This is a genomic window from Methylobacterium sp. E-016, assembly GCF_022829745.1.
Lineage (GTDB): Bacteria > Pseudomonadota > Alphaproteobacteria > Rhizobiales > Beijerinckiaceae > Methylobacterium.
Genome location: NZ_JAKSYF010000130.1, coordinates 1 through 55725 on the forward strand (window position 1 = coordinate 1; position 55725 = coordinate 55725).

At 72.8% G+C, this 55725-nt stretch carries 52 protein-coding genes (1 of these 52 only partly in view); 29 read left to right on the top strand and 23 right to left on the bottom strand.

Annotation, left to right across the window (positions count from 1 at the left end):
• Together MKK68_RS17905 and MKK68_RS17910 are read right to left on the bottom strand one after the other, a co-directional pair.
• A partial coding sequence (locus MKK68_RS17905; protein WP_244032040.1) for an ABC transporter ATP-binding protein occupies positions 1-1043 on the bottom strand: 1043 nt, incomplete at its 3' end.
• 4 nt (positions 1044-1047) lie between these two features.
• The gene (locus MKK68_RS17910; RefSeq protein ID WP_147727456.1) at positions 1048-1734 is read right to left on the bottom strand and encodes a Crp/Fnr family transcriptional regulator; all 687 of its coding nucleotides are present in this window, start codon (positions 1732-1734) and stop codon (positions 1048-1050) included.
• Between the two features lie 263 nt (positions 1735-1997).
• Between MKK68_RS17910 and MKK68_RS17915 the strand changes: the two genes are divergently transcribed.
• The 3 genes from MKK68_RS17915 (at position 1998) to MKK68_RS17925 (ending at position 6210) form a co-directional block, all read left to right on the top strand.
• Entirely contained in the window at positions 1998-2981 is a 984-nt protein-coding gene (locus tag MKK68_RS17915; protein WP_244032042.1) for a UDP-3-O-acyl-N-acetylglucosamine deacetylase, read from the top strand.
• Between the two features lie 69 nt (positions 2982-3050).
• Positions 3051-4919, top strand: a complete 1869-nt coding sequence (locus MKK68_RS17920) for an ABC-F family ATP-binding cassette domain-containing protein (RefSeq protein ID WP_243937540.1) — start codon at positions 3051-3053, stop codon at positions 4917-4919.
• A 130-nt stretch (positions 4920-5049) separates the two neighbouring features.
• Positions 5050-6210, top strand: a complete 1161-nt coding sequence (locus MKK68_RS17925; protein ID WP_409567266.1) for a glycosyltransferase — start codon at positions 5050-5052, stop codon at positions 6208-6210.
• A 35-nt stretch (positions 6211-6245) separates the two neighbouring features.
• Here the strand turns inward: MKK68_RS17925 and MKK68_RS17930 are convergent, their stop codons facing one another.
• Positions 6246-7565, bottom strand: a complete 1320-nt coding sequence (locus MKK68_RS17930) for an MFS transporter (RefSeq protein ID WP_244032050.1) — start codon at positions 7563-7565, stop codon at positions 6246-6248.
• Between the two features lie 222 nt (positions 7566-7787).
• On the opposite strand from MKK68_RS17930, the gene MKK68_RS17935 reads away from it, so the two are divergent.
• Positions 7788-8690 carry an alpha/beta fold hydrolase gene (locus MKK68_RS17935; RefSeq protein WP_244032052.1) on the top strand — a complete coding sequence of 301 codons (903 nt, stop codon included), beginning with the start codon at positions 7788-7790 and terminating at the stop codon, positions 8688-8690.
• 4 nt (positions 8691-8694) lie between these two features.
• Here the strand turns inward: MKK68_RS17935 and MKK68_RS17940 are convergent, their stop codons facing one another.
• Entirely contained in the window at positions 8695-9405 is a 711-nt protein-coding gene (locus MKK68_RS17940; protein WP_147727452.1) for a dihydrofolate reductase family protein, read from the bottom strand.
• 67 nt (positions 9406-9472) lie between these two features.
• Positions 9473-10597: a hypothetical protein gene (locus MKK68_RS17945; RefSeq protein WP_244032059.1), complete on the bottom strand. Its 1125-nt coding sequence runs from the start codon at positions 10595-10597 to the stop codon at positions 9473-9475.
• A gap of 85 nt (positions 10598-10682) precedes the next feature.
• Here MKK68_RS17945 and MKK68_RS17950 point away from each other — a divergent pair, with 85 nt between their 5' ends.
• The 5 genes from MKK68_RS17950 to MKK68_RS17970 all read left to right on the top strand — a co-directional run bounded on the left by MKK68_RS17950 (position 10683) and on the right by MKK68_RS17970 (position 15060).
• A complete protein-coding gene (locus tag MKK68_RS17950) occupies positions 10683-11120 on the top strand; it encodes a GlcG/HbpS family heme-binding protein (protein ID WP_147729912.1) in 438 nt (145 codons plus the stop codon).
• A 4-nt stretch (positions 11121-11124) separates the two neighbouring features.
• Positions 11125-12723, top strand: a complete 1599-nt coding sequence (locus MKK68_RS17955) for a peptide ABC transporter substrate-binding protein (protein WP_147842659.1) — start codon at positions 11125-11127, stop codon at positions 12721-12723.
• A gap of 75 nt (positions 12724-12798) precedes the next feature.
• Complete coding sequence (locus tag MKK68_RS17960) at positions 12799-12993, top strand: hypothetical protein (protein ID WP_147729510.1); 195 nt, start codon at positions 12799-12801, stop codon at positions 12991-12993.
• A gap of 43 nt (positions 12994-13036) precedes the next feature.
• Positions 13037-13960 carry an ABC transporter permease gene (locus MKK68_RS17965; RefSeq protein WP_244032067.1) on the top strand — a complete coding sequence of 308 codons (924 nt, stop codon included), beginning with the start codon at positions 13037-13039 and terminating at the stop codon, positions 13958-13960.
• Complete coding sequence (locus MKK68_RS17970; RefSeq protein ID WP_244032069.1) at positions 13957-15060, top strand: ABC transporter permease; 1104 nt, start codon at positions 13957-13959, stop codon at positions 15058-15060. The genes MKK68_RS17965 and MKK68_RS17970 overlap by 4 nt, the downstream gene beginning before the upstream one ends.
• An 18-nt stretch (positions 15061-15078) precedes the next feature.
• Here MKK68_RS17970 and MKK68_RS17975 read toward each other — a convergent pair whose 3' ends face one another.
• On the bottom strand, positions 15079-15426 hold the full coding sequence (locus MKK68_RS17975) for a hypothetical protein (RefSeq protein WP_243937528.1): 348 nt from the start codon (positions 15424-15426) through the stop codon (positions 15079-15081).
• A gap of 115 nt (positions 15427-15541) precedes the next feature.
• On the opposite strand from MKK68_RS17975, the gene MKK68_RS17980 reads away from it, so the two are divergent.
• On the top strand, positions 15542-17020 hold the full coding sequence (locus tag MKK68_RS17980) for an MFS transporter (RefSeq protein ID WP_147843944.1): 1479 nt from the start codon (positions 15542-15544) through the stop codon (positions 17018-17020).
• A gap of 43 nt (positions 17021-17063) precedes the next feature.
• On the opposite strand, the gene MKK68_RS17985 is transcribed toward MKK68_RS17980, so the two are convergent.
• Together MKK68_RS17985 and otsB are read right to left on the bottom strand one after the other, a co-directional pair.
• A complete protein-coding gene (locus tag MKK68_RS17985) occupies positions 17064-18017 on the bottom strand; it encodes a glucokinase (protein WP_409567264.1) in 954 nt (317 codons plus the stop codon).
• 134 nt (positions 18018-18151) lie between these two features.
• Positions 18152-18901, bottom strand: coding sequence for a trehalose-phosphatase (gene otsB / locus MKK68_RS17990; protein ID WP_243937524.1), 750 nt, complete (start codon positions 18899-18901; stop codon positions 18152-18154).
• Positions 18902-19008: 107 nt separating this feature from the next.
• Between otsB and MKK68_RS17995 the strand changes: the two genes are divergently transcribed.
• Positions 19009-19518, top strand: coding sequence for a DUF427 domain-containing protein (locus MKK68_RS17995; RefSeq protein ID WP_147728397.1), 510 nt, complete (start codon positions 19009-19011; stop codon positions 19516-19518).
• A gap of 64 nt (positions 19519-19582) precedes the next feature.
• Positions 19583-20806 (top strand): serine hydrolase domain-containing protein, encoded by a 1224-nt coding sequence (locus tag MKK68_RS18000; RefSeq protein ID WP_244032076.1) that lies wholly within the window; start codon positions 19583-19585, stop codon positions 20804-20806.
• A 153-nt stretch (positions 20807-20959) separates the two neighbouring features.
• Here MKK68_RS18000 and MKK68_RS18005 read toward each other — a convergent pair whose 3' ends face one another.
• Entirely contained in the window at positions 20960-21613 is a 654-nt protein-coding gene (locus MKK68_RS18005) for a DUF2147 domain-containing protein (protein ID WP_244032082.1), read from the bottom strand.
• A gap of 169 nt (positions 21614-21782) precedes the next feature.
• On the opposite strand from MKK68_RS18005, the gene MKK68_RS18010 reads away from it, so the two are divergent.
• A complete protein-coding gene (locus MKK68_RS18010) occupies positions 21783-22703 on the top strand; it encodes a bestrophin family protein (RefSeq protein ID WP_244032084.1) in 921 nt (306 codons plus the stop codon).
• Between the two features lie 25 nt (positions 22704-22728).
• Here MKK68_RS18010 and MKK68_RS18015 read toward each other — a convergent pair whose 3' ends face one another.
• Positions 22729-23259 (bottom strand): GNAT family N-acetyltransferase, encoded by a 531-nt coding sequence (locus MKK68_RS18015; RefSeq protein ID WP_244032086.1) that lies wholly within the window; start codon positions 23257-23259, stop codon positions 22729-22731.
• Between the two features lie 88 nt (positions 23260-23347).
• Positions 23348-23554, bottom strand: coding sequence for a hypothetical protein (locus MKK68_RS18020; protein WP_147729034.1), 207 nt, complete (start codon positions 23552-23554; stop codon positions 23348-23350).
• 335 nt (positions 23555-23889) lie between these two features.
• Between MKK68_RS18020 and MKK68_RS18025 the strand changes: the two genes are divergently transcribed.
• Positions 23890-28740 (top strand): NAD-glutamate dehydrogenase, encoded by a 4851-nt coding sequence (locus MKK68_RS18025; RefSeq protein WP_244032089.1) that lies wholly within the window; start codon positions 23890-23892, stop codon positions 28738-28740.
• Positions 28741-29128: 388 nt separating this feature from the next.
• Here the strand turns inward: MKK68_RS18025 and MKK68_RS18030 are convergent, their stop codons facing one another.
• On the bottom strand, positions 29129-30304 hold the full coding sequence (locus tag MKK68_RS18030) for an MFS transporter (protein ID WP_147842309.1): 1176 nt from the start codon (positions 30302-30304) through the stop codon (positions 29129-29131).
• Positions 30305-30597: 293 nt separating this feature from the next.
• On the opposite strand from MKK68_RS18030, the gene MKK68_RS18035 reads away from it, so the two are divergent.
• Entirely contained in the window at positions 30598-31062 is a 465-nt protein-coding gene (locus MKK68_RS18035) for a hypothetical protein (protein WP_244032097.1), read from the top strand.
• A 76-nt stretch (positions 31063-31138) separates the two neighbouring features.
• Here the strand turns inward: MKK68_RS18035 and MKK68_RS18040 are convergent, their stop codons facing one another.
• Positions 31139-32386 carry a deoxyguanosinetriphosphate triphosphohydrolase gene (locus tag MKK68_RS18040; RefSeq protein ID WP_244032099.1) on the bottom strand — a complete coding sequence of 416 codons (1248 nt, stop codon included), beginning with the start codon at positions 32384-32386 and terminating at the stop codon, positions 31139-31141.
• 163 nt (positions 32387-32549) lie between these two features.
• On the opposite strand from MKK68_RS18040, the gene MKK68_RS18045 reads away from it, so the two are divergent.
• Positions 32550-32876 (top strand): HesB/IscA family protein, encoded by a 327-nt coding sequence (locus MKK68_RS18045; RefSeq protein ID WP_147728759.1) that lies wholly within the window; start codon positions 32550-32552, stop codon positions 32874-32876.
• Positions 32877-33077: 201 nt separating this feature from the next.
• Complete coding sequence (locus tag MKK68_RS18050; RefSeq protein WP_243937515.1) at positions 33078-34967, top strand: hypothetical protein; 1890 nt, start codon at positions 33078-33080, stop codon at positions 34965-34967.
• Between the two features lie 26 nt (positions 34968-34993).
• On the opposite strand, the gene MKK68_RS18055 is transcribed toward MKK68_RS18050, so the two are convergent.
• Genes MKK68_RS18055 through MKK68_RS18065 form a run of 3 tightly spaced genes read right to left on the bottom strand, consistent with a single transcriptional unit; the run spans position 34994 to position 37501 of the window.
• Entirely contained in the window at positions 34994-35758 is a 765-nt protein-coding gene (locus tag MKK68_RS18055; protein ID WP_244032101.1) for an ABC transporter ATP-binding protein, read from the bottom strand.
• A gap of 1 nt (position 35759) precedes the next feature.
• Complete coding sequence (locus MKK68_RS18060; protein ID WP_147727945.1) at positions 35760-36470, bottom strand: ABC transporter permease; 711 nt, start codon at positions 36468-36470, stop codon at positions 35760-35762.
• A gap of 50 nt (positions 36471-36520) precedes the next feature.
• A complete protein-coding gene (locus tag MKK68_RS18065; RefSeq protein ID WP_244032110.1) occupies positions 36521-37501 on the bottom strand; it encodes an ABC transporter substrate-binding protein in 981 nt (326 codons plus the stop codon).
• Between the two features lie 196 nt (positions 37502-37697).
• Here MKK68_RS18065 and MKK68_RS18070 point away from each other — a divergent pair, with 196 nt between their 5' ends.
• Positions 37698-38075, top strand: coding sequence for a 4a-hydroxytetrahydrobiopterin dehydratase (locus MKK68_RS18070; protein ID WP_147842313.1), 378 nt, complete (start codon positions 37698-37700; stop codon positions 38073-38075).
• A 119-nt stretch (positions 38076-38194) separates the two neighbouring features.
• A complete protein-coding gene (locus MKK68_RS18075; RefSeq protein WP_147727940.1) occupies positions 38195-38446 on the top strand; it encodes an RAG2 PHD domain containing protein in 252 nt (83 codons plus the stop codon).
• 12 nt (positions 38447-38458) lie between these two features.
• Here the strand turns inward: MKK68_RS18075 and MKK68_RS18080 are convergent, their stop codons facing one another.
• The 3 genes from MKK68_RS18080 to MKK68_RS18090 all read right to left on the bottom strand — a co-directional run bounded on the left by MKK68_RS18080 (position 38459) and on the right by MKK68_RS18090 (position 40240).
• Positions 38459-38680, bottom strand: a complete 222-nt coding sequence (locus MKK68_RS18080; protein WP_243932129.1) for a hypothetical protein — start codon at positions 38678-38680, stop codon at positions 38459-38461.
• Between the two features lie 109 nt (positions 38681-38789).
• The gene (locus tag MKK68_RS18085) at positions 38790-39635 is read right to left on the bottom strand and encodes a metallophosphoesterase (protein WP_147842315.1); all 846 of its coding nucleotides are present in this window, start codon (positions 39633-39635) and stop codon (positions 38790-38792) included.
• Positions 39632-40240, bottom strand: coding sequence for a cation transporter (locus tag MKK68_RS18090; protein WP_243937514.1), 609 nt, complete (start codon positions 40238-40240; stop codon positions 39632-39634). The genes MKK68_RS18085 and MKK68_RS18090 overlap by 4 nt, the downstream gene beginning before the upstream one ends.
• A 163-nt stretch (positions 40241-40403) precedes the next feature.
• Between MKK68_RS18090 and croR the strand changes: the two genes are divergently transcribed.
• The 9 genes from croR to MKK68_RS18135 all read left to right on the top strand — a co-directional run bounded on the left by croR (position 40404) and on the right by MKK68_RS18135 (position 49758).
• Complete coding sequence (croR, locus tag MKK68_RS18095; protein WP_147727936.1) at positions 40404-40880, top strand: 3-hydroxybutyryl-CoA dehydratase; 477 nt, start codon at positions 40404-40406, stop codon at positions 40878-40880.
• Between the two features lie 30 nt (positions 40881-40910).
• Positions 40911-41768, top strand: a complete 858-nt coding sequence (locus tag MKK68_RS18100; RefSeq protein ID WP_244032112.1) for a TrmH family RNA methyltransferase — start codon at positions 40911-40913, stop codon at positions 41766-41768.
• 85 nt (positions 41769-41853) lie between these two features.
• Positions 41854-43431, top strand: a complete 1578-nt coding sequence (locus tag MKK68_RS18105) for a phytoene desaturase family protein (RefSeq protein WP_244032114.1) — start codon at positions 41854-41856, stop codon at positions 43429-43431.
• Positions 43432-43469: 38 nt separating this feature from the next.
• Positions 43470-43910 (top strand): DUF2141 domain-containing protein, encoded by a 441-nt coding sequence (locus MKK68_RS18110; RefSeq protein WP_409567267.1) that lies wholly within the window; start codon positions 43470-43472, stop codon positions 43908-43910.
• An 8-nt stretch (positions 43911-43918) separates the two neighbouring features.
• Positions 43919-44884, top strand: a complete 966-nt coding sequence (locus MKK68_RS18115) for an ABC transporter ATP-binding protein (protein ID WP_147858438.1) — start codon at positions 43919-43921, stop codon at positions 44882-44884.
• A complete protein-coding gene (locus MKK68_RS18120; RefSeq protein WP_244032116.1) occupies positions 44881-46080 on the top strand; it encodes an ABC transporter permease in 1200 nt (399 codons plus the stop codon). Before MKK68_RS18115 ends, MKK68_RS18120 begins: the two co-directional genes overlap by 4 nt.
• A 109-nt stretch (positions 46081-46189) precedes the next feature.
• Positions 46190-47716, top strand: coding sequence for a phytoene desaturase family protein (locus tag MKK68_RS18125; protein WP_147729536.1), 1527 nt, complete (start codon positions 46190-46192; stop codon positions 47714-47716).
• Positions 47717-47842: 126 nt separating this feature from the next.
• Positions 47843-48613 carry a lysophospholipid acyltransferase family protein gene (locus MKK68_RS18130; RefSeq protein WP_244032138.1) on the top strand — a complete coding sequence of 257 codons (771 nt, stop codon included), beginning with the start codon at positions 47843-47845 and terminating at the stop codon, positions 48611-48613.
• Complete coding sequence (locus MKK68_RS18135; RefSeq protein ID WP_244032118.1) at positions 48613-49758, top strand: glycosyltransferase; 1146 nt, start codon at positions 48613-48615, stop codon at positions 49756-49758. The genes MKK68_RS18130 and MKK68_RS18135 overlap by 1 nt, the downstream gene beginning before the upstream one ends.
• Here MKK68_RS18135 and cutA read toward each other — a convergent pair.
• Complete coding sequence (cutA, locus tag MKK68_RS18140; protein ID WP_244032120.1) at positions 49737-50069, bottom strand: divalent-cation tolerance protein CutA; 333 nt, start codon at positions 50067-50069, stop codon at positions 49737-49739. The two genes, MKK68_RS18135 and cutA, sit on opposite strands and share 22 nt — an antisense overlap.
• 104 nt (positions 50070-50173) lie before the next feature.
• Between cutA and MKK68_RS18145 the strand changes: the two genes are divergently transcribed.
• Positions 50174-50941 (top strand): NAD kinase, encoded by a 768-nt coding sequence (locus tag MKK68_RS18145; protein WP_147726303.1) that lies wholly within the window; start codon positions 50174-50176, stop codon positions 50939-50941.
• A gap of 10 nt (positions 50942-50951) precedes the next feature.
• Here MKK68_RS18145 and MKK68_RS18150 read toward each other — a convergent pair whose 3' ends face one another.
• The 3 genes in view from MKK68_RS18150 to MKK68_RS18160 are tightly spaced (at most 44 nt apart) and all read right to left on the bottom strand, a layout consistent with a single transcriptional unit that may run on beyond the window.
• The gene (locus tag MKK68_RS18150; protein WP_244032128.1) at positions 50952-53663 is read right to left on the bottom strand and encodes a hybrid sensor histidine kinase/response regulator; all 2712 of its coding nucleotides are present in this window, start codon (positions 53661-53663) and stop codon (positions 50952-50954) included.
• A 44-nt stretch (positions 53664-53707) separates the two neighbouring features.
• Positions 53708-54745 carry an HD-GYP domain-containing protein gene (locus tag MKK68_RS18155; RefSeq protein WP_147726301.1) on the bottom strand — a complete coding sequence of 346 codons (1038 nt, stop codon included), beginning with the start codon at positions 54743-54745 and terminating at the stop codon, positions 53708-53710.
• A gap of 37 nt (positions 54746-54782) precedes the next feature.
• A protein-coding gene (locus MKK68_RS18160; protein WP_147842777.1) for a TadE/TadG family type IV pilus assembly protein crosses the window boundary here: on the bottom strand, positions 54783-55725 show its 3' portion. Its footprint extends 470 nt past the window's final position; only the last 943 of its 1413 coding nucleotides appear in the window; its start codon lies beyond the right edge, outside the window — the gene reads right to left on this strand; the stop codon is at positions 54783-54785.

Sequence of the window (55725 nt, forward strand, 5' to 3'; positions counted from 1 at the left end):
GTCGCGGCATCGGGGGCGAAGCGGACCGCGACCGCTTCGCCCACGGCCGGCGCGCCCTCGCCCGGCGCGGTTGTCGCGCGCAGGCAGGTGCCGTCGGCGAGGCGGACGACGCGGCGGGTGCGGTCGCCGAGGAAGGTCTCCTCGATCAGCGTCCCGGGCACGCCCTCCCCGCTCAGGCTCAGGTCTTCGGGACGCACGGCGAGGACGATGTCGGCGCCGGCGGAAAGCGGCGCGTCCGGCGCGCGCGCAAGCAGCGGTCCCACCACGCTCTCGACGCCGCGATGCGGGCCGGGCTCCTCCGCCCCGAGGCGGCCGGGGATGAGGTTCACGTCGCCGAGCAGGCCCGCGACGAATCGCGTGGCCGGCCGGCGGTAGAGGTCGGCCGGGCGGCCCACCTGCACGAGCCGGCCGCGATCCATCACGCCGATGCGGTCGGCCAGGGTCATCGCCTCCGCGGGATCGTGGGTGACGACGACGAAGGTGGTGGCGAGGCGGCGCTGCAGCGCGCGCAGCTCCGCCTGCGTCTCCTCGCGCAGCGTGCGGTCGAGGGCCGCCATCGGCTCGTCGAGGAGCAGCACCCGCGGCTCGCGGGCGAGCGCCCGGGCCAACGCCACGCGCTGGCGCTGGCCGCCCGAGAGCGTCGCCGGCGCGCGGTCCGCGAAGCCCTCGAGGCGCACGAGGCGCAGCAGCGCGGCGACCCGCTCGGCCGTCGCCGCGCGGCCGGCGACGAGGCCATCGAGCCCGTAGGCGACGTTCCGGCCGACGCTCATGTGCGGGAACAGCGCGTAGGACTGGAACATCATGTTCACCGGCCGGCGATGGGCCGGCAGCGCGGCGAGGTCCTGGTCGCCGAGGCGGATCGCGCCCGAGCTCGGCGCCTCGAACCCGGCGATCAGGCGCAGCAGCGTGCTCTTCCCGCACCCCGAAGGCCCGAGCAGGCAGAAGAACTCGGACGCCGCCAGGTCGAGGGAGACGGCGTCGACGGCCGTTCCGGCCCCGAACCGCTTGGTCAGGTTCTCGAGTCGCAGCAGCGGCGCGGACAAGGGCTCAGCCGTCCTCGCGCAGGGCCTCGGCGACCCGGGCCTCCAGCAGGTCCGGCCGGCGGATCACCAGGGCGCCGCGGGTGCGGTCGACGAGGCCCTCGGCCGCCATCACCGTGAACTCGCGGGTCACCTGCTCGCGGCGGCAGCCGATGCGGGCGGCGAGCACGTGGTGGTAGGGCGGCGGCGTCACCACCCGCTCGTCGCCCCCGCCCGCCCGCGGCACCGAGAGCCGCAGCAGCTCGGCATAGAGGCGGTGGCGCAGGTCGAGCAGCGCATGCTCCATCAGGCGGGTGTTGAGCTCGCGCACGCGCTTGGTCAGCAGGCGGAACAGCCGGTCGGCGATGGCTTCCGAGGCGAACACCATCTGCCGGAACACCGAGGCCGGGACGACGCAGAGCTCGCCGCGGGTCAGCGCCGTGACGTTGGCCGAGCGGCCGACGCCGTCCAGCGCCGACAGCTCCCCGAAGAACGCGCCGCCGCGCATCTCGCCCAGGATCACCTCCTTGCCGGACTGCGTGCGGTTGAGGATGCGCACCTCGCCGGTGGCGAGGAAGTAGACGTCGGTGGAGACGTCGTCGAAGTCGACCAGCACCTCGTTCTCGTCGAAGCGGCGCCAGTGGCAGCGCGTCTCGAAGGGGCCGAGCTCGATGCCCGGCTCCTTGAAGAACGGAATGGTGGAGAGCCGTGCCATCGAAAACCGGTCCCTTCGCGATGCGCCGGGACCGCCGCGCCGCGGACCGTCTGAAAGTCCGCGCGACCGGCCCGACCCGGAGCATCGCGTCGTCGAGCTTGTTGCGGGATCGTGACGACCGGGTCGTCACCGGTCAAGCCGACCGTTGGCGATGGAGGTGGATGGGGCCGCGCCGGACTACGCGAGACTGTGATTTCCCGTTCGCGCCGACGTCGCTTAGGTGAAGGACCGCATTCGGCCTGCGAGGGCGCCCGGGATCCGGAATGCCGCGCCTGTTGCCCCCCGATCGAAGGCCTCCGGCCTCACCGCCCGACCTTTTCGCGCCGGGACGCGCGGCGATTTCGATCCCCCTCGACGCGCGCCACGCCCCGGCCGGTCCCGGTTTCGGCGGTCGTCGGGCGACCCTCGGGGCCGCGTTCACGCTGGCGGGACGCGGGCTTCACACCGGGCGCCGCGCGACCGTGCGCGTCGGCCCGGCCCCGCCCGGGCACGGCATCGTCTTCCGCCGGCGGCTTCACGGCGGGCGAACGGTCGACGTCCCGGCGGTGTGGACCCTGCGCGAGCGCCAGCCTTTGTGCACGGCGTTGCGCTCGCCGGACGGGCCGCTGGTCCGCACCGTCGAGCACCTGCTCGCCGCGCTCTCGGCCGAGCGCATCGACGAGGCGCTCGTCGAGATCGATGCCGAGGAGCTTCCGATCTTCGACGGCAGCGCGGTGCCCTGGTGCCGCGCGATCCGCGCGGCGGGCCGGATCGAGAGTGGCGAGCCGCGCCGCATGATCCGGGTGCTGCGAACCGTCGAGGTGGTGGACGGCCGGCGCACGCTGCGCATCGCGCCGCATGACGGGCTCCACGTCTCCGCCCACCTCGCGCTGGCGCATTTCGGCCCGCTCGACTGGTCCGGCCCGGTCACGCCGGACGTGTTCCTCGCGGAGATCGCGCCGGCGCGCAGCTTCGGGCGCTACTGGCGCGCGATGCTCGGGCGCGCCTACGGCTTCGCGACGCGCAAGCCATTCCTGCAGGGCTGCGGCGTGCGCTCGGCGGCGATGATCGTGCGCGGGGGCATCGTCGGCGGGATGCGGGTGCCCGACGAGCCGGTGCGCCACCGCGTCCTCGACCTCGTCGGCGACCTCGCGCTCGCCGGCCATCCGATCCTCGGGCGGCTGACGGCGGCCCATACCGGGCACGAGCTCAACCACGCGCTGGTCGCCAAGCTCATGTCCGACCCGACGGCTTGGGACCTGGTCTGAGGCATCCCACGGCTCAAGCGCATGGCACCGCACGCTTGCCACCGGGCGCCGGTCTCGCCAGAACGCCCCATGCTCCGCGTCAACGACCTCACCCTCCGCATCGGCGAGCGCCTGATCCTCGACGGCGCGAGCTTCTCGATCCCCGACCGCGCCCGCGTCGGCCTCGTCGGCCGCAACGGCGCCGGCAAGACCACCTTGTTCAAGGCGATCCTCGGCGAGTGGCCGGTGGATGCGAGCGCGGTCTCGATGCCCAAGGGCATGCGCATCGGCGCGGTGGCGCAGGAAGCGCCGGCCGGGCCCGAAACGCTCCATGCGGTCGTGCTCGCCGCCGACACCGAGCGCGCGAAGCTCATGGCCGAGGCGGAGGGCGCCGACGGGCTGCGCCGTGCCGAGATCGAGACGCGGCTCGTCGACATCGGCGCGCATTCGGCGCCGGCCCGCGCGGCGGCGATCCTGCACGGCCTCGGCTTCGACGCGGCGGCGCAGAACCGGCCGTGCTCGGACTTTTCGGGCGGCTGGCGGATGCGCGTGGCGCTCGCCGCGGTGCTGTTCTCCGAGCCCGACCTGCTGCTGCTGGACGAGCCGACCAACTACCTCGACATCGAGGGCACGATCTGGCTCTACGACTACCTCGAGCGCTATCCCCGCACCGCGATCATCATCTCCCACGACCGCGACCTGCTCGACGAGTCGGTCGACCACATCCTGCACCTCGACCGCGGCAAGCTGACGATCTACCGCGGCGGCTACACCTCCTTCGCCAAGCAGCTCTCCGAGAAGCGGATGCTGCAGGCCAAGGCCAAGGTGAAGCAGGATGCCGAGCGGGCGCATCTCCAGAGCTTCATCGACCGGTTCAAGGCCAAGGCGACGAAGGCGCGCCAAGCGCAGTCGCGCGTCAAGAAGCTCGCTAAGATGGTGCCGATCGCCGGGCTGATCGAGGACGACGTGCCGGTGATCCACCTGCCGAGCCCGGAGAAGCCGCTCTCGCCGCCGATCGTGGCGATGGAGCGGGTGGCGGCCGGCTACCCCGACCGCATCGTGCTCTCGGGCCTCAACCTCAGCCTCGCCCCCGACGACCGCGTCGCGTTGCTCGGCGCCAACGGCAACGGCAAATCGACCTTCTGCAAGCTCATCGGCGGCCGGCTCGACGCGCTGTCCGGCGAGCTGCGCCGCTCCTCGAAGATGAAGGTCGCCTACTTCGCCCAGCATCAGCTCGACGAGCTGCGCCCGGCCGAGAACGCGGTGGCGCACCTGCGCACGCTGATGCCGGACGCCCCCGAGGCGCGGGTGCGCGCCGCCACCGCCCGGCTCGGGTTTCCCGCCAACAAGGCGGACACGCCGGTCTCGCAGCTCTCGGGCGGCGAGAAGGCCCGCCTGCTGATGGGGCTCGCCGCCTTCGAGGGGCCGCACCTGCTGATCCTCGACGAGCCGACCAACCACCTCGACATCGAGAGCCGGCAGGCGCTGGTCGAGGCGATCAACGACTACGAGGGCGCGGTCATCCTGGTCAGCCACGACCGCTTCCTGGTCGAGGCCTGCGCCGACCGGCTCTGGCTGGTCGCCGACGGCTCCGTGAAAACCTTCGACGGCGACATGGACGATTACCGGCGCCTCGTGCTGGCCGGTCCCGAGCGCGACGCCGCCCGCGACGAGGACGCCTCGGGCGGCAAGCAGGCCGAGGCGCGGCGCTCGGCGGTGGAGCGCCGCGCCGCGCTTGCCCCCTTGCGCAAGCGGCTCGAAGGCTTGGAGGCGCGCATGGACAAGCTCACCGCCGCCATCGCCAAGATCGACGCGGCGCTCGGCGACGGCACCGCCTTCCTCCAGAACGCGGCCAAGGCCGGCGAGATTGCGAAGATGCGCGCCGACGCGGTCGCGGCGCTCGGGGCCGCCGAGGAGGAATGGCTCTCGGTGAGCGGGGAGATCGAGGCGGCGGCCTGATCGGCCTTCAGCCCCTGTACAGGCGCGGCCCGCGACAGGATGTCGACGTTCCACGATACGAACCGTCGCCGTGCGGGAGAGCGTCGGCGATCGAGGATGGATGATGCCTGATACGGTCGTGCTCGATGCCATCGCGCCGACGACGCCGGCGGCCGGTGGGCCGGACACGGTCGTCGCCATCCCCGTGCGCAACGAGGCCGAGCGCATCGGCTTCTGCCTCGACGCCCTCGATGCGCAGCAGGGCTTGGCCCCGGGCCGCCTCGGCATCGTGCTCTTCCTCAACAACTGCACGGACGACACCGCCCGCATCGTCGCCGAGCTGGTGTCGCGGCTTTCCGTGCCGGTGCGGGTGATCGAAATGGAATATGCCAGCGCCCATGCCGGCTGGGCCCGGCGCAAGGCGATGGACGCGGCCGCCGGCTGGCTCGGCGGCGCCGGCACCATCCTGTCCACCGACGCCGACAGCCGCGTGCCGCCGGACTGGGTCTTCGCCAACCTGCGCGCGCTCGCGGCCGGCGCCGACGCGGTCGCGGGCCGGGTCGAGCTGATCCCCGAGGAGGCGGCCCTGCTGCCGCCCTCGCTCCCGGCCCGCGGACGCCTGGAAGACGCCTACAGCGCGCTCCTGACCGAGGCGGAGGCGCGGATCGACCCCGATCCGAACGACCCGTGGCCGTGCCACCGCACCACCATCGGCGCGACGCTCGCCGTCAGCCGCGACGCCTACGCCCGGGTCGGCGGCATGCCGGAGATCGCCCTCGGCGAGGACGGCGCCTTCGTCGCCCGCCTCCTCGCGCACGGGTTCCGGGTCCGCCACGACCCGGCGGTGATGGTGTTCATCTCCGCCCGCCTCACCGGCCGGGCGCCGGGCGGGGTTGCCGACACCATCCGCTCCCGCTGCGAGGATCCCGGCGCGCTCTGCGACGCGCGACTCGAACCGGTGCCGCGCGCGCTCCATCGCTACCTCTGGCGCCGCCGCCTGCGCCGGCTCCATGCCTCCGGCCGGCTCGGGGCGAGCACGGCCTGGGCGCGCCGCCTCGGCATCCCGGCGGACGAGGCGGCGCGGATCGCCGCCCTCCCCCTTGTCGGCCAGGTCGTCGCGGAGGCCGAGCGCGCCAGCCCGAAGCTGAAGCACGCGCCGCTGAGCGTCCCGCGACTGCCCGGCCAGATCCGGCTCGCGAAGGCGGTGCTGCCGGTCGTGCGGGCGTTCGCATCGGTTCGGGACCGATGGGAGGGGCCAGTGGCTGTCGCGGCGTCGACATCGGCAGGGGCGGTCACGCGGGCCATGCCCTGAACTAGGTAAGGCGCCGGTCCCCTCTCCCGGTGGCCTCAGGCCCGCGCCGGCGCGGGCGCCGGCGACTTCGCCTTTCCGAGCCCCAGCACCAGGGCGCAGCCGATGGCGGAGAGGATCACCAGCGGCATCAGCCCCAGCGGGTAGCTTCCCGTCGCGTCCTTGATGACGCCGAGGAGGTAGGTGCCGAGGAACCCGCCGATGTTGCCGATGGCGTTGATCTGGGCGATGCCGGCCGCGGCCGCGCCCGCCGAGAGCCATTCGGTCGAGAGCGCCCAGAACGGGCCCTTCACGGTGTAGGTCGCGGTGATGGCGAGGCACAGGATCAGGATCGTCGGCCAGAGCTGGCTCGTCAGCACGGACGCGGCGAGGCTGGCGGCCAGCAGCCCGAGCGGCAGCGCGGTGTGCCAGACGCGCTCGCGCCGCCTGTCCGAGGACCGCCCCCAGACGATCATCAGCACCGAGGCGATGCCGAAGGGGATCGCGTTCAGCAGCCCGGTCTCGAGGTTGGTCAGGCCGAAGGACTTGATGATCTGCGGTTGCCACAGCGACAGGCACTGGCTCGCCCCGGAGGCGCCGGCGTAGATCAGCGAGGCGGCGAGCACGTAGCGGTTGGTCATCACCTGCCGCAGCGAGAGGTGGCCGGCGGGCCTCCCCGCGCCCTCCACCACCGAGGCCCGGTCGTCCGCCAGGCGCTCGGTGAGCCAGGCGCGCTGCTGCGGCGTCAGCCAGCTCGCGCGGGCGGGGCCGTCCGGCAGCAGGACGAAGGCGAGGATGCCGAGCAGCACCGCCGGCACCGCCTCGATCAGGAACAGCCACTGCCAGCCGCGGAAGCCGAGCATCCCGTCGGTGCCGAGCAGCCAGGCTGAGAGCGGCGACCCGAGGAAGCTCGAGATCGGGATCGCGACCATGAAGATCGCCACGATCCGCCCGCGATAGGCGCGCGGGTACCAGTAGGTCAGGTAGAGGATCACGCCGGGGAAGAACCCGGCCTCGGCCGCCCCGAGCAGCAGGCGCACCGCGTAGAACGAGACCGGGCCCACGACGAAGGCCATCCCGGCCGAGACGAGCCCCCAGGTGATCATGATCCGCGCGAGCCAGATGCGGGCGCCGAAGCGCTCCATCGCGACGTTGCTCGGCACCTCGCACAGCACGTAGGACACGTAGAACAGGCCGCCGCCGAGGCCGAACTGCGCCGGCGACAGGCCGATGTCCTGGTTCATCTGCAGGGCGGCGAAGCCCGCGTTCACCCGGTCGACGAAGGCGACGAAGTAGGCCAGCATCAGGAACGGCAGGATGCGCCACGTCACCGTGCGCAGGGTGGCGCGCTCGATCGCGCCGATCTCCGCCTGAGCCATGGTCCGTCACTCCCTCGCGTCGCCGGCGCATCCGGCGTTCCACGAACCCGGCACCCCTCGGCCGGGGACGATCGCGACACCGCCGCCCCCCTGTCAACGGCTGCCGGGTGCGGCGCCGAGGGCGCGATGCGACGGCGAGGCACCAGGCGGCGCCAGGCAACGTTCCGCCCGCTCATCCCGTTGTCGCGACGACCGATCCGTCCCGAGACGAGGCGCAAGGCGATGGCGACGAGCTCCGACGGCTTACCCCCTGCCCTTCCCGGGCGGCGGGAGGTGATCGACACGGCGGCCGGCCGGGTGAGCGTCTACGGCTCGGCCGAGGCCGAAGGGATGCCGCTGCTGCTGATCCACTCGATCAACGCCGCCGCCAACGCCTACGAGGTCCGCCCGCTCTACCTGCATGCGCAGGGGCGGCGCCCGGTCTACGCCCTCGATCTGCCGGGCTTCGGCTTCTCCGAACGTTCGCGCCGGCTCTACAACCCGCGGGTGATGGCGGACGCGATCCACGCCGTCGCCGACGCGATCGCGCGCCGGCACGGCGGCGTCCGCATCGACGCGATCGCGCTCTCGCTCTCGGCCTCCTACCTCGCCCGCGCCGTGGTCGAGCGGCCGGAGGCCTATCGTGCGATCGGCCTGATCAGCCCGACCGGGTTCGACCGGCGCCTCTCCGGGCGCGGGCCGGCGGGCGGCGACCGCGGCAGCCCGCGCGTCCGTGCGATCGTCGATTCGCGCCTCCTCGGGCCGGCGCTGTTCGCCCTCCTCGTCAGCCGCCCGAGCATGCGCTTCTTCCTGCAGAAGACCTTCGGCTCGAAGCGGATCGACGAGGGGCTGTTCGCCTACGACTACCGCTCGGCCCACCAGCCCGGGGCGCGGCACGCGCCCTACTGCTTCGTGGCCGGCCACCTGTTCCCGACCGACGCCACCACGCTCTACGAGGCGCTGACGCTCCCGGTGCTGATGCTCCACGGCAGCCGCGGCGACTTCGTCGACTTCCGCGACGCGCCGCGCTTCGCCGCCCGGCCGAACTGGACGATCCGGGCCCTGCCGACCGGGGCCTTCCCGCATTTCGAGGACCCGGCGACGGTGACGGGGCTCTTCGACGGGTTCTTCGCCGGCCTCGCCTGACCGCTCAGGCCGCGGCGACGCGATAGCGGAGCCAGACCACCCCGCCGGACAGGGTCTCGCAGGATCTCAGCTCGAGCCGGCGCTTGGCCCCGAGCGAGTCGGCCTCGGTGCCGTCGACGTCGAACACCGCGGGCGTGCCGCGAAGGCCGTCGACGGCCGGGGCGAGCAGCAGGCTGAGCTCGTCGATCACGCCGGCCCGCAGCATCGAGCCGTTGAGGCCGCCGCCGCCCTCGACCAGGAGGCGGGCGATGCCGAACAGGCGGCCGAGCTTCTCCACCGCCAGCGCGAAGTCGATCGTCTCGGTGCCGGCGAACAGGTAGGATTGCCCGCCCGCCCGCAGGCGTCTCAGATGCGCGTCGGGGACGGCCTCGGTCAGGACCACCACCACGTGATCGCCGGTGATCTCGTTCCGCGCGCCCCAGTCGAGGCGACCCTTCGCGTCGAGGGCCACCGCGTAGCCGGACGCGTCGCGCCGGGCGACGTGGTCCTCGCGCGGCACCGGGCCGTCATCGGCGGGCGGGGCGGCGAGCGGCGTGGCGCTGTCGGCGTAGCCCTGCATGGTGACGCGGCCGCACATCCAGGCATCGCCGTCGAGGCGCGCGTGCACCGTCTCGTAATGGCCGTCGGCGTCGATCCCCCAGCGGCGGGTCTTGATCCGCCCGTCGACGGAGCTGGTCATGTGGCAGATCACGTGCGGTCTGGCGGTCTCGGCCATCGTCGGGTCTCCTGCGGACGGGTCGCCGCCGGAACTAGCCCGCGACGGCCCTTCGCACAGGGGCCGCTCAGCTGACGCGCCAGCGTGATTCGAAGCCGATCAGGCGCGCCGCGCCCAACGCGGCGCTCTCGGCGCACTCGGCCGGGATCCGGCGCCACGCCGGAGGCCTGCGGAAATCGAAGCGGCGCATCGTCTCGCGCATCAGGAGCGCGATCTGCGCCTCGGTCTCCGGCGGGATCGGCCGCCCGGCCCACTCGTTCGGCGCCCGTGCCGGCGCCGCGGCGACGACGCGATCCCACGGCAGGCCCCAGGCGAGGTCGGCGAAGCGCGCGCAGGTGGCGGCGAAGCGGTCGGCGATCTCCTCGGCGAGGTCCGGAGCGTCGCCGCGGAACGGCTCCGGATCGAGACCGCGCGACCACGCCGCCTGGTCGAGGACGTGGCCGATCCGGCGCGGGTGGCCCTCCACCTGGCGGTGGACCCGGAGGTGCCGCAGGCGGCGCGAGGCCTCGACGGCGAGCGGCCCGGAACTGCGGTTGATCACGGTCCGCAGGGCGTCGGCGTCCATCATCGGCGCGAGCCGCGCGGTCAGCCCGAGCGCGGCGACGAACCGCTCGACCAGCGTCGCGTCGGAGCGCGCGTCGCGCAGCGGCACGGCGGTGACGGCGCCGTCCGTCGCCCGCGCCCAGGGCGCGATCAGCGCGCGATAGTCGAGCCGCCCGGAGCGGCGGTTCGCACGGGCGTATTCGCGGAAGCTGCGCGGCTCCTTCACCAGTTGCGCGCGGTGGGCGTAGGCGGAGTTCAGGAACTCGAACGGCGGCTTGACCGCCATCACGACCTCCATCGCGAAGCCCCGGCGGGCGAACGCCTCGGACAGCGTCCGGGGCACGCCGAAGCTCGGCCGCTGCACCGAGAAGTCCTCGTAGGACAGGATCACCGTGTCGGCGTCCGTCGCGGACAGGACGCGATCGAGGCGCGCAAGCATCGCGCGGCGCTCCGCCTTCGGCCGCCGCCCGTCGAGCGCCTCGCCCAATCCCTGGTGATTGACGTCGGACCCGGGCTGGGCGCCTTCGGGTGCGAGGTCCGGGTAGAGCAGGCCGGCTTCCGCCAGCCGCGGCCGCAGGTTGGCCAGCACCTGCTGCAGCGATGTGGACCCCGTCCGGGGCATTCCGATATGGATGATCGCGCGACGCACCGTCGATCGCCTCCCTGTCCTGATCCCTGGCCGTCGCGGACCGTCCGCGCGGCCGTCCGTCCCCCCAAGATCCCCCTCGGTTCCGATGATCGACCTGACGCTCGAGGCCGCCCGCACCATCGTCGCCACCGCCCTGGAGACGGCGCGAACGCGCGGCCTGAAGCCGCTTGCGGTGGTTGTATATGACGATCGCGGTTCTCTAAAATGTGTCCAGGCGGAGGACGGCACCTCGCTCCGCCGCGCCGAGATCGCGATGGGCAAGGCCAACGGCGCGCTCGCGCTCGGCCTCGGCTCGCGGGCGATCCACGCCCGCGCCGAGGCGCAGCCCTACTTCGTCGCCGCGGTGAGCCACGTTGTCGGGCCGGCGGCCCTGGTGCCGGTCCCGGGCGGCGTGCTGGTCCGTGCGGCCGACGGGCGCCTTCTCGGCGCCGTCGGCATCTCCGGCGACACCTCGGACAACGACGAGATCTGCGCGGTCGCCGGCATCGAGGCCGCCGGGCTCGTGCCCGAGACCGGCGCCTGAGCCGATGCGCCTGCCGCGCCGTGGCTGGCTGATCGGCGCCGGCGCCCTGCTGCTCGCGGGCTCGGCCGGCGGGGCCGGAGCGGCGCCGGAGGCCACGTATCGGCGCGGCAACGACGCCGATCCCGAGACCCTCGATCCGCATCGCTCCTCGACGGTGGCCGAGGCGCACATCCTGCGCGACCTCTACGACGGCCTTCTCACCTACGACAATCGCGGCGCCATCGTCCCCGGCGCGGCGGAATCCTGGCGCATCTCGGACGATGCGCTGACCTACACCTTCACCCTGCGCGAAGGCGGGCGCTGGTCGAACGGCGATCCGGTCGAGGCCGAGGCCTTCGTCTATTCCCTGCGCCGCATCCTCGCGCCGGAGACGGCGGCGAAGTACGCCGAGGTGCTGTTTCCGATCCGCAACGCGGCCGCTATCAACCGCGGCACGATGCCGGCGACGGCGCTCGGGGTCGCGGCGCCGGACCCGCGCACGCTGACGATCGCGCTGGAGGCGCCAACCCCCTACCTCCTCGAATTGCTGACGCACCAGACCGCGCTGCCGGTGCACCGCCCCTCGGTCGAGCGCTTCGGCGACGGCTTCACCCGGCCGGGCAACCTGGTCTCGAACGGCCCCTATGCCCTGGCGGATTCGGTGCCGAACGACCGCATCGTGCTCAGGCGCAACCCGCATTTCCACGCGGCGGCCGAGGTCGCGATCGCGCAGGTCGCCTTCGTGCCGACGCCGGACCTCTCGAGCGCGGTGCGCCGCTACGATGCGGGCGAGCTCGATTCGCTGGCCGACCTGCCGGGCGACCAGATGGCGTCGCTCCGCCGCCGCTTCGGCGATCAGGTGGTGCTGGGACCCTCGCTCGGGCTCTACGCCCTGGCGGTGAACACGCGCAAGCCGCCCTTCGACGACGTCCGCGTCCGCCGCGCCCTCTCGCTGGCGCTCGACCGCGAATACCTCGCCGCGGCGTTGTGGGGCGGCACCATGAGCCCGGCCTACTCGCTGTGCCCGCCCGGCCTCGACAACTACCGGACGCCGCCGGAGACCGAGGGGCGCACCCGCCTCCCCATCGACAACGAGGACACGGCGAGGCGCCTGCTCACGGAAGCGGGCTTCGGGCCGGATCGGCCGCTGCGCGTCGAGTACCGCTTCAACACCAGCGACAACAACCGCAACACCGCCGTCGCCGTCGCCGAGATGTGGCGCGGCCTCGGGATCGAGACCCGGTTCGTCTACACCGACGCCAAGACCCACTTCGCCTACCTGCGCGACGGCGGCGACTTCGACGTCGCCCGCATGTCCTGGATCGCCGACTACTCGGACCCGCAGAACTTCCTGTTCCTGCTCACCACCGGCAACGACGGCATGAATCCCGGCCACTGGTCGAACCCCGCGTACGACGCCCTCCTGGCCGAGGCCGCCGCCGAGCGCGACCTCGCCGCCCGCGCCGACCTGCTGTCCCGCGCCGAGAGCCTCGCGATGCGCGACCTGCCCTGGATCCCGGTGATGCACACGCGCTCGAAGGCCCTGATCTCGCCGCGCCTGCACGGCTACGTGCCGAACCTGCGCAACGCCGCGCCGACGCGGTTTCTGCGGCTGGTGGGCTGAGCACGTGTCCCCGGCGCTTGTCTCGCCGGGGCGGGAGACCGATACAGGGCGGGACCATCGGCAGCGGAGCATTCCATGGACGACGTCGCACCGCCGGCGCCCGACCCGGCCCGCTCCAGGCGTCACCCGATCCTGCTCGGGGTCTTCGTGTTCGCGATGCTGTTCTTCGGCGATCTCTACCTCAATCACGGCACGAACCTCGCCGTCACGCTGCCGGCCTCGCTCGGGATCGGGATCTGGGCCGGGTATCGCGAAGCGCGACGGGCGTGAACGCTCCGACGCGGCATCGTCGCCTCCGACGCCCCGATCGCCCATGACCGGCTACGTCCTGCGCCGGCTGCTGCAGGCGGTCCCGACCCTGTTCGTGGTGATCGCGGCGAGCTTCTTCCTGATGCGGCTCGCGCCCGGCGGCCCGTTCGACCTGGAGCGGCCGCTGGCACCGGCGGCCATGGACAACCTGCGGCGGGTCTATGGGCTCGACCAGCCGCTGGCGGTGCAGTTCGGGCGCTACCTCGCCGCCCTGGCGCGGGGCGACCTCGGGCCGTCCTTCTCGTTTCGCGACCTCACCGTCGCGGACCTGTTCGCCCGCGGCCTGCCGGTCTCGATGATCCTGGGCGGCTTGGCGCTCGCCGTCTCGCTGATCCTCGGGGTCGGCCTCGGCACGCTGGCGGCCTACCGCCGCGGCGGATGGCTCGACCGCCTCGTCGGGGCGGGCGCCTCCCTCGGTCTCTCGGTCCCGAGCTTCGTCGTCGCGCCGCTGCTGCAGATCGCCTTCGGCCTGTCGCTGCGCTGGCTGCCGGTGAGCGGCTGGGAGGGCGGCGCGCCGACGCATCTCGTGCTGCCGGTGATCACCCTGGCGCTGCCGCAGGCCGCGGGCATCGCCCGGCTCACCCGCGCGGCGATGGCGGAGGCGCTGCGCGCGCAGCACGTGCGGACGATGCGCAGCCTCGGCCTGCCGCCCTGGCGCGTCGCCCGCCACGCGCTGCGCGGCGCGCTGCTGCCGGTCGTCGCGATCCTCGGGCCGCTCTGGGCCGCCCTGCTCACCGGCTCGGTGGTGGTCGAGACCATCTTCGGCCTGCCCGGGATCGGCCGCTACTTCGTCGAGGGCGCGCTGAACCGCGACTACACGCTGGTGATGGGGACGGTGGTGCTGGTCGCAGTCCTCGTCGTCGCCCTCAACCTCGTCGCCGACCTCGTCTCCGCGTGGCTCGACCCGCGCCTTCGGCTGCACGCGTGAGCCTACCCCCGCGCCTGCCGCCGACGCGCCGCGCGCTGCTGCGGCTCTCGCGCCATCGCGGCGCGACGGCGGCCTTCGCCGTGCTTGTCCTGCTGACGCTCGCCTGCCTCGTCGGCCCTTTCCTCACCGGCCATGCGCCGGAGCGGACCTACCCCGACCTGCGCCAGCTTCCCCCCGGCTTCGCGGCGCAGCCCGACGCGGATCATCTGAGGCCGGCGCTCGATCGCCTCGCCTTCCGCATCCGCGCCGCGGTCGCGCAGGCCGAGACGGCGGACGGCGTGCTCCGCCTCGTGCTGGCCTCGGAGGCGCCCATCGACGCGCGCGGCCTCGTCTACCTGCCGCGCTCCGACCTGTTCGGCGAGCCGCGCATCGTCGCCCGCGACGACGAGGGGCGGCGCCTCACCGTCGCGGTGCCGGTCCGCAGGCTGCACTTCCTCCTCGGCACCGACGTGCACGGGCGCGACCTGCTCAGCCGCAGCCTCGTGGCCGGCCGCGTCTCGCTGCTGATCGGGCTCACCGCGACGCTGGTCGCCCTCGGCGTCGGCATCGTCTACGGCGCCGTGGCGGGCTTCGCCGGCGGGGCCGTCGACGCCGCGATGATGCGCGTCGTCGACATCCTCTATGCCCTGCCGTTCGTGTTCTTCGTGATCGTGCTGGTGGTGTTCTTCCGCGCGAGCCTCGTGCTGATCCTGATCGCGATCGGCGCCGTGGAATGGCTCGACATGGCCCGCATCGTCCGCGCCCAGACGCTGGCGCTGCGCCGCCGCGACTTCGTCCGCGCCGCCGAGGCGCTGGGGCTCTCAGCCGCGACCATCCTGCGCCGGCACATCGTGCCCAACACCCTCGGGCCGGTGACGGTGGCCGCCACGCTGCTGGTGCCGCGGGTGATCCTGCTGGAAAGCTTCCTGTCGTTCCTCGGCCTCGGGGTGCAGGAGCCGGCGACGAGCTGGGGCGTGCTGATCGCGGAGGGCGCGCGCAGCCTCGAATCCGCCCCCCACATGCTCGCCGGGCCGGCGGCGTTCCTGGTCGCGACGCTGGTCGCGCTCAACCGGCTCGGCGACGGGCTGGCCGACGCGCTCGATCCGCGCGCCGACGCCTGACGCCCGCGCCCGGCGATGTCACCGCATCTCGGTGTAGGCCGGGTAGACCTGCCGGACGCGGCGGCGCTCCTCGGGGATCGGCATCGCCGGGCGCACCCGCGCCTGCGCGGCCGCGGGCAGGACGATGTTGGTCTGGGCCGGGCGCAGGCGCCAGCGGTCGGCGCCGGACATCGCGACCGGCTGCCGGTCCCGGGCGAGCGTCGCGTCGGCGCCGTGCGTCGGCACGATGGCGAGGCCGGCGAGCGCGGCCGTGCCCAGGATCGCCACGCGCAGGCAGGGGCCGAGGCGGCGGGCTCCGGAACGGGCGGCCAAGGAATGGCGGGGCGGGAGGCGCCCTGTCTTGCGGACGTCGGGGCGAGGCTTCATGGGGAGCATCCACGGTGATGCCGCCATCAAAGCCCGCAACGATGAAAGCTCGGCCGAACCTTTTGTTGGTCTCCGCCGTTCTGAACAGCAGTCTCGAGTCAAGGTAAACACAGTCATGGCGACCAAAGTCGAGACGGCCTCGGGCGAGAAGACGCCCGAGCGCGCCCCCATGGGCACGGTCGTCGACACCGACATCTCGGCGCGACTGGACCGGCTGCCCTGGGGCCGGTTCCACGTCCTCGTCATCGTGGCGCTCGGCATCACCTGGGTGCTCGACGGGCTCGAGGTGACGCTCGCCGGGGCGCTGGTCGGGGCGCTGCGCAAGGCGCCGATGAGCTTCACCGAGTTTGACGTCGGCCTGGCCGCCTCGTCCTACCTCGTCGGCGCGGTCACGGGGGCGCTCGGCTTCGGCTGGCTCACCGACCGCATCGGCCGCAAGAAGCTGTTCTTCATCACGCTTGCCCTCTACCTCGCGGCGACCGCGGCGACGGGCCTGTCGTGGAACGTCTATTCCTTCTGCATCTTCCGCTTCCTCACCGGCGCCGGCATCGGCGGCGAGTACACCGCGATCAACTCGACGATCCAGGAGCTCGTCCCCGCCCGCGTGCGCGGCTGGACCGATCTCGTCATCAACGGCTCGTTCTGGATCGGCGCGGCGCTCGGCTCCTTCCTGTCGATCGTCCTGCTGAAGCCCGAGGTGATCGACCCGGCCTGGGGCTGGCGCGTCGCGTTCTTCACCGGCGGCGCCATCGGCCTCGTGATCCTGCTGCTGCGCACCTGGATCCCCGAGAGCCCGCGCTGGCTCGCGACGCACGGCTACACGGCGGAAGCCGACCGGGTCGTCACCGGCATCGAGAAGCGCTTCACCGACGAGGGCCACACCCTGCCGCCGGTCGACGCGGGCAAGCGCATGAAGCTGCGCACCCGCAGCCACACGCCGCTCTCGGAAGTGTTCGGGACGATGTTCGGCACCTCGCGCCGGCAGACGTTCGTCGGGCTGTCGCTGATGATCGCGCAGGCGTTCTTCTACAACGCGCTGTTCTTCACCTACGCCCTGGTGCTGGAGCGCTTCTACGGCGTGCCCGGCGGCAGCGTCGGCTGGTACCTGCTGCCGTTCGCGCTCGGCTCCTTCCTCGGGCCGGTGCTGCTGGGGCGCCTGTTCGACACGGTCGGCCGCCGCCCGATGATCGCCTTCACCTACGGCATCTCCGCGCTGCTGCTCGCGGGCGCGGGGTACCTGTTCAAGATCGAGGTGTTCGGCGCCTGGGCACAGACCGGCGTGTGGATGGTGGTGTTCTTCTTCGCCTCCGCCGCCGCGAGCGCCGCCTACCTCACGGTGGCTGAGACCTTCCCGCTGGAGATCCGGGCGCTGGCCATCGCCGGCTTCTACGCGATCGGCACCGGCATCGGCGGCGTGTCTGGGCCGCTGCTGTTCGGCTCGCTCGTCGAGACCGGCTCCCGCGACGCGGTCTTCGGCGGCTACCTCGTCGGCGCCGCGCTGATGGCGGTGGCCTCGATCGTCGGCGGCCTCTTCGGCACGGCGGCCGAGGGGCGGTCCCTGGAGGACGTTTCGAAGCCGCTCGCGGCGGCGTGACGGCTCGTCCCGCGCGCCATGATCTGGCCGGGCGGCGTTGAGGTCACGCCCCCCGGCGCCAAACCTGCCCGTGATAGACGAAGGTCTCGCCCTCGCTCGCCAGGGCCGCGAGCCCGGTGAAGGCGGGGTCGTGGACCGTGATGACGCTGGTCGGGATCGCCCGCATCATCGCGGCGAACGGCGCCTTCCGCTCGAAGGAATCGCGGAAGCCGCCCTGCTGCAGCAGCTTGACGATCCGCGGGGCGATGCCGCCGCCGATATAGACGCCGCCGGTGGCCAGGAACGTCAGGGCGAGGTCGCCGCAGACGCGGCCGAGCACGCGACCGAACAGCTCCAGCGCCTCGGCGGCATGCGGGTCGGAGGCGTCGAGCCCGGCCTGGGTCACCGCCGCCGGCTCGATCTTCTCCGGCGGCTCGCCGGTCCTGACGTGGCGCACCGCGGCGTGCAGGCGGGCGAGGCCGGGGCCGGAGAGCACGGTCTCGACGGTGATCCGGTCCTCGACGCGCTCCAGCGCGTGCCAGACCTTCTCCTCGAACGCGTCGGCGGGGCCGATATCGGTGTGGCCCGCCTCGGTCGAGACGATCGCGAGGCGATCCGAATACGGCACCAGGGCCGCGGCGCCGAAGCCGGTGCCGGGCCCGAGCACGACGCGGGCGCCCCCGGGCGCGTGCCCGGTCGGCCCGATCGGGGTCAGGTCGTGCGGCGCGATGCCGGCGGCGCCGGCGGCGACCGGGACGTAATCGTTCACGACGACGGACGAGTCGAGGTCGAAATCGGCGCCGATCTTCGCGCCCTCGATCACCCAGTGGGCATTGGTGAGCTGCACCTTCGGGCCGTCGACCCGGCCGGCGATGGCTAGGATCGCCGAGCGCGGCGGCTTTCCGCCTCCATCGCCCTGCTTGGCCAGCGCCGCGCGGATGGCGCTCGACGGGTCGGGGTGGCGCGCCGTCTCCTCGTGCGAGAGCGGGCGCGGCGCGGCGCCCTTGGAATCGACCACCGCGAACCGGGCGTTGGTGCCGCCGATATCGCCGACGAGGACCGGAAACGCGAACATGCGGTACCCTTTCCCGATCGACGCGGGCCGTCCCGACCGACGCGTCGCTGTCTGTCTGATGGAGCCGCCGGCGCGGCTCAGGCCGCCGGCAGCGTGTCCGGGTCGATGATCCCGCCCGCCGCCCAGCTGCCAAGCAAGGCGTGCACCGCGTTCGGGTCGGCCAGGCGCCGCGCGGCCGCGGTCTCGCCGGGCCCGATGCGGATGCCGAGGCCGCCATACGCCGCGACGCTGGCGAACGCGATCTCGTCGGTGCGGTCGTCGCCGAGGAACACCGCGCGGCGGCCGGCATAGGGGGCGTGCTCGAGGAAGGCGCGGATCGCGTGCGCCTTGGTGGCCGAGGCCGGCACGATCTCGCCGACCGCCTTCCCGAGCTGGAGCCGGTACTGGCCCGACAGCTCGGTGGCGATCGCCGTGACCGCGGCCTCCGCCCGCTCGGCATCGGCCGGGTTCGCCAGGCGCCAGTGCACGGCGACCGAGGCGCCCTTGTCCTCGATCAGCACCGCGTCGAGGTCGGCGACCAGGGCCCGGAGCCGAGGCATCCGCGCACGCAGCTCCGGATGGTCGTCCGGGCTGCCGCCGGTGAGGACGCCGTCGACCCGGCGCTCGACCCCGTGCAGCCCGGCGACGTCGAAGGCGGCGGGTGCGAGGAAGTCGTCGATCACCGAGACCGGGCGCCCGGTCACGATCGCCAGCGCCCCGTCGAGCCGGGCGTGCAGCGCCTGGAGCATCGGCACCAGCCCGGGCTCGACCCGGACGAGGTCCGGCCGCGGCGCGATCTCGACCAGGGTGCCGTCGAAATCGAGGAAGAGGGCGATGGGCGTGTCCAACGGCGGCGCTCCGGGCTGTCGGGTCGGGGCTAGCACGCCGCGCGTTTTCGGCAAACGCATCTTCGCGGCGCCCTATGTTTCGGACGAGACGAACCGAGGACGACGCGATGCATCCGACCCCATCCCCGACGAAGCCCGGCGAGGAGAGCGTGTGGGCTTATCCGCGCCCGCCCCGGCTGGAGCCGGTCGCCGCGACGCTGAAGGTCGTCCTCGGCGGCCGCACCATCGCCGAGACGCGGGCCGGGTTCCGCGTGCTCGAGACCAGCCATCCGCCGACCTACTACTTCCCGCCCGCCGACGTCGCCGAGGGCGTGCTCGGGCCGGCGCACCGGGCCGGGATCTGCGAATGGAAGGGCCGCGCGGTGCTGTTCGACGTGACGGCGGGCGGCGCAGCGATTCCCGGCGCGGCTGTTCCCGGTGCCGCTTGGGCCTATCCCGATCCGACGCCGGATTTCCGCGCCATCGCCGGCTACGTCGCCTTCTATGCCGGCCCGATGGAGGCCTGCACCGTCGGCGGCGTCCGCGCGGAGCCGCAGCCGGGCGGCTTCTACGGCGGCTGGATCACCCCCGGCATCGTCGGCCCGTTCAAGGGCGGGCCCGGAACGATGGGCTGGTGAGCCTCGGGAGCTGTCCCGCCGCCCCAGGACCGCTACATCGGGCGCCGGGAACAAGGAGCACGGCATGAGCGATGCGATCGACGGAAGGCCGCAGGACGTCGGCATCGACCCGGGACGCCTGGAACGGATCGACGGCTGGATGCGCAGCCTCGTCGCGGAGGGCAAGCTCGCCGGGTTGTCGGTGAGCGTGGCGCGGCGCGGGCACACGGTGTTCGAGCGCGCCCACGGCCTCGCTGACCTCGCCCGCAGGGCGCCGTTCACCACCGACACGGTGACGCGGATCTACTCGATGACCAAGCCGCTGACCTCGGTCGCGGTGATGCAGCTCTACGAGGAGGGCCGGTTCCAGCTCGACGACCCGGTCGCGCGCTTCCTGCCGGAGTTTTCCGAGATGCGGGTCGCGACCGGCGGCAACCGCGCCAAGCTCGAGACCGAGCCGGCCCGCCGCCCGATCACCATCCGCGACCTGCTCACCCATACCGGCGGCCTGACCTACGGCTTCATGGAATCGACCCTGGTCGATGCGCTCTACCGCCAGCAGGGCGCCGACTTCCTGCGCCCGGATGCGAGCCTCGCCGAGGTGGTGGCGACCGTGGCCCGGCTCCCGCTCCTGTCGCAGCCCGGCGAGGCGTGGAACTACAGCGTCTCGACGGACGTGCTCGGCCACCTCGTGGCCGTCGTCTCGGGGCGCGACTTCGCGGATTACCTGCGCGACGCCGTGCTCGCGCCGCTCGGGATGATCGATACCGATTTCTTCGTGAGACCCGAGAACATGGGGCGGTTCGCCGCGAACTACGTCTACGACCGCACCCGCACGCTGACGCTCTACGACGACGCGGTCGAGACCCATTTCGCCAAGCCTCCGGCGATCGCCGGCGGCGGGGGCGGCCTCGTCTCGACGGCCTCCGACTACCTGCGCTTCTGCCGGTTCATCCTGAACAAGGGCGAGCTCGACGGCGCGCGCCTGCTCGGGCGCAAGACGGTCGAGCTGATGACGATGAACCACCTGCCCGGCGACCTCGCCGCGATCGGCACGCCGCGCTTCGCGGAATCGTCCTATCACGGCATCGGCTTCGGGCTCGGCTTCTCGGTGATGCTCGATCCGGCCAAAGCCCAGATCGTCGGCACGCCGGGCGAGGTCGCCTGGGGCGGCATGGCCTCGACCGCGTTCTGGGTCGACCCGGCCGAGGAGCTCGCGGTGGTGCTGCTGACGCAGCTCGTCCCGTCCTCGGCCCTGCCGATCCGAAAGGAGCTGCGGGTGCTGACCTACGCCGCGCTGACCGATTGACACGGGACCGGGGCGCGGGGGAGCATTCTCGGGCGAGGCGGATGCCCACGCGCGTGAGGATAACGCGACCACACGACGAAACAGAGCGTCTCCCGTGATCCAGGGATCACGGGAGACGCTCTCGTGGCCGACAGTGCCTTCGTTCTGCGGCGCCTATTCGTCGGCGGGCGCGGCCGCGGGCGGCGTGCCGGCGGCCGGAGCCGGCTTCGCGCCGGGCTTAGCCGCCGCGGGCTTGGCGGCGGTCGAGCCGGTCGAGGCCGGCTTGGCGGCCATGTATTCCGGATCGGTGCGCGGGCCTCCCGGACCGTTCGTCGGCCCGGTCATCTGGCCGGCGACCACGTCGGTCACGCGGTTCCAGGTCTGCGACTTGCACAGGAAGGCGATCAGGCAGCCGCGGACGGTCAGCTCCTCCGGGGTGTCGGACCAGATCGTCACGTCGTAGGACTTGCCGTCCTCGGAATTGTAGATCTTGCCCTCGTAATGGGCGTCGGCGTTCGGCTTCAGCCCCATGATGAGCTGGTGGCCCAGCGATGCGCGCGTCTGCTTGCTCGCGTCGGGGTTCTTGAAGTCGACCCGCGGCTGGCCCTTGTCGTTGAGCGGCACCTTCAGCCACACGACGTAGCCGCACAGGCTCTTGTTGCTCGGGCCGCACTTCTCCACCCGGATGCGGGCACGCCCGTCCTCGGTGAGCCACGTGCCGCTCGGGTCCGCGGGCGTCGCCGCGTGCGCGATGCCCGAGAGCATGGCCAGCACCATCGCACGCCCGGCCCAGGCGCTGATTCCCGCGCCGATCCGTCGAACCGTCATACCCACTACTCCTTCCGCGCGCCCGCGCCGTGGCCTTCGCCCCGCCCGCGTGCCCAATCTCTGGGGCCCGCCATCCGCTCGGAACATGACGGGATCATGGCCGTGCCTCGGCGCGCCGTGCCGCACGGCCGATGACGGGAGCGACCCGCTTCGGCTAAGCCTGCCATCCATGATCGTTCGCCCCCGTCCCAACCTCTTCGCCATCCTGTTCACCCTGCGCGGCTCGATCCTGCCGCGGGTGGCGCTGAAGGTCCTCGGGCTGACGGCCTTCGCCGCGCTGGTGGTCGCGGTCGAGCAGCGCGTTCCGGAACGGTTTCCGGTGACGGCCGGGATCGGCCCGTTCACCCTGATCGGGCTGGCGCTCTCGATCTTTCTCAGCTTCCGCAACAACGCCTGCTACGAGCGCTGGTGGGAGGCCCGGAAGGCGTGGGGCGCGCTGATCGTCGAGATGCGCGGCTTGAGCCGGACCCTGGTCGCCCTCCTGCCCGGCCCCGAGCACGATGCGGTCCGCCGCACCGGTCTGCGCCGGCTCGCGGGCTTCGGCCACGGCCTGCACTCGCGGCTGCGCGGCCTCGACGAGGCGGCCGCCGTCGCGCCCTGGCTGCCGCCGGGCGAGGTCGCGCGCCTGCGCTCCTGCCCGAGCCCGACCGATGCGGTGCTCGCCGGCCTGACCCGCGACCTCGCGGGCGCGTATCGCGACGGGCATCTCACCGACGTGCTGTTCGGCGTCCTCGAGCGCAAGGTCTCGGACCTGTCGGCGATCCATACCGCCTGCGAGCGGATCCACGGCACGCCCCTGCCCTTCGCCTACACCCTGCTGCTGTACCGCACGGCGTGGCTCTACTGCCTGTTGCTGCCGTTCGGGCTGTCGGCCTCGCTCGGCTGGGCGACGCCGGTCGCGACCATGCTGGTGGCCTACACCTTCTTCGGCCTCGATGCGCTGGGCGACGAGCTGGAAGAGCCCTTCGGCCTGGAGGCGAACGACCTGCCCCTCGATGCGATGCTGCGCACGGCCGAGCGCACGGTGCTCGACGCCCTCGGCGAGCCGCTTCCGCCCGCGATGGAGCCGGTGCGCTACCGATTGGATTGAGCGTGCGGGCCGGCGACCGTCTCGCTCACGTCCGCGACGGGGCCGCGTCCGGCCCGGGCCCGAGCCGGCGATGCATCAGCACCGTGCCGAGCCAGCGCCCGTGCTTGTGGCCGACGTTCTCGAGCACGCCGGCATGCGCGAAGCCCAGGCCCGCATGCAGCGCCACCGACGCCTCCGAGCCCGGATCGGTGATCACCGCCACCATCACCCGCGCGTCGATCGCCTCGCAGGCCGCGATGAGCACCGCCAGCAGGGCGCGGCCGATCCCGACACCGCGCGCGGCCTCGGCGACGTAGACCGAATCCTCCACCGTCGAGCGATAGGCCGCCCGCGCGCGATAGGGACCGGCATAGGCGTATCCGCAGACCGCGCCGTCGCGCTCGGCGACGAGGTAGGGATAGCCGTCCGCGACGAGCGCCATCCGCCGCCGCGCCATTTCGGCCAAAGTCGGCGGCTCGGTCTCGAAGCTCGCGGTGCCGTTCGTCACCGCGTCGGCGTAGATCCGGGCGATCGCGGCGATGTCGGCGTCGACGGCCGGGCGCAGGTCAGGCGTCATCGATCCGCTCACGCAAAAAAGGGGCCGGCGCGACGGCGCCGGCCCCTGCGGTCGATCGTTCGGCGATCCCTTCGGGACCGCGCGGCGATCACTCGGCCGCGGTCATCTCGGCGGTGAAGTGGCCGCACCAATCCTGCGAGGCCACCACCGGCCACAGGCCCTTGGACTCGGGAGCCGGCTGGCTCACCGGCGGGTTGAAGCGGCACAGGCCCTGATCGCCGACGGCGGAGGCGCCGTTGGTCTTGTGGTCGTCGAAGAAGCGGCAGCTGTTGCAGGAGGCGTTGGTCGAGGTCATCGGGTTTCTCCGGTTCGGGCGTCTGTCGCGGGCTGTCGGAACCGTCGCCGGCTCCGTCGTCCGTCTGCAGTTCTTAATTAGAACAGCTCCAATATGGCGTCAACCGGCGAGTCCCGGCGCGGTTCCCGTTTTCGAGCGCGACCGGTGGAAACCGGTACGGCGCGCAGGAGCAACGCCGGACGGCAGCGGCGCCCCTTCCAGAAACGCCGGTCGTCACGGCCCGCCTGTCACCCGGCGCGGGCCTGCGAGCGGCGAGCGTCATCGACTCGCCATGGGCCCTCCCCTAACGTCCGGGGCGGGACCGGCGTCGGTGCCGGTCCGGAGGGTCCCCGCCCATGGTGCTGGAAACCGAATCGGCGCTGGAATCGGCCACCGCCCTGGCGACGAGCGAGGCGAAATCCGCCCGCACCGACCTGATCGAGGCGGCGGCATCGATCGTGGGCGGCCGCGGCGGACCGGGCGGCTTCGTCCGCGACCTGTTCGGCCGGGTGCCGCCGGAGGACCTGGCGCCCTACCCGGCCGAGGCGCTGGCCGATCTCGCGATCGCCGCGCGGGCGCATCTCGCGGTGCCGCGCGCCACGGGTTCGGCGGCGAACCTGCGGCTCGTCGACGTCGCCGTGCCCGGCCCCGGGCGCACCCGCGAGCTGACCGTCGTCGAGGTCGTCAACGACAACCGCCCCTACCTGCTCGACTCGACCCTGGCGGAGCTGACCGAGCAGGGCCTGACGCCCCACCTCGTCGCCCACCCGATCCTCGGCGTCGAGCGGGACGCCGACGGGGCGCTCGTCCGCGTCGTCGGGGAGACCACGGCGGACGCCCACGGCGCCCTGCTGCGCGAGAGTTTCATCCACATCCACCTCGACCGGCTCGACGCCGGCGAGGCGCGCGAACGCCTCGAAGCCGGCCTCGCGCAGGTCTTTCGCGATGTGGCCCTGGTCACCGACGACCACGACGCGATGCTGGCCCGGCTCGGCGCGCTCGCCGAGGGCTACGGCCGCAATCCCCCGCCGCTGCCCGAGGGCGAGGTCGCCGAGGCGCGCGCCTTCCTCGAATGGCTGCGCGACGGCCACTTCACCCTGCTCGGCATGCGCGAGCACGCGCTGCCCGGCGAGCGGGCGGCCGAGGCCGAAAGCCTCGGCATCCTGCGCGATCCGGGCCTCGCCGTGCTGCGCCGCGGGCGGGCGCTCGTGGACATGACGCCGGAGATCGTCGCGTTCCTCGAGGAGCCGCACGCGCTGATCATCACCAAGGCGAGCCTCAAGGCCCGCGTCCACCGCGCGGCGCATCTCGACTACGTCGCGGTCAAGCTGTTCTCCGCGACGGGCAAGCTCACCGGCGAGGTCCGCATCGTCGGGCTGTTCACCGCCGCGGCCTACACCGCGCTCGCCCGCGAGGTGCCCTATCTCCGCGGCAAGGTCACGGCCGTGGTCGAGAAGGCCGGCCTCGACCCGACGAGCCATGCCGGGCGGGCGCTCCTCGCCGTGCTGGAGACCTACCCGCGCGACGACCTGTTCCAGATCGACGTGGACCGGCTGTTCCGCTTCACCCTCGCCATCGCCAACCTCGCCGACCGGCCGCGCATCCGCGTGCTGTCGCGGACCGACCGGTTCGGGCGCTTCGTCTCGCTCCTCGTCTACGTGCCGAAGGACCGCTACGACTCGATCGTGCGCGCCCGCATCGGCGCCTATCTCGCCCAGGAATACGGCGGCCGGCTCTCGGCGACCTATCCCGACCTGCCCGACGGGCTGCTGGCCCGGATCCACTACATCGTCGGGTTCTCCGAAGCCGGCGCGCCGGAGCGCGACCCCTCGGTGCTGGAGGCCGGCATCGCCGCCCTGGTGCGGACCTGGGGCGACGCGCTGCGCGCCGCGCTCACGGAGGCCATGGGCGGATCTGAGGCGCGGGCGCTGGCCGTCCGCTACGGCGAGGGCTTCTCCGCGGCCTACCGCGAGAACTTCTCCGCCGAGGTCGCCATCGCCGACATCGCCATCCTCGAATCCCTGTCCGAGGACCGCTCGCGCGCCGTCGCGATCGACCGCCGCGACACCGACCCGGCGGCGCAGGTGCGCCTGAAGGTGTTCTCGCGCGGGGCGTCGCTGCCGCTGTCCGACCGGGTGCCCGGCCTGGAGAACCTCGGCTTCCGGGTGATCAACGAGCGGACCTACAGCGTGCTGCCGGCGGGGAGCGACATCAAGGTCTGGCTGCACGACATGCTGCTGGAGCGCGCCACCGGTGCGGCCATCGAGATCGGCCCGCTCGAGGCGCCGCTGGAGGCGGCGATGCTCGCCATCGCCGCGAACCAGGCCGAATCCGACGGCTACAACCGTCTCGTGCTGGAGGCCGGCCTCGCCTGGCGCGACGTGGCGCTGCTGCGCGGCCTCGGTCGCTACCTGCGCCAGCTCCGCGTGCGCTACGGCCAGGACTATCTCGCCGCGACCCTGAGCCAGCATCCCGGCATCGCCCGCCAGCTCGTCGCGCTGTTCCACGCCCGGTTCGACCCGGCCGCCGGGGGCGACCGCGGGGCCGCCGAGGCGGCGGTTCGCGAGGGCATCGAGGCGGCGCTCGCCGACGTGACCAGCCTCGACGAGGACCGGATCCTGCGCCGCTTCGTCAACCTCGTGGAGGCCGCGGTCCGCACCAACTTCTTCCAGAAGGCCGCCGACGGCACCCCGCGCGAGACGATCGCCTTCAAGTTCGCCTGCGCCAAGGTGTCGGGCATGCCGCTGCCGCGGCCGTTCTTCGAGATCTTCGTCTATTCGCCCCGCGTGGAAGGGCTGCACCTGCGCTACGGCTACGTCGCGCGCGGCGGCCTGCGGTGGTCCGACCGGCCGGAGGATTTCCGCACCGAAATTCTGGGGCTGGTGAAGGCGCAGCAGGTCAAGAACGCGGTGATCGTGCCGGTGGGCGCCAAGGGCGGGTTCTTTCCCAAGCGCCTGCCGCCGGCCTCGGATCGCGCCGCGTGGCTGGCGGAGGGCACCGAGAGCTACCGCATCTTCATCCGCACGCTCCTGGAGCTCACCGACAACTTCGTCGCCGAGGGCATCGCGCCGCCGGCCGACACCGTGCGGCACGACGCCGACGACGCCTACCTCGTGGTCGCCGCCGACAAGGGCACCGCGACCTTCTCCGACATCGCCAACGCGCTCTCGCTGGAGCGCGGGCACTGGCTCGGCGACGCCTTCGCCTCCGGCGGCAGCCAGGGCTACGACCACAAGGGCATGGGCATCACCGCCCGCGGCGCCTGGGAGGCGGTGAAGCGCCACTTCCGCGAGATCGACGTCGACACGCAGTCCGATCCGGTGACGGTGGTCGGAGTCGGCGACATGTCGGGCGACGTGTTCGGCAACGGCATGCTGCTCTCGCGCACCCTGAAGCTGGTGGCGGCCTTCGACCACCGCGACATCTTCCTCGATCCGACGCCCGACATGGCGGCGAGCTTTGCCGAGCGCAAACGCCTGTTCGACCTCGGCCGGTCGAGCTGGGCCGACTACGACAAAAGCCTGATCTCGGCCGGCGGCGGCGTCTTCTCGCGCGCGCTCAAGGCGATCCCGCTCTCGGCCGAGATCCGGGCCGTGCTCGGGTTCGAGCGCGCCTCCGCCTCGCCCGCCGAGCTGATGCAGGCGATCCTCAAGGCGCCCGTCGACCTGCTCTGGTTCGGCGGCATCGGCACCTACGTCCGCGCCACCACCGAGACCGACGAGGAGGCCGGCGACCGGGCCAACGACGCCGTGCGCATCACCGGCCCGGAGATCCGCGCCAAGGCGGTGGGCGAAGGCGCCAACCTCGGGCTGACCCAGCGCGGGCGCATCGAGGCGGCGCGGGCCGGCGTCCGGCTCAACACCGATGCGATCGACAACTCGGCCGGCGTCAACACCTCGGACGTCGAGGTGAACATCAAGATCGCGCTGATGACCCCGGAGCGCGACGGCCGCCTCGATGCGGATGCCCGCAACGCGCTCCTCGTCGCGATGACCGACGAGGTCGCCCACCTCGTGCTGCGCAACAACGAGCTGCAGACGCTGGCTCTCTCGCTCGCCCAGCACCGCGGCCTCGGCGAGGCCGGCTTCGCGATGCGGACGATGCAGGCGCTGGAGGCGGAAGGCCGCCTCGACCGCGCGGTCGAGTACCTGCCCGACGACGCGACGCTGACCGAGCGCATGCGCCGCGGCGAGGGCCTGACGCGGCCGGAATACGCGGTGCTGCTCGCCTACGCCAAGCTCTCGCTCTACGACGCGGTGCTGGCGAGCCCGGTGCCGGACGACCCGTACTTCGACCGCGAGCTGCAGCGCTACTTCCCCAAGGCCCTGCGCGAGCGCTTCCCCGATGCGGTGAGGGGACACCGTCTGCGCCGCGAGATCATCGCGACGGCCTTGTCGAACATCATCGTCAACCGCGGCGGCATCTCGCTCGTCACGCGGCTGACCGACGAGACCGGGGCGGACGCCGCCACCATCGCCAAGGCCTACGCCGTGACCCGCGACGCCTTCGGCCTGATGGAGCTGAACGCGGCCATCGACGGGCTGGCCGGGCGGATCGGCGGGCAGGCCCAGATCGGCCTCTACGCCGAGGTGCAGGACCTGCTGGTCAACCGCATCGTCTGGTTCATCCGCAATCTCGACCTCGCCAGCGGCATCGCGCCCCTGGTGGCGCGCTATCGCGACGGGATCGCCGCGGTGCTCGCGTCCCTCCCCGGCGTCCTCGGCGCGGAGGCGAACGCGGCGATCGAGCGGCGGCGTGCCGACCTCGTCGGGCAGGGCATGGATGCGGAGCCGGCGCTCCGCCTCGCCTCGCTGCGGGCGCTGACCTCGGCGCCCGACATCGTTCGCGTCGCCGGCACCAGCGGGCGGCCGGTCGCGGAGATCGCGGCGACGCACTTCGCGCTGGAGCGGGAATTCTCCCTCGACGCGCTCGCCGAAGCCGCCCGCGCGGCGCCGGTCTCCGACACCTTCGACCGCGTCGCGCTCGAGCGGGCGGTGGCCGGCATCTCGACCGCGCACCGGCAGCTCACCGCCGAGGTCGTCGGCGACATCGGCGCCGGCCCGGAGGCGGTCGCCGCCTGGGGCAAGGCCCGCGGCCCGTCGCTGGCCCGCATCCGCAGCGCGGTCGACGCCATCGCGGCCTCGGGGCTGACGGTCTCGAAGGCCACCGTCGCCGCGAGCCTGCTCGGCGACCTGGCACGAAGCTGACGCCGGATCGAGGACATGAAAAAGCCGGCCCGGCGCATGCGCGGGACCGGCTATTCAGGGGCCGGGAGGTTCGTATCGCAGGCTCAGAACGGGCCCATCCGCATGTCGAGCATGCGCTGGTTGTGCTCGAGCCAAAGGCGGAGCATCTGCGAGAACAGGCCGGGCTTCGGGGCAGGTTGGGTCATGGATCGCTCTCCGTGGGGCGACGGCCGCAGGGCCGTCCGTTCGCTCCGAAGATGCCGATCATGGTGCGCCGCAACAATGGACAAGGTTGCACTTCGCGCATGCATCGGGCGCATGTGTGTAGCCAAATATTAACGGTTCGGCGTTGTCGCATGCGTGAGCGGCAGTATCCTGCAACCAGAGCGATAGCGTCCCCGCGGCGCGATCAGCCGGGGTGGACCGGCGCCGGCAGGACCGAGCGCGTCGGCCCCGACATCGCCGACAGCGCGAGGCCGAGCCCGAGGGCTGACACCGCGGCAGCGATCAGCGGCAGCTGGCCGTAGCCGACGCCCGCGGTCAGCGCGACGCCGCCGAGCCAGGCGCCGGTGGCGTTGCCGAGGTTGAACGCGCCCTGGTTCAGGGTGGAGGCGAGGTTCGGGGCATCGCTGGCCGCCTCCACCACCCAGATCTGCAACGGCGAGACCAGGGCGAAGGCGAGCCCGCTCCAGACCACCAGCGCCGTCAGCATCGCGATCTCGAAGCGGGCGACGCCCGCCAGCAGGGCGAGGACGGCGATGAGGCCGAGGAAGCTGCCGATCACCGTGGCGGTGAGATTCCCGTCGGCGAGGCGGCCGCCGATCAGGTTGCCGGCGGTGAGGCCGATGCCGGCGACGAACAGCGCGCCGGTGACGCCGCGGGCGCTGAGCCCGGTCACCCCCATCAGGAGTGGCGTGATGTAGGTGAACACCGTGAAGAAGCTCACCGAGGACAGGGTCGAGACCAGCATCGGCCGCAGCACCGGCCAGCGCCCGAGCGCCCGGAACTCCCGGGCCAGCCCGCCGCGCGAGCCGGGGAGCCCGGCCGGCACGAACAGCTGGATCGCCAGGCCCGCCGCGACGCCGATCGCCACCACCGCCCAGAAGGTGGCGCGCCAGCCCGCCGCCTGCCCCAGCGCGGTGCCGAGCGGCACGCCGAGCACGTTGGCCAGCGTCAGCCCGGCGAACATCAGCGACACCGCCTGGGTCCGCTTCTCCCGCGGGACGAGATCGCGCGCCACGATCGCGCCGATGCCGAAGAAGGCGCCGTGGGCGAAGGCGGTGGCGATGCGGGCGAGCATCAGCGTCGCGTAGGTGGGCGCGACGGCGCAGGCGACGTTGCCGGCCAGGAACACCGCCATCAGCGCGAGCAGCGCGGTCTTGCGCGGCAGGCCGGCGGTGGCGATGGCGACCAGCGGCGCGCCGATCACCACGCCCATCGCGTAGCCCGAAACCAGGTAGCCGGCCTGCGGGATGGTGACGCCGAAGCTCTGCGCCACCTCCGGCAGCAGGCCCATGATCACGAATTCCGTGGTGCCGATCCCGAAGGAGGCGACGGCGAGGGCGAGAATCGGCAGCGAGACCATGCATGGGCTCCGTTGGCACGGGGGCGAAGGCGCGGGCGCCGATCCCTTTTGTGCGGTGCGGTATGCTCCAACATGACGGATCGCCCTCAGTTGCGGACCGGCGGGCAATGGGATGCAGCCTTGTTCCACGAACGGGTCTCAACCGTCGGGTGCGTCATCGCGCGATCGGCCTGGGATAACCGGCGGGGTGCGTACACTGACGCCCGCCGGGCGGTGCCGGAGCGCCTACCATCGAGGCCGTTGCGCCTGGCGATCCTGCCGAAGCGCCCCTCGGTTTCGGTGGAGACGACGTGATGAAGGCCCTCATCCTGGCGGGAACGGCCCTCGGTGCCGCCCTGATCCTGCTTCCCGCCGGCGCGGAAGCGCGCCCGTACGGCGGCGGCTACGGCGGGCATGGCGGTTTCCGCAGCGCCGGCTTCGTCGAAGCGCGCGGCGGCTACGGCGGATACCGCGGCGGTCTTGCCGGATACCGGGGCGGTTACGGCGGCTACCGCGGCGGCTATGGCCGGGGGATCGGCTACGGCCTCGCCGGCGCCGGGATCGGATTGGGCGTCGGGCTCGCCGCCGGCGCGCTGGCCGGCGGCTACGGCGGGTACGATTACGGCAGCAGCTACGGCTACGGCGGCGGATATGGCTACGGCGGTGGTTACGGCTACGGCGGCTACGCGCCCGCCTACGGCGGCGGGTATGGCGGCTATGGCGGTTATGCGCCCGCATCCTACGGCTACGGCAGCGGCTGCACCTGCGCGGGCTACTGATCGGGCCGGGTGACGAACGCGACAGCGGGCGCTTGGCGGCTCCTCCGTCGCGTCCGCCCCGGCGCGGCGCCCTGCCCTACGGCTCGGTCAGGGGCAATCCGCGGCTCGGCGGGCTCCAGTGGAGGTCGGGCGTCGACGCGTAGAGCCGCCGGTGGGCGAGCACCGCGTAGGTGTCGGTCATTCCGGCGATGTAGTCGGCGATGCGCCGGGCGATGCGGCCGGCCGGTGCGCCGGACAAGCCCTCGCTCCATTCCACCGGCATCCGCGTCGGATCGGCCGAGAACGCCGAGAACAGGTCCGCGACGATGGCGTTCGCCTTCGCCCGCACCGCCATCACCTCCGGATGGCGGTACATCCGCGCGTAGAGGAAGCCCTTGATGTCGGCGTCGGCGGCCGCGATCCCCTCCGAGAACGCGATCACCGGAGCCTGCGCCCTACGGATCGCGGCGACGTCGCGGGGTGCGAGCACGTCCAGGCGGCGCCGGCTTTCCGCGATCACGTCCTCGACGAAGCGCGTGATCACCCGCCGGGCGAGCTCGTGGATGGTGCGCGACACCTCCAGCCCGGGATGCAGGGCGGCGATCTCGTCGAGCAATCCGCGCAGGAACGGCACCGCTTCGAGGTCGGCGAGATCGAACAATCCGGCGCGCAGGCCGTCGTCGAGGTCGTGGCTGTCGTAGGCGATGTCGTCGGCGAGCGCCGCCGCCTGCGCCTCCGGCCCGGCATGGTGCGCCAGTTCCAGGGGGTGCAGCGCGTCGTATTCGAGGATCGCCGCCGCGATGCCCGTGCGCGCGTAGCGCGGGGTCGGGCGACCGTCCGGCTCGAGCAGCGGGCCGTTGTGCTTGACCAGGCCCTCCAGCGTCTCCCAGGCGAGGTTCAGCCCGTCGAAGCCGGCGTAGCGCCGCTCCAGCCGGGTCACGATGCGCAGCGCCTGCGCGTTGTGGTCGAAGCCGCCATGCTCGGCCATGCAGGCATCGAGCGCGTCCTCGCCGGTATGGCCGAAGCAGGTGTGGCCGAGGTCGTGGCTGAGCGCGAGCGCCTCGGCCAGGTCCTCGTCGAGGCCCAGCGCGCGGGCGAGCGCCCGGGCGATCTGGCTGACCTCGAGGGTATGGGTCAGCCGGGTGCGGTAATGGTCGCCCTCGTGATGCACGAAGACCTGGGTCTTGTGCTTCAGCCGTCGGAAGGCGGTCGAGTGCACCACCCGGTCGCGGTCGCGCTGGAAATCGCTCCGCGTCGGCGAGGCCGGCTCGGGGATCAGCCGTCCGCGGGTCGCGCCCGGGTCGGTGGCGTAGGCCGCGCGCCAGCGCTCACCGTTGGCGCGCACGCGGCCTCCCGCCCGGTTCGTGATGTGCTGCCGGCATGGTTCCCTCGCAGTTCGACGCGGCACGCGTTGCGGCGCGCCGTCGTACCCCATATCTTGGGTCGATCACGCGCCGGGCAATCGCCCGCCGCGCCCGGACCCGACAACAGCGCCGATGGCTCTCCCGATGGCCGAGATCACCCTGACCCCCCGCGCCGCCAAGCGCATCAACGAGATCATGGGTGCCGAGCCCCCGGGCGCGCTGCTTCGCGTCAGCGTGAACGGCGGCGGCTGCTCCGGCTTCTCCTACGCCTTCGACATCACCCGCGACCAGGAGGCGCAGGACGTCACGATCGAGCGCGACGGCGCCACCGTGGTCGTCGACCCGGTGTCGCTCGAGTATATGGCCGGATCCACGATCGATTTCGTGAACGACCTGATCGGGCAGTCCTTCAAGATCGAGAACCCGCAGGCGACCTCGTCCTGCGGCTGCGGCACCTCGTTCTCGCTCTGATCTTTCGAGGGGCGCGGCGCTGTCCCGTGCGGCCCCGAGGGTGGTGTCGGAGCTGGTTGCGGTCGCCGGCATCGTGGTGCCGGAACGACAGGCGCCGACAAGCGTGGGTCGCGGCGTGGCGCACCGATTGCCTCGCGCGGCGAAATGCGGGACGACAGCGCCGTCTCCTCGGATAAAACATTCGTCAGCGGTCCGCACACGATGATCAGTCACCGAACGGTCCGCGCCAGCCTGATCCGGGCGGCCCGCCTCTGCCTCTGTGCCGGTCTCGTCCTCGGCGTCGGGACGACGGGCCGGCCTGCGGCGGCGCAGGAGGCGGCCTCGGCGGTCCAGGACGTCGTGCTGGTCGACGTCGCGTTGCCGCTCGGCGACACGGTGTTCAAGGCGGCGCGGATCACGGTCAGCGGCACGCGTCTCTCGCGCGACGACCTGACGGCGATCCTCAAGGCGGATTCGCCCGAGCCCTGGGCGCCCCGCCTCGCACGCCTGGAGGCGGCGAGCATCTCGATCCCGGTCCTCGTCTCCGAACATCCCGGCCCGGGCGGATCGCTGCAGACCGTGACCTATCGCGAGGTCGCGGCGCGCGACGTGCGCGCCGGCCGCATCGCCGAGCTGACCATGGCCGGCGCCGGGGTCTCCGTCACCGGCGCGCACCCGGGGTCGGGCACCTACGGCCGCATCGTCGCCAGCGATCTCGACCTCGCCGCGCTCGTCCGGCTCTCGTCGGAATCCGGCGACGGCAAGGGGCCGGTCCAGCGGATCTACGCCGCGATCCAGGCCTCGGACGTGACCTACACGGAAGCCTCGGGCGTCACGATTCGGATCGCCGGGCTCGAGGGCCGCGATTTCGGCGGACGCCAGGTCCCCGGCGGCTGGAACGGCGCGATGGCCGGGCTCGCCCGCGGGCTCGAGGCCGTCGACCCGGAGATGACGGCGGCCGAGCGCGGCAAGCTCGCGGGAACCGCCGCTGACCTGGCCGACGCCGTCGCGTTCGGCAGCCTCGAGCTGCGCGGCCTCGCCATCAGCCGGACCGGCGCCGGCGAGCCAATGCTGGTCGAGGTCGGGCGCCTGGCTCACGGCGGCACCGGCGCCGAGAGCGGCACGACCCTGGAGGCGATCGCGTTCGCGCAGGGCGGCCTCAAGGCCCGGCTCGCGCGTGTGGCGCTCACCGGCGTCTCCCTCGCCCCGACCATCGCGACCCTGCGCCGCCTCGCCAACCCGGACACCGCCGTCACCGACGAGGAGCTGCGCCGCCTCACCCCCGCGGTCGGCGGCCTGGCGCTGCAGGACCTGAGCCTCGACATGCCGGGCGCCCCGGCCCCGGTCGGCAAGGAGCCCGGCCGGACCGCATCCAGGCCTCCGGCCACCGCCAAGTCCGGCGATCCCCTCGCCACGCCCGCCGCCCCCGGTGCGGCACCGGTCCACCTCGCCCTGCGCAGCGGCGCCCTGACCTTCGGGCCGCTGCGCGACGGGGTGCCGACCGCGAGCCGCCTCGATCTTTCGGGCCTGACGTTCCCCGCGGCAATGGTCGCCGGCATGCCGGTGCTCGGCGCCCTGCCGGATTACGGCTATGCCGATCTCGATCTCAACCTCGTGGTCGATTCCGCCTGGGACGAGGCCAAGCGCGAGGTCGCGGTGCGCGAGATGACGCTGTCGGGCCGCGACATCGGCTCGCTGCGGCTCGCCGGGACGATCGGCGGCCTCGGGCCGGAGCTGTTCGCCTCGCACATCCCGGCGGCGAGCCTGCTGATGCTGACGGCGACCGCCAAGGCCCTCGACCTGACGATCCAGAATACCGGCCTGTTCGAGCGCTTCCTCGCGGCCCAGGCGAAGGCCCTCAGCCTGAAGCCGGAGGAGCTGCGCCAGGAATACGTGGCCGCGACCCAGTTCGGCGTGCCGGCGATGCTCGGGAACTCGCCCGCCGCCCGGGCGATCGGCGCGGCGCTGGGCCAGTTCGTGACGAAGCCCGGCCGCCTGACGATGACCGCGAAGGCAAAGAACGCCGCCGGCCTCGGCTTCGCCGATTTCGGCCTGGCCCGCACGCCGGGTGCGGTGCTCGACAAGCTCGACGTCGACGCCAAGGTGGAGTGAGGCCGGCCCTTCCGCTCGAAGGAACGCTATTCCGCGATGACGCCGGGGAAGCGCTGCGCCAAGTCCTGTCGCGTCGCATCCGCCCAGGCGCGGTCCCGCTGCGGCCGCGGCCGGTCGAGCGGGATGGTGGCGACGAGGCTCGCCGGGCGCGGGGAGAGCAGCAGCAGCCGGTCGGCGACGGCGATCGCCTCGGCGACGTTGTGGGTCACCATCAGCACGCTCATGCCGAGCCGGTCGACGGTGTCGACCACGAGGCCGCGCAGCGAGGCGGCGGCCCCGTCGTCGAGCGACACGAACGGCTCGTCGAGCACCAGGAGCCGCGGGTCGTTGGCGAGCGCGCGGGCCAGCGCCACGCGGCGCTGCATCCCCAGCGACAGCGCGCCCGGATAGCGGCCGCGCCAGGGGGCGAGCCCGAGATGCGCGAACAGCCCGTCGAGGTCGCGCCCGCGCTGCGGCCGCGGCATCGCGAGGCGCACGTTCTGCTCCACCGTCCGCCACGGCAGCAGGCGCGGCTCCTGGAAGACCATGCCCGGCCCGGTCTCCGAGGCGCGCGGATCCGGCACGATGGAGCCGTCGTAATCGGCGTCGAGCCCGAGCAGGATCCGCAGCGTCGTGGTCTTGCCGGCCCCCGAGGGCCCGATCAGGCAGGCGATCTCGCCCGGCCGGATCGCGAAGGCGAGGTCGCGCACCGCCTCCACCGGCTCGGCCGAGGCCGGATGGTAGACCTTTCGCGCGATCGCGACCCTGAGGACCGCGTCGGAACCCGACATCTCGTCGACGGCGGCGGACATCTTATCGCCAGCGGCGGACATGCGCTTCGAGCCGCTGCAGGAGGAGGATGTCGATGGCGATCATCACGCTCATGAACACGATGCTGTAGCCGAGGATCGCGGCGACGTCGGTGCTCTGGACGAAGTAGTAGTTGATCGCGAAGCCGACGCCGTTGGGGCGGCCGAGCAGCTCGATCACCAGCACGATCTTCCAGGCCAGCGACAGGCCGGAGCGCGCCGCGGCCACCACGTAGGGCTGCAGCTGGGGCACCAGCACGTGGGCGACCCAGGAGCGCCGGTCGAACCGGTAGGTCCGCGCCATCTCCTCAAGGCCCGGGTCGAGGTCGCGCGCGCCCTCCCGCAGGATGACCGCGACGTTGGGCAGCTTGTTCAGCACCACGGCCAGGATCGCGGCCGACTCGTTCAAGCCGACCCAGACGTAGGCCAGCACCGTGATCACCAGGGCGGGCGTGTTCAGCATCGCCAGCAGCGGCGTGTCGAGCAGGGTGTTCAGGCGCTTCGAGCGGCCGAGCGCGACGCCGAGCAGCACGCCGAGCACCATCGCGAGCACGAACGAGACGCCGACCCGCGCCAGCGTGATCCCGACATTGGTCCACAGGTCGCCGCGCGCCGATTCCCGGCCGATGAAGGCCGCCACGGTGAGCGGCGTCGGCAGCATCCGCGAGCCCGCGGCTTGTGCCGCAGCCTGCCACGCGGCGAGCAGCACCAGCATCGAGCCGAGACGGGTGAGGATGGCGCGGCGGTTCGAGGCGCTTGCGCGGATCAACCGGTCTTCCCGTCGTAGTACAGGCCCGGCGGCAGGCCGGTGCCGGTGCCGACGAGGCGTTCGCCCCCGAGCCGCGACATCACCGAGAACAGCCGCTCGCCGTCGCTGCGCTCCTCAGCCAGCGGGCGGCGCGGGATGCCGGCAAGGTATTCCCGCTTCAGGGCCTCGAAGATGGCGTCGTCGTCGGCGGCCATCAGCGGGCGCACGATCTCCCAGGCGGAGGGGTCGGCCGCGAGCATGTCCTTGGCCGCGCGCACCGCGCGCACGAACCCGGCCATCGCCTCGGGCTTCTCGGCGACGGTCTGCGCCTCGAACAGGTATCCGATCAGCGCGAACGCGCCCTTCGCGCCGAGCGCGCGCATCATGTCGTCGGCGCCGATCAGCCGGCGGAAGCCCTTGGCCTCGAGGCGTGCGCAGTAGGTCCAGTAGGTGAGCGCGGCATCGAGCGACCCCTGCTCGAGCTTCAAAGCGATCAGGGGCGGTGCGCCGTAGGCGATCTCGGTCTTGGCCTCGATGTCGAAGCCGGCCGCGTCCTGCGCCTGGGCCTTGAGCAGCAGCCAGTTCTTGTCGAGTGGCCCGCCGCCGACGCCGAGGCGCTTGCCTTCGAGATCCTTGAGGGTGTTCACCGGGCTCGCGGCGGGCACCATCACGGCGCCCTCGGAGGTCGAGGCCGGCACGTAGCGCATCGCCCGGCCCTCGTTGCCGAGGCGGGCCGCCCAGAGCAGGTCCCCGACGATCACGTCCATCTGGCCGCCCATGAAGGCGATCCGCGCCGCGTCGTTGCCGGCGAGCTTGACGAGGTCGAGGGTGAAGCCGTTGGCGGCGTCGAGCCCGCGCGCCTTGATCACCGCGGCTTCCCACGCGACCGTGCCGAACGGCAGGCTGCCGAGGCGCACGCTCGGGGCCGCCAGCGCCGGATGCGACAGCACCGGCAGGCCGGCGAGCGCGGCGGCGAGCAATCCGCGCCGTGACAGCATGGCGCCTTCTCCCTGGAGGTCTTGCCGGCCGGTTCGGCCTTGGGCCCGCCCCGGCCGGAGCGGTGAGGCTCCGACGCCGAGGGTGCCGTTGCCGAAAGGTCATAGGGCGCAGCACGCGGCCCGTCCACAACCGCCTTGCGCGGGAGCGGTGGCCGGGGCAGGCTCGAAGGGGACAACCGACATCGGAAGAGAGATCATGGCCGAGCCACGCGAAGGCGCCCTGGACGACGAGACCATCGCCGCTCGGATCGCCGCCGAGATCCCGGCCTGGCGCTACGAGGACGGGTGGATTCGCCGCACCTACAAGACCGCGAGCTGGAAGAGCACGCTGATGGTGATCAACACCGTCGGCCACCTCGCCGAGGCCGCGTGGCACCACCCCGACCTGACCGCCTCCTACGCCTGGGTCGAGGTGCGGCTGATGAACCATGCCGCCAAGGGCATCACCGATAAGGACTTCGCGCTGGCGCGCAAGATCGAGGAGGTCGTCTCCTGGCAGCCGGGCCTCGAGGGCCAGGGCCTGGAAGGGACGCCGACGGACGCACGCTTCGCCTACGTCAAGTACGAGAAGTAGGCCGATCCTCACGACACGCTCATGGCATCGCGCGGCGGTGACGCTCGATTCCTTACGTGGGCGGCTCGATCTTGGCGGTGCGGTTCCGGCAAGGGGCCGCGCCAGCCCCGCGTGAGACCATGCCGAACCTTCGATCCGCCCTCGCCGCCGTCGCCGGCCGCCCGCCCGCCATCCCGGACGCGCCCGCTCTCAGCTTCACCATCGGGCAGGATGCCGGCGGCTGCTGGGTCGCGCTGGAGAGCCACGGGATCGCCGGCGGCCTGTTCCGCAACCGCGACGACGCGCTCCATTACGCCGGGGGCGAGATCCGGAACGGGCGCGGCGAGATCCGCTTCGCCACCGGCCCCATCGCCTTCAAGGCCGGATGCTGAGGCGCCCTGCGGTCACTGCGGGCTCTTCACCCGGCGGCACTCGGTCTTGAGGTAGGAGGTCTTGCCGATCTCCTCGCGCAGGTCCGTGCGGGCGATGATCTCCTGCCAGCCGTTGGTGCAGCCGAGCTCGTTCGCGACGCGGACCTTGCGCACCTCCAGGGCCTTGTCGTCGGTGCAGGCTTCCTGCGCGATCGCGTTGGCGCAGACGAGGACGACGGCGAGGAAGGTGTTCACGGCAAGGGCTCTCCCGCGGGAAGGACGTGGCAGCCCTACGCACGAGCTGCGCAGGAGGTTTCGCGCCGGGCGGCGCGGCGGCGTCGCCTTGCGTCGACCGGGCCGAGCTTCACGCCACGGCGACGACGCGGTCGGCCGCGTAGGTCGCGCCCTCGACCGGGTTCGCCACCCAGCGGCAGCGTCCGATCGTCATGTCGTGCCCGGCATGGAAATGGCCGGACACCCACAGGACGGGCCGCGCGGCGTCGTCGAGCTCGTCGAGCACCGTGGTCGCGTAGAAGGCCGGCACCCACCACGGCACCCCCGGGGCGTCGCGGAAGGCGTCGGCCGCACGCGGGCTCGGGGGATGGTGCGTCACCGCCACCGTCGGCCCGTCGAACGGCTGCGCCAGGGCCGCCAGCAGCCGGCGGCGCTCGGAGGCGTGGGCCGCCATCGCGTCGGCGGGAAGCCAGGCGGTGCCGTCGGCCTTGCGGATCGAGCCGCGGTACTCTCGCGAACCGGTGATCGGGTCGGTCATCCGCTCGGCCGCGTAGCTCACCGGGTCGGCCGGCCGGTCGGGCGCGTCCGCCGCGAGCCAGCGCCCGGCCAGGGACCAGTCGCTCCACAGGGTCGCGCCGACGAAGCGAACCCCATCGAGGACGCACGTGGCGCCGTGCTGCAGCAGGTGGATCCGGGCACCGGCGCCATTCAGGCGCTCGACCTCCCCTGCCAGTGCGGCGAGGAGCTCGGGGGCGGTTCGCGCGTCGCCGGTCGGCGCATAGTGCTCGTGATTGCCCGGCACGAGCACCACCGGTCGGCCGCCGGCCAGCGCCAGCACGGCGGCGAGCCCGCGCTCGGGGTGGCCCTCGTACAGATCGCCGGCGCAGACCATCACGTCGAACGCCCCGCTCGGTGCGGCGATGAGATCGAGGCGGCGGCGCTCGAGATGGAGGTCGGAGATCGGGAAGATCCTCACGGGGGCGGTCCTGCTTCGTGCACGGCGCGGCGCTCGGCGGAGGCCGCGCGAAGGATGTCGCCGGCCGAGTCCGCGTTGAGGATGGCGATCCCGGCCGCGGCGATCAGGTCGGGCCAGGGCGAGGGCTGCAGCGCGGTGGCGAGCCCGGCCGCGATGATCGCCAGGTTGGCGTAGGCGTCGTTGCGGGCCGACAGCCAGGCCGCCCGCGTCAGGCTGCCGGCGCCGTCGCGATGGCGCGACAGCATCAGGGCGCAGGTCAGGTTGACGGCGAGCGCGCCGAGGCCGGTGAGCGTCAACGGAAGCGGCGCCGGCGCGCTCAGGTCCGAAAATTTCTCGTAGGCCGCGTAGGCGGTCGCGAGCGCCGGCACCATCAGGATGCCGGCCATCAGCGTGCCGAGGCGGGCGCGGTTGACTGCGCTCCAGCCGAGGCCGGCGAAGATCAGCAGGTTGATCGCCGCGTCCTCGAGGAAGTCGAGGCTGTCGGCGATCAACGCCACCGAGCCGATCGCCAGGGCGACCGCGATCTCGATGCCGAAGTAGCCGAGGTTCAGCCCCGCGACGCGCGCGACGACGGGGCGGAGCGGGGGGGAGGCGGTGGAGTCCACGCGGGCGACGGTGTCCGTTGACGGGCCGGGCCGCCTCTTCGCCCACCGCGCGCGGGCTGTCGACCCGGCCTCGGCGTTTCCCCCGGCTGGATTCGGCGCCCGACCTGTGCGAGGCGGGGCCGCGGCCGGACCGAATCCGTGCGGCCGGAACGAGGAGTCTCAGATGTTGCCCGAATTGCGCGTTCTCTACTTCGAGGACCTCGAAGTCGGGCTCTCGGAGACCCTGTCGAAGACGATCGCCTCCTCCGACGTGATCGGCTTCGCCGAGATCACCGGCGACCGCAACCCGATCCACCTGTCCGAGCACTTCGCGGCGCGCACGCCCTTCGGCACCCGCATCGCCCACGGCCTCTACACCGCCGGGCTGATCTCGGCGGTGCTCGGCACCCGCCTCCCCGGCCCCGGCGCGGTCTACATCAGCCAGACCCTGAACTTCCGCGCGCCCGTGCGCATCGGCGACACCGTCGACGTGACCGTCGAGGTGGCCGAGCTCGTGCCCGAGCGGCGCCGCGCCCGCCTCAAGTGCACCTGCTCGGTGGCCGGCGAAGTCGTGCTCGACGGCGAGGCCCTGGTGAAGGTGCCGACCAAGGCCGAGGCCGACCCGCTGGCGATCCGCATGGGCGGCCGCCCGCCGGCGTGAGCGGAGCCGGACCCTAGGGCCGCCGACCGCATGTGCGCCGACGCGCGGTCCGTGCAGCCGATCCCGATCACCGATCCGGCCGATCCGCGCCTCGCCCCCTATGCGGCGATGCGCGAGCGTGACCTCGTCGGGCGGGCCGGTCGCTTCATCGTCGAAGGCGAGGTCACGCTGCGGCTGATGCTGTCGCCGCAGGCCCGCTTCCGCACCGAATCGATCCTGTTGCTGCCCGAGCGCGTCGCCGGCCTCGCAGCCGCGATCGAGGCCGGCCCCGGCACGCCGCCGGTCTTCGTCGCCGACCGCGCGGTGATGAGCGCGGTGGCCGGGTTCCCGATCCATCGCGGCGTGCTCGCCGTCGGCATCCGCGGCGACGGCGCGCGTGCGGATGCGGTCGTCCCGCCGGCGCCCGCCCCGGCGCTGGTCGTCGGCCTGGCCGGCTTGACCAACCACGACAACGTCGGCGGCCTGTTCCGCAACGCCGCGGCCTTCGGTGCCGACGCGGTGCTGCTCGACGCCGGCACCTGCGATCCGCTCTACCGCAAGGCGATCCGCGTCTCGGCCGGCGCCGCCCTGACCGTGCCCTTCGCGCGCTTGGATCCCGGCGCCGACTGGCTCGCGACCGCCCGCGCCCTAGCCCTCGAGCCGCTGGCGCTCAGCCCGTCCGGGCGAGAGGACGTCGCCGACCTGACGGCGCCGGCCCGCACGCTGCTGCTGCTCGGCACGGAAGGCCCCGGGTTGCCGGCCGACGTGCTGGCGCGGATGCGCGGCCTGCGCATCGCGATGGCGGCGGGCTTCGACTCGCTCAACGTCGCCACCGCCGGCGCGATCGCCCTGCATCGCCTCTCCGGCGGGGGCCGCGATGCGCGCGACAATGCGCACCCATTGCCTTGACCCCGCGGCGAGCTAGCTTGACAGCAGGTGGACCGGGCGGGAGCCGGTCGTCCGCCGGGTGGTTCTGGTCTGGGAGTCGGGCGCGTTGCTTCAGTCACGGGAGGGCCTGCGGACATTGTCCGGGCGCCGGGTCGTCGTCGTCGGTGCCGGGCCGGGCGGCCTCGCCACGGCCCTGCTGCTGGCGCGCGCCGGCCTTCAGGTCACGCTGATCGAGAAGGACCAGCAGGTCGGCGGCCGCACCAAGACGGTCGAGGCCCCCGGCGGCTACAAGTTCGACATCGGCCCGACCTTCTTTCTTTATCCACAGATCCTGGCCGACATCTTCGACAGTTGCGGCGAGCGGCTGGAGGATCACGTCAAGCTCGAGCGGCTCGATCCGCAGTACCACCTCGTTTTCGAGGCCGGCGGCGAGATCCGCGCCACCGGCGACATGGACCGCCTCGAAGCCGAGATCGCCCGCATCGCGCCCGACGACGCCAAGAACGTCAAGCAATTCTTCGCCGACAACCGGGTCAAGCTGAAGTTCTTCAAGCCGGTGCTGGAGCAGGCGTTCCACACCCTCCGCAGCATGGCGAGCCCGGGGATGCTGCGGGCGCTGCCCCACCTGCATCCCGGCCGCAGCGTCGACCGCGACCTGCAGCGCTACTTCAAGGATCCGCGGGTCCGCCTCGCCTTCGCGTTCCAGACCAAGTACCTCGGCATGTCGCCGTTCCGCTGCCCGAGCCTGTTCACGATCCTGTCGTTCCTCGAATACGAGCACGGGGTCTACCACCCGGTCGGCGGGTGCGGCGCGATCTCGGAGGCGATGGCCGGCCTCTGCCGACGCATGGGCGTCGACATCCGGCTCGGGACCTCGGTCGAGCGCGTCACCTTCGACGGCAAGCGCGCCGACGGCGTGATCGTGGACGGAGAGCGGATCGCCGCGGACGCGGTGGTGATCAACGGCGACTTCGCGCAGGTGATCCAGGATCTCGTCCCCGAAGTGCACCGCCCGCGCTGGCGCGACCGGAAGATCGAGAAGGCGCGCCTTTCGTGCTCGACCTTCATGATGTACCTCGGCATCGAGGGTAAGATGCCCGAGACCCTCGGGCACCACACCATCCTCCTGGCCGAGGACTACGCGCGCAACATCCGCGAGATCACCGACGGCATCCTGCCGATGCAGCCCTCGGTCTACGTGCAGCATGCCGGCTACACCGACGGCGGCATGGCGCCCCCCGGCCATACCGCCCTCTACGTCCTCGTGCCGGTGCCGAACCTGAAGGCGGGGATCGACTGGCCCGCCACCCGTGCGACCTATCGGGCCCTGGTGCTGGAGCGCCTGAAGCTCCTCGGTCTCAACGACATCGAGAGCCGCATCCGCTTCGAGCGGATCGTCGACCCGGTCGAGTGGCGGGACGAGTTCGCGGTCTACGAGGGCGCCACCTTCAACCTCGCCCACGACCTGATGCAGATGCTGTACTTCCGCCCGCACAACCGCTTCGGGCCGGGGCTCTACCTCGTCGGCGGCGGCACGCATCCGGGTTCGGGCCTGCCGGTGATCTACGAGGGCGCGCGCATCTCCGCCCGCCTGCTCATCGAGGAGCTGGCCGGCGCCCGCGTCGCCGAGACCTCCGGCGTGCCCGAGACCGCGGCGCTCGCCACCGGCGGCGAGACCTCGTGAGCGTCGCTGGGCCCCGCACGCTCCGTACGCCGACTCCCATTCCGCATTCCGGCCGCGCCCCGAGGCGCCTCGCGCTCGCCGCGGTGGCCGTCGTCGTCGCCCTGCCGGCGGCGGCGGCCACCGTCGAGGTGGTGGTGGATGGGGCCGACCCCGGCACCTCCGTGTCCGTCGCCCTGTGCCAGGGCGGCCTGTCCGAGGAGGCCTGCAGCCTCGGGCAGGAGCTGACCGCGCGCGGCGGGACGGTGAACGTCGTGTTCCGCGACGTTCCGGCCGGCCGCTACGCCGTCGCGGCGTTCGAGGACGTCAACGGCAACCGCAAGCTCGACCGGACCGGCCTCGGCCTGCCGATCGAGCCCTACGGCTTCTCCGGGGGCGTCGGTCTCAAGGCCCGCCCGACCTTCGCGCAGGCCGCCTTCGACCTGCGCGAACCCGGGACCGCGCTGCGGGTCGGCCTCGCCCGCGCCCTGCCCCGACGCTGAGGCGCCGCGTGACGGAGCCTCTCGTCCGCGTCGCGGGCGCCGCCCTCGCCTATCGCGATCGACGCGTGCTAGATGCGGTCGATCTCGTCCTCGGCGCGGGCGAGATCCTGGCGCTGCTCGGGCCGAACGGCGCCGGCAAGACCTCGCTGATGCGCCTGATCGCGGGGCGCCTCGCGCCGCAGGCCGGAACGGTGCGGGTCGGCGGCCAGGATCCGTTCCGGGTGCGCGCAGCGCGGCGGGCGATCGGCTGGGTGCCGCAGGAGATCGCGCTCTACCCGCGCCTCACCGTCGCCGAGAATCTCGGCGTGTTCGCGCAGCTCGCCGGCATCGGGCGGCGTGAGCGCGCCATGGCCGTGGCGGAGGCCATGGCGCTCACCGACATCGCCGAGGCGGCCGGGCGCCCGGTCGGGCTGCTCTCGGGCGGCTACCAGCGGCGGGTCAACATCGCGGCGAGCCTGATGTGCCGGCCGGCCCTGGTGCTGCTCGACGAGCCGACGCAAGGGGTGGATCTCGTCGCCCGCGCCGCGATCCACGCCGTGCTCGGGCGCCTGCGCGAAGAGGGCACCGCCATCCTGATCGCCACCCACGACTTCGCCGAAGCCGAGCGCCTCGCCGACCGTGCCGCCTTCATGGCCGGTGGCCGCATCGTCCGCGAAGGTACGCTCGCGGACATGCTGGCCGAGCTTCGTGCCGGCATTCCCGAGCGCGAGGTCGCCCTCAGCCTGCCGGCCGGCCCCGCCGCCGACGAGGCCCTGCGCCGCGCCGGGTTCGCGCCCTCGCATACCCCCCTGGTCTGGCGCGCCGCCCCCGGCCTCGCCCGCCCGCTCGACGGCGCGGACCTGCTCGACGCGCTGCGGGCGCAGGCGGTGCCGGCCTACGAGGTCCGCGTGCGCGCGCCCGGCCTCGAGGCGCTCTACCTCGACGCCCTCGACGGCGGCCCCGCGGGCCTGCGCCTGGCCGAGGCCGCGCGATGATCGGCGCCGCCTTCCGCGTGATGTGGATCAGCCTGATCCGCGACCGCGCCGCCCTGACGATGGCCTTCGTGCTGCCGACCGTCATCTTCGTGATCTTCGCCGCGATCTTCTCGGGCGCGATCGGCGACCGCATCCGCATCCATCTCGGGCTCGCCGACCTCGCCGGCACCGCCACCACCGAGCGCCTGATGAAGGCCCTGGAGGCCGACCCGTCGCTCCGTGTCACCCGCCTGCCCGAGCGCGACTTGGCCGGAATCGTCGCCACGGTGCGCCGCGGCGACGTCGACGTGGCGCTGGTGATCCGCAGCGACCTCGCGGCACCGGTGGCCGGTGCGGCGTCCGAGCAGCCGGTGGTGCTGGTCGAGAGCCCGGCCAAGGCGCTCGCCACCCCGATCGCCCTCGGCCAGCTCCAGCGGGTGCTGAACGAGGCGCTGCCCGACGTGGTGCTGTCGCGGGTCGTCGCCGATGTCGAGCGCAGCGGCAAGATCGGCGCCGACGAGCGCGCCTTCCTCGACGGGGCCTTCGCCGAGCAGCGCGCGAAGAAGGAGCCGTTCAGCTTCGCCTCGCTGGTCGAGCGGCGCAGCACCGCGGAAGGCGCCGCCAACGAGCGCGTGCGCTACTATGCCGGTGCGATCACCGCGGTGTTCCTGCTGTTCGCCGCGATGCAGGGGGCGATGTCGCTCACCGAGGAGCGCGCCACCGGCCTCGCCGACCGGCTGATGGCGGGGCCCGGCGGCCTGGGCGTCATCGTGCTGGGCAAGTTCGCCTTCCTCACCGTGCAGGGCGTCGCCCAGGCCGGGCTGATCTTCGCGGCCGCGGCCCTGCTCTACGGCGTCGAGATCGGCCCGCACTGGCCGGCCTTCCTCGTGACCTGCGCGCTGGTCTCGGCGATGGCGGCCGGGCTCGCGCTCGCCGCCTGCGCCGCCGCCGCGACCCGCCAGCAGGCGCACCTCGCCTCGACCTTCGGCGTGCTGCTGCTCTCGGCGGTCGGCGGCAGCATGGTGCCGCGTTTCCTGATGCCGCCCTGGCTGCAGCAGGCGGGCTGGTTCACGCCGAACGCCTGGGCGATCGAGGCCTACCAGGGCGCCCTCGGCGACGGCGCCGCCGCGGCTTTGGCTGCCTGGGGCGTGCTGTCGGCGATCGGGCTGGCCGGGCTCGGGGCCGCCTTGATGCTCGTTTCGCGGCGGACGGCATGACGATGGTGGACCCGGCGCGACCCGGTGGCGCGTTGACCGCCGATCGGTTCTGCCTAGCTTCAATCGAGGGGACGCCGTCGTCGCGGGCGTGCCGGGAGTATCGAACGCCATGAGCCAGGATTCCACGGTCGCCGTCGTCGGCAGCGGGCTCGGCGGCTTGGCCGCCGCCTGCGTGAGCGCGGCGCGCGGACACCGGGTCACGGTCTACGACAAGAACGACTGGCTCGGCGGAAAGGCCGCGGTGCTGCACGAGGGCGGCTTCCGGTTCGACATGGGGCCGACGATCCTCACCGTGCCGCGCGTGCTGGAGCGCATCTTCGCCGAGGCGGGCCGCAACCTGCACGACTATCTCGACCTGCGCCGGCTCGATCCGCAGTGGCGCTGCTTCTTCGACGACGGCACCCGCATCGACCTGATGCAGGACGTCGCCCGCATGGCCGCCGACATGGATCGCTTCGCGCCGGGCGCCGGGAGCGGCGAGGGCTACAGGAAGTTCTTGGAGGTTTCCGAGAACCTGCACCAGATTTCGGAAAAATTCTTCTTCTGGAAGCCGGTGGAGGACCTGTTCGACACGATCAACGTCCGCGCGAACCTCAACCCCGGGACCCTGCGCGACGTGCTCGCGCTGCGGATGCACGCCTCGGTGGCGAGCACGATCCGCGGCAAGGTGAAGGATGCGCGCCTGGCGCAGATGCTCGACCACTTCGTGCAGTATGTCGGCTCCTCGCCCTACGGCGCGCCGGCGGTGCTCTGCGCCATCGCGCACATGCAGACGGCGGAGGGGGTCTGGTACCCGATGGGCGGCACACGGGCCGTCGCCGAGGCGCTGGCCAAGCTCGCGACCGAGCTCGGCGCGACGCTGAAGCCGGGCGAGGAGGTGTTGGGCCTCGACGTCTCGGCCGGCGCGGTGAAGGGCGTGCGGACCAAGTCCGGCACCACCGCCTACGACGCGGTGATCTCGAACATGGATTCGGTGCGGACCTATAAGGAACTGGTCGGCGGCGACGCCGGCAAGGCCTACGCGAAGAAGAACCCCGAGCCGGCCTGCTCTGGCGTGGTGCTCTACCTCGGCCTGAACAAGCGCTACGAGCACCTGAACCACCACGACTTCGTCTTCTCCAAGGACCCCGAGGAGGAGTTCGACTGGATCTACCGCAAGGGCGAGCCGGCCCCGGACCCGACCGCCTACCTCGCGGCGCCCTCCTCCACCGATCCGTCGGTGGCGCCCGAGGGCGGCGAGGCGCTTTACGTCTTGGTCCACACGCCGTACCTGCGCCCGCACCACGACTGGAAGACGATGTTCCCGGCCTACCGGCAGGTGATCCTCGACAAGCTCAAGCGCACGGCCGGCATGCCCGACCTCGAGGAGCGCATCGTCGTCGAGCGCCACCTCACGCCGCAGGACATCCACGAGCGCTACCACGTGCTCAACGGCGCGATCTACGGGCTGGCCTCCCACGGCAAGGTCATGGGCGCGTTCAAGCCGGGCAACCGCTCGCGGCAGGTGCGCAACCTCTACCTCGCCGGCGGCGCCGCCCATCCCGGGCCGGGCATGCCGATGGTGATGATGTCGGGCTGGATCGCCGCCGACGCGCACGACGCCGACGCCCGCGGGCAGCTGCGCGAATCCGCGTGACCGGCGAAGCGGCACCCGGCATCCTGCCGCCCGGTCCGGTCCGGGATTGAACCCATGGCTGATGCGCCCGATCGCAGCCGCCGGTTCCGGGCGCCGCCGCCGGCCTCGCCGGTGGTGTGGCGGTTCATGGTCGCCTACTTCGATCGCTTCCTCCGGCGGCGGATGAACGCCCTGCGCCTCGCACGCTGGGGGGCGGCGCCGGAGCTCGGCCCGGGGCCGGTGGTGGTCTACTGCAACCATCCGGCCTGGTGGGATGCGGCGGTGATCATCCTGCTCGCCGGGCGCCTGTTTCCCGAGCGGTCGAGCTACGCGCCCTTCGACGCGCGGATGCTGGAACGCTACGGCGTCTTCCGCCGGATGGGCGCGTTCGGCGTCGACCTCGACACGCCGCGCGGCGCGGCGCAGTTCATGGCCGCCTCGCGCGAGATCCTGACCCGGCCCGCGAGCGTGCTTTGGATCACCGCCCAGGGGCGCTTCGCCGACGTGCGCAGCCGGCCGCTTGCCCTGCGCGCCGGCGTCGCCCGGCTCGCCGAGATCGCGCCCGACGCGCAGTTCGTGCCGCTGGCGCTCGAATACGCGTTCTGGGACGAGAGCGGCGCCGAGGCCTGCGCGGCCTTCGGCCGACCCGTGTCCGGGCGGACCCTGGGCGATTTGCCCCGCGGCGCGCGCCTCGCGCGGCTGGAGGCCGACCTCACCGCCGTCCTCGATCGCCTGAGCGCCGACGTGATCGCCCGCGATCCGGCGCGGTTTCACGACCTCGCCGCGGGGCGCCAGGGCGTCGGCGGCCTGTACGACGGCTGGCGGCGGATGGCGTCGGCGCTGCGTGGGCGGCGCTTCGAGGCCGGCCACCGGGCCGCGGCCGGGCGGGAGACCCGGGCCGAGAAAGCGCAGCGCTGATGGTCGACCTCGTGCTGCCCGCCCTCGCGATCCTGGCGCTCGCGGCCGCGCTCCTGCCGGCCGTCCTCGCCGCGATGAACCTGACGCTGCTGCGCACGCCCGAGCCGGACGGGCCGGAGGCGGGCCTCGTCTCGATCCTCATCCCGGCGCGCAACGAGGCCGCCCATATCGCGGCGACCGTTCGGGCGGCGCTCGCCGGCGTCGGCGTCGCCGTCGAGGTGCTGGTCGGCGATGACCACTCGACCGACGCCACCGCCGAGATCGTCGCGGGCATCGCCGCCGGCGAGCCGCGCCTTCGCCTCGTGCCTGTGCCGCCGCTGCCGGAGGGCTGGACCGGCAAGAACCACGCCTGCGCCCACCTCGCCGGCGAGGCACGCGGCGCGCACCTGCTCTTCGTCGACGCCGACGTGCGGCTCAAGCCGTTCGCGGCGGCCGGCCTTGTCGCCCATGCCCGCCGCACCGGATCGGGCCTCGTCAGCGCGGTGCCGCGGCAGGTGATGGGCACGCTCGGCGAGAAGCTCACCGTGCCAATGATCAACTTCCTGCTCGTCGGCTACCTGCCGGTGGCGATGATGCGCGCCTCGATGCGCCCGGCTTTGGGCGCGGCCTGCGGGCAGCTCCTGCTGATCAGGCGCGACGCCTACGCGGCGATCGGCGGCCACGGCGCCATCCGCCGCTTCCTGCACGACGGGGTGAAGCTGCCCCGGCTGCTGCGCGCGGCCGGACACCGCACCGACCTCGTCGCCGGGCACGCGCTTGCCGATTGCCGGATGTATACGGGATTCTCGCAGTGCTGGGCCGGGTTTTCGAAGAACGCCCACGAGGGCATGGCGACGCCGGTGGCGCTGCCGGTCTGGACCGCCCTGCTCGGCCTCGGCCACGTCCTCCCGCCCGTGCTGGTGCTGGCCGGCCTCCTCGGCGGCCTCGACGCCGCGACCTGGTTCCTGGCGCTCGCGGCGCTCGCCGTCTCGCTGGCGACCCGCACGGCGATCACCCTGGTGACCGACGAGCCGGCCGCGACCATCCCGCTCCACCCCGCGGCGGTCGTGGTCGCGCTGGCGATCCAGTGGAACGTGCTGCTGCGCCGCAAGCGCGCAGGCGCCGCCGTCTGGAAGGGCCGCAGCTATCCGACCGGCGGCGCCTGAGTCTCCGAGAGGATCCACGCCGCCGTCGTCGCATCCGCCTCGGCGACCGCGAGGTGCAGGACGATCGGCGTCTCGTAGGGATGGCGCGCCTTCAGGGCCGCGGCAAGGGTGTCCGACAGGCCCGTGCGCGTCTTCACGATTGCGACGACCTCGCTGCCGTGCTCGATCGCGCCCTTCCAGGCGTAGACCGAGCGCATCCCGGGCAGCACGTTGACGCAGGCGGCGAGCTTGTCCCGCACCAGCGTCTCGCCGACGGCGAGCGCCGTCTCGGCATCGGGGAACGTGGTATAGACGAGGAGCGGACGCTCCATGCTATGGCTCTCTGAACGACTGGGCGCACGCACGAAGCATGGTGCACGCGCACGATTGAGCCCCGCTCCGGCTCCGCGTCAACTCAGGTGGGTCCGGGTCACGCATGCCGCGCTTCCACAAGGTCGCCTTCGTCGCGAGCCCGACGCCCGACGCCCGCGAGGCGGCCGCCGCCTTGATGCGGCGCTACGACCACGTCGCGCCCGAGGAGGCCGACGTGGTGGTCGCCCTCGGCGGCGACGGCCTGATGCTGCAGGTGCTCCACCGCTTCATGGACGCGAAGAAGCCGATCTACGGCATGAACCGCGGCACCGTCGGCTTCCTGATGAACGAGTTCCGCGAGGACACCCTCCTGGAGCGCCTGGAGGCCGCGCATCGCAGCGTCGTCCACCCGCTGCTGATGGAGGCGCACGACACCGAGGGGCGCAGCCACCGCGCCCGCTCGATCAACGAGGTCTACCTGCTGCGCCAGACCCACCAGACCGCCAAGCTCAAGATCTCGGTCGACGGGCAGGTGCGGCTGCCCGAGCTGATCGCCGACGGGGTGCTCGCGGCCACCGCGGCCGGATCCACCGCCTACAACCTGTCGGTCGGGGGCCCGATCCTGCCGCTCAACGCCAAGCTCCTGGCGCTGACGCCGATCTCGGCGTTCCGGCCCCGGCGCTGGCGCGGCGCGCTGCTGCCGGACCACGCCCACATCCGGATCGAGGTGCTCGACGCCGAGCACAGGCCCGTCGCGGCGGTGGCCGACCACACCGAGTTCCGCCGGGTGTCGATGGTCGACACCTGGCTCGACCGGGAGACCGATCTCGTGCTGCTGCACGACCCCGGCCACAGCCTCGACGAGCGCATCCTGCGCGAGCAGTTCGGCTGAAGGCGCTCGCCTACGCAGCGAGATCCCTGCGCGCCCCGTAAGCGGCGAGCGCGCACAAAGTCTCCGTGAACGCCGCGCGGATCTCCGCCATCTGCCCCGCATCGGGGATGGTGCCCGAACTCCGAGCCCCGCCCTCGACCGCGGCGAGCAACCCGACCAGCCGCGTCGCGCCGATGTTCGCGCTCATCGACTTCAGGCCGTGGGCGGCGCTGGCGACGGTGCCGGCTTCGCCTCCGGGGATCGCGGCTTCCAGCGCGGTCAGCGCCGCCGGCGCCTGCCCGGTGTAGAGGCCGAGCACGCGCGCCAGGAAGGCGCCGTCGCCCATCTCGGCGAGGCCTTCGAGGGTTTCGCTGTCGAGGAGCCCCGGGGCGGAAGGCTGGTCCGAGCCTGCTTCGTCGAAGGCGTCCACCCGGGACGCAAGCGTGTCCGCGCCGGGCGCGTCGGTCGCGACGAAGCGGCCGAGCACCTGCGCGAGCTGGGCCAGGGTGAAGGGTTTTGCCAGCGTCCCGTCCATGTCGGCGTCCTGCCACGCGAGCGCGCCGTCGCCGATCACGTGCGCGGTCATCGCGACGATCGGCAGGCGGGCGGCGCCGGTCTCGGCCTCGCGGCGGCGGATCGCGCGCGTCGCCGCGAACCCGTCGAGGACCGGCATGCTGCCGTCCATCAGGACCAGATCGAAATGGGCGGCCGCGCTCGCGGCCACCGCCTGCGCGCCGTCCCCGACGGTGATCACGTCCGTCACGCCGCAGCGCGCCAGCGCCTCGATCGCGACCTCCAGGTTCACGGCGCTGTCGTCGGCGACGAGCACGCGGGCCTGAGGGAAGCGCGGCAGGGCGTCGGCGGAGGTAGTGGAACGCGGCGCGTTCGCGGCGAACGGGCGGTCGGCGGCGAGCGCTGCCAGCACCGGCCGCCACTCCGCCTGCACCACGGGCCAGCGCAAGACCTCGTCGGCGAGCCCGGCGCGGAGCGCCTGCTGACCGGCCGGATCGCCCATCGGCGCCACCGCGACCACCCGCAGGGCCGCGTCCGGGCGGAACCCGTGCGCGAGCAGCTCGGCCGCATCCATGATCCAGGATGCGCGGTCCGGCGCGGTGTCCGCAAGCGGGGCGAGGTCCGCCTCGACGAGGCCCGCCGCCAGCGCCACGCGTGTCGCACCGCCGAGGCCGGCGAGCACGACGCCCTTCGGCGCCTCGGCCGACCGGCGGATCGTCTCGGCCGTCTCCGGCGCTTCGATCGGGATCCGCGCCCAGAAGGTCGAGCCCTCGCCGACGCGGCTCTCGAGGCCGACGCCGCCGCCCATCGCCGCGATCAGGCGCTCCGCGATCGAGAGGCCGAGGCCGGTGCCGCCGAAGCGGCGCGTGGTCGATTGGTCGGCCTGGGTGAAGGCGGTGAACACCCCGGCGATCTTGTCCTGCGGAATGCCGATGCCGGTGTCGACGACGGCGATCTCCAGCATCCGCCCGCCGTCGCAGGTCCTCATGCGGACGAGGACGTGGCCCGCTTCCGTGAACTTGAGGGCGTTGGAGACGAAGTTGCTGACGACCTGGCCGAGGCGCACCGGGTCGCCGACCATGCCGGCGGGCACGTCCGCGCCGATCTCGGCCGCGAGGTCGAGCCCGGCCGTGCGGGCGCGCTCGCCGAACAGCGTGACGACCGAGTCGGCGATCTCGGCCGGGCTGATCGTGGTGCGCTCCAATTCGAGCTTGCCGGCCTCCACCTTCGCGAAGTCGAGGATGTCGTTGATGATCGCCAGCAGCGATTGTCCCGAGCGCGCGATCACCTCGGCGTAGCGGCGCTGGCGCGGCGGCAGGTCGGTGGCGGCCAGGAGCTCGGCCATCACCAGCATGCCGTTCATCGGCGTGCGGATCTCGTGGCTCATGGTGGCGAGGAAGGTGGATTTCGCGGCGTTGGCGGCGTCCGCCTGCTCCCGCGCCTCGCTGAGATCGTGGGTCCGCACGCGGACCTCCTCCTCCAGCCCGGTGCTGTAGGCGGCGAGCTGCCGGTCGCGGACGTTCACCGCGCCGAGCAGGTCGTTGAAGGTCTGGGCCAGGGCCCCGACCTCGTCGTCGGTGGTGACGTCGGCCCGTCGGCTGTAGTCGTGGCGCGAGCGCACCGCGTCCATGGTGCCGGCGAGCGCGGTCAGCGGCCGCGTCACGGCGCGCTGGAGCCTGAGCGAGACCGCGAGGCCGACGGCCACCGCGACGAGGCCGGCGAGCAGCGCGTTGAGCGCGACGCCGCCGAGGCGGTCGGCGAGGTCGCCGGTCTCGGCCACCACCACGACCCGGCCGATCTCGCGCTGGTTCTCCAGCACCGGCTCGCCGACCTTAAGGGTCCGGGTGAGGAGCAGAGCGAGGAGCGACGGCTGCTCGGCGGCGTCGAGGTCGAGGTCGTTCGACAGCCTGAGCCCGATGCCCTGCTCGCCGAGGATGCTGCCGTCCGGGCGAATCAGCGCGGCGTAGACCAGCGAGGGGTTGCGCGCGATCGCCCGAAGGGTGGTGTCGGCCGCATCCGCGTCGTCGCTCGCGATGGCGCCGGCGCCGCTCTGCGCGAGCACGCGCGCGACCGTGCGCAGGGCCTCGCGCTTGTCGGCGGCGTAGCGGTCGACCTCGCGCCAGACCGAGAGCGTGGTCGCGACAAGGAGCGCTACCGCGACGGCGCCGACGACCGCCCAGGCGACCCGGCCCGCCAGGGACCGCCGCGGGTCCAGTGCCTTCCAACGCATCGTGCCCCGGCCTTCCTTCGAACGTCGCATCCGATCGCCTCGGCTCACGCGGCTGCGCGCAGCCATTGCCGCTCGACCTCGCCCCAGCCGGCCAGGAACGCCGCGACGCAGGCCGGGTCGAAGTGTGAGCCTGCGTTGTCGGACAGGAGCGCCCGCGCCTTCTCGAGCGACCAGGCTTCCTTGTACGGCCGCTCCGAGACCAGGGCGTCGAACACGTCGGCCACGGCGACGATGCGGCCCGACAGCGGGATCGCCTCGCCGGCCAGGCCCGCCGGATACCCGGTGCCGTCCCAGCGCTCGTGGTGGCTCGCGGCGATCTCGGCGGCGAGCTGAACCACGTTCGAGGTGCTGCCTTCGAGGATGCGGCGGCCGCGCTCGGCGTGCTTCTCCATCTCGCTGCGCTCGTCGACCGAGAGCGCGCCCTGCTTGAGCAGGATCGCGTCGGGCACGCCGATCTTGCCGACGTCGTGCATCGTCGAGGCGAGGCTCAGGAGGCGGCAATATTCGGCGTCGAAGCCGAGGTTCTTCGCGATGATGCCGACATAGGTCGAGACCCGCGCGATGTGGTTGCCGGTGTCGGTGTCGCGGTGCTCGGCTGCGCGCATCAGGAGGTCGATGATCTCGCGCTCGCGCGCCTCGATCACCGAGACGGCGGCGGCGACCTCGCGCGCCAGCCACGCCGCGCGGTCCTGCTCCTGACGGTGGGCGTGGCTGATCTTCATCAGGTTGCCGACGCGCGCCCGGATCTCGGCGGGGTCGAACGGCTTGCCCAGGAAGTCGGTGGCGCCGGCATCGAGCGCCTGACGGCGGATCGTGCGCTGGTCCATGCTCGTCACCATGACGATCGGCACGTGCGCGAAGCCCGCCACGCCCCGCGCGGCCGCGATGAACTCGAGCCCGGTCATCCCCGGCATGTCGTAGTCGGTGATGGCGATGCCGATGCGCTCGACGTTGTCGCGCAGGAACGCCAGCGCCGCGACGGGGCAGGTGAACTCGACCGGCTCGCAGTCGGGCACGGGCTTCAGCGCCTGGACGACGAGCAGGTTGTTGAGTTCCGCATCATCGAGGATCAGCGCGAGCATGAGGCTCCATCCCGTCGGCGGTGAAGTGGGCCCGTCGTCATTGCGTCAGCAGCAGCCGGCCGGAGACCGGGCCGACGCCCTTCGGCACCGGCACGCTCGTCGCGCCGTAATTCGCGTTGAGGACGAGGTTCGGGCCTTCGTAGAGGTTGATCTGCTGGGCCACGATCACGGTGTAGGCCGACTGGTCGGCCACCGGCCTGGATGCGTCGATCACCAGGCGGCCCGCCGGCAGGTAGATCGTGCCGAGCATGGTGCGGGCGTTGTCGCTGATGATGCGGTAGGTCCGCACCGGCTTGGTGAAGGCGAGCGGCGGCGGCGTCGGGCTGATGATGTCCCCGAGCAGGGTGTCGACGAGCGCCGTCGGATCGATCGGCAGGATGACCCCGCGATCCTCCGACAGCAGCAGGCCGGCCATGATCCCGGTCGTGGGGGCGGTCAGGCTGATGGTGGTCTTCTTGTCGAAGACCAGGCCGCCGTTGTTCCCGGTGAAGTAGAAGGCCACGTCGGTGCCGGTGAGCGTCGCCTTCTTGTCGACGACGAGCGGACCGTCCTTCATCACGTAGATGCCAGGCTTCAGCGTGACGACGGCGTCCTTGGTGATGTGCAGGCCGGCGCAATAGGTGCCCGGCTCCAGGGTGATGTCTCTGTCGATCGTCTTGATCGCGAGCACGTTGAGCAGGTTGAGCGGGAACGGCAGCGTCGCGCAGGCGCCGATCGGCGGTGCGGCGCGATCCTTCAGGGGATCCTCGATCACCGGGCACCCGGTCTGCGGCGTCGGGCTGAAGTTCGCGCGCACGCCGAGGTAGCCGCCGGCCGAGCAGATCGTCTGCGCCTTGGCGATCGCGTTGTCCTGGCCCACCATTCCCGTTCCCGAGACGGAGTTCGAGTAGAGGGCGCAATCGGTGGCGGTGACCTGCGCGTTCTTCTGCAGGTTGAACGCGCCGGCGGCGAAGGGGTCGAGCGCCAGCATGCACAGGCGC

Excerpts from the sequence above, each read along its gene's own strand:
- MKK68_RS18055 (WP_244032101.1), bottom strand. The coding sequence starts at position 35,758 with ATGTCCGCCGCCGTCGACGAGATGTCGGGTTCCGACGCGGTCCTCAGG.
- MKK68_RS18045 (WP_147728759.1), top strand. The coding sequence starts at position 32,550 with ATGGCCGAGATCACCCTGACCCCCCGCGCCGCCAAGCGCATCAACGAG.
- MKK68_RS17920 (WP_243937540.1), top strand. The coding sequence starts at position 3,051 with ATGCTCCGCGTCAACGACCTCACCCTCCGCATCGGCGAGCGCCTGATC.
- MKK68_RS18025 (WP_244032089.1), top strand. The coding sequence starts at position 23,890 with ATGGTGCTGGAAACCGAATCGGCGCTGGAATCGGCCACCGCCCTGGCG.
- MKK68_RS18125 (WP_147729536.1), top strand. The coding sequence starts at position 46,190 with ATGAGCCAGGATTCCACGGTCGCCGTCGTCGGCAGCGGGCTCGGCGGC.
- MKK68_RS18050 (WP_243937515.1), top strand. The coding sequence starts at position 33,078 with ATGATCAGTCACCGAACGGTCCGCGCCAGCCTGATCCGGGCGGCCCGC.
- MKK68_RS18020 (WP_147729034.1), bottom strand. The coding sequence starts at position 23,554 with ATGACCTCGACCAACGCCTCCTGCAACAGCTGCCGCTTCTTCGACGAC.
- MKK68_RS18100 (WP_244032112.1), top strand. The coding sequence starts at position 40,911 with ATGTGCGCCGACGCGCGGTCCGTGCAGCCGATCCCGATCACCGATCCG.
- MKK68_RS17975 (WP_243937528.1), bottom strand. The coding sequence starts at position 15,426 with ATGAAGCCTCGCCCCGACGTCCGCAAGACAGGGCGCCTCCCGCCCCGC.
- MKK68_RS17995 (WP_147728397.1), top strand. The coding sequence starts at position 19,009 with ATGCATCCGACCCCATCCCCGACGAAGCCCGGCGAGGAGAGCGTGTGG.
- croR (WP_147727936.1), top strand. The coding sequence starts at position 40,404 with ATGTTGCCCGAATTGCGCGTTCTCTACTTCGAGGACCTCGAAGTCGGG.
- MKK68_RS18065 (WP_244032110.1), bottom strand. The coding sequence starts at position 37,501 with ATGCTGTCACGGCGCGGATTGCTCGCCGCCGCGCTCGCCGGCCTGCCG.
- MKK68_RS18060 (WP_147727945.1), bottom strand. The coding sequence starts at position 36,470 with ATGCTGGTGCTGCTCGCCGCGTGGCAGGCTGCGGCACAAGCCGCGGGC.
- MKK68_RS17965 (WP_244032067.1), top strand. The coding sequence starts at position 13,037 with ATGACCGGCTACGTCCTGCGCCGGCTGCTGCAGGCGGTCCCGACCCTG.
- MKK68_RS18030 (WP_147842309.1), bottom strand. The coding sequence starts at position 30,304 with ATGGTCTCGCTGCCGATTCTCGCCCTCGCCGTCGCCTCCTTCGGGATC.
- MKK68_RS18145 (WP_147726303.1), top strand. The coding sequence starts at position 50,174 with ATGCCGCGCTTCCACAAGGTCGCCTTCGTCGCGAGCCCGACGCCCGAC.
- MKK68_RS17930 (WP_244032050.1), bottom strand. The coding sequence starts at position 7,565 with ATGGCTCAGGCGGAGATCGGCGCGATCGAGCGCGCCACCCTGCGCACG.
- MKK68_RS18120 (WP_244032116.1), top strand. The coding sequence starts at position 44,881 with ATGATCGGCGCCGCCTTCCGCGTGATGTGGATCAGCCTGATCCGCGAC.
- MKK68_RS18070 (WP_147842313.1), top strand. The coding sequence starts at position 37,698 with ATGGCCGAGCCACGCGAAGGCGCCCTGGACGACGAGACCATCGCCGCT.
- MKK68_RS18130 (WP_244032138.1), top strand. The coding sequence starts at position 47,843 with ATGGTCGCCTACTTCGATCGCTTCCTCCGGCGGCGGATGAACGCCCTG.
- MKK68_RS18015 (WP_244032086.1), bottom strand. The coding sequence starts at position 23,259 with ATGACGCCTGACCTGCGCCCGGCCGTCGACGCCGACATCGCCGCGATC.
- MKK68_RS18155 (WP_147726301.1), bottom strand. The coding sequence starts at position 54,745 with ATGCTCGCGCTGATCCTCGATGATGCGGAACTCAACAACCTGCTCGTC.
- MKK68_RS17935 (WP_244032052.1), top strand. The coding sequence starts at position 7,788 with ATGGCGACGAGCTCCGACGGCTTACCCCCTGCCCTTCCCGGGCGGCGG.
- MKK68_RS18005 (WP_244032082.1), bottom strand. The coding sequence starts at position 21,613 with ATGACGGTTCGACGGATCGGCGCGGGAATCAGCGCCTGGGCCGGGCGT.
- MKK68_RS17960 (WP_147729510.1), top strand. The coding sequence starts at position 12,799 with ATGGACGACGTCGCACCGCCGGCGCCCGACCCGGCCCGCTCCAGGCGT.
- MKK68_RS18135 (WP_244032118.1), top strand. The coding sequence starts at position 48,613 with ATGGTCGACCTCGTGCTGCCCGCCCTCGCGATCCTGGCGCTCGCGGCC.
- MKK68_RS17915 (WP_244032042.1), top strand. The coding sequence starts at position 1,998 with ATGCCGCGCCTGTTGCCCCCCGATCGAAGGCCTCCGGCCTCACCGCCC.
- cutA (WP_244032120.1), bottom strand. The coding sequence starts at position 50,069 with ATGGAGCGTCCGCTCCTCGTCTATACCACGTTCCCCGATGCCGAGACG.
- MKK68_RS17910 (WP_147727456.1), bottom strand. The coding sequence starts at position 1,734 with ATGGCACGGCTCTCCACCATTCCGTTCTTCAAGGAGCCGGGCATCGAG.
- MKK68_RS18000 (WP_244032076.1), top strand. The coding sequence starts at position 19,583 with ATGAGCGATGCGATCGACGGAAGGCCGCAGGACGTCGGCATCGACCCG.
- MKK68_RS18075 (WP_147727940.1), top strand. The coding sequence starts at position 38,195 with ATGCCGAACCTTCGATCCGCCCTCGCCGCCGTCGCCGGCCGCCCGCCC.
- MKK68_RS17940 (WP_147727452.1), bottom strand. The coding sequence starts at position 9,405 with ATGGCCGAGACCGCCAGACCGCACGTGATCTGCCACATGACCAGCTCC.
- MKK68_RS17980 (WP_147843944.1), top strand. The coding sequence starts at position 15,542 with ATGGCGACCAAAGTCGAGACGGCCTCGGGCGAGAAGACGCCCGAGCGC.
- MKK68_RS18035 (WP_244032097.1), top strand. The coding sequence starts at position 30,598 with ATGAAGGCCCTCATCCTGGCGGGAACGGCCCTCGGTGCCGCCCTGATC.
- MKK68_RS17955 (WP_147842659.1), top strand. The coding sequence starts at position 11,125 with ATGCGCCTGCCGCGCCGTGGCTGGCTGATCGGCGCCGGCGCCCTGCTG.
- MKK68_RS17950 (WP_147729912.1), top strand. The coding sequence starts at position 10,683 with ATGATCGACCTGACGCTCGAGGCCGCCCGCACCATCGTCGCCACCGCC.
- MKK68_RS18150 (WP_244032128.1), bottom strand. The coding sequence starts at position 53,663 with ATGCGTTGGAAGGCACTGGACCCGCGGCGGTCCCTGGCGGGCCGGGTC.
- MKK68_RS18010 (WP_244032084.1), top strand. The coding sequence starts at position 21,783 with ATGATCGTTCGCCCCCGTCCCAACCTCTTCGCCATCCTGTTCACCCTG.